We start from the raw sequence: 57,277 nt of genomic DNA, 5'->3' as shown, positions 1-57,277 counted from the left end.
CCGGGTTGCAAACTGCGCTTACCGGCAAGGCGAGTGTCGACGCGCTGAATAGTTTGAGCGGTACCGTGACCCAGCAGGGAGGGGCGATTACTGCCCAAGGCACAGCCATCACTGGGATCACGTCCAGACTCGGTACTGCGGAGACAGGAATCGCGGGGCAGGCACAGGCGCTTGGCACGCTGGACACCAAGGTCACGAACATTGACGGCAAGGTCAATGCTCAGGCAACCAAGCTGGATGGCGTCTTTGTGCAGGTGAACCCTACGCTTGCAGGAGATTCAGAGGGCTTTGCTGGCTCTGACCAAATTTACGTTGGCGTATGGTCAGAGCAGTCGGCACGAATCGAAGACGGCGTAGCTCTTGGTCAGCGAGTGGATGTCGTCAGTGCTTCCGTCGGTGCTAACGCCGCCGCCATTCAAACGGAGACGCTTGCCCGGTCATCTGCGGACAGCGCACTGGCGAGCCAAATCATAACAGTGCAGGCCGTGGCCAACGGTGCATCGGCGGCTGTTCAAACGGTGTCCCAGGCTCAGGCTTCCACTGATGGAAAGCTCACGACCATGTGGTCTGTGAAAATGCAGCTGAACGCGCAGGGCCAATACATTGCTGCCGGAATTGGGCTTGGCATTGAAAACACTGGCGCCGGGCTTCAAAGCCAATTCTTGGTGAGTGCTGATCGTTTCGCCATCGTAAACGGCATCAACGGTGCTTTATCGGTCCCGTTTGCAGTGCAAAACGGCCAAGTGTTCATGAACTCTGCGTTCATCCGTCAAGCAGATATTTTGAATCTGATCATCACCGGAGTGCTGCAGTCCGGAGACTACATTGCCGGTCAGCGTGGGATTCGAATCGATTTTGTCAGCGGGGTGTTTGAGCTCAACAGTTCATTCGGAGGCGCTGCTCGCCAAAGCATAAATAACAATGGCGGCAAAGTGTTCGATGAGAATGGCGTTAAACGTTATCAATGGGGGAATCTCGCCGCATGAGCTATGGAGCGAGGATATGGGGAGCGGATGGAGTGCTGCAGGTTGACGAGAACTCATTCACGATGCGAATCGTTCTTTCAACACTTGTCACTTTCCCAAACAAAACGAAAAGCAATCTGGATTTTTCCGTTCCGGGTAGCGATGCATCAAACTCTGTTGCAATTGTAATTCCCATCGGACCATACAGCGAAACATCATCTTTTCAGTTTGAAACTGAAATGCTGTCGGGAGTTGCGCGTGTGTACAATCACACGCGCACTTTTGCAGCTAGCCTTTCCACTAGTGGGACCATGCGCTTGATGGTCATAAGGTTTGCCTAATGAGTTATGGTCTTTCATTCACCAACAACAACAATCAGGTTGTCATAGATTCAGAATTTGCTCGACTTAACGTAATCTGTAACGGCCGTTACGCGCCTACACAAGAAAGCGGTCTGGGATCGACGACTAGTTTCCCGCGAGTGATTACTAGTCAGGAGCCACCGCTGGTATTTTGTCGTCCAGACACTGGTGGAATTGCTGGTCTCACGGCGATGCAAGTTCTTGGCTCTGCGGGCAATTGGACTGGCTTCTATGTTCGTGCTTACGACGTAAATACAAATCAGCCAAACGGTCGCTATTTTGCGGCAACATTCGGAGCCCAGCCGGTTGCGGCGTACGGCATGCGTTTGTGGGACGGCGCATCAAAGCTCCTTTTTGATTCTGGGACACCGACTGCTCTGTTTACGAGATCTTTTCAGAACTGGACGTTCGTAAGATCGGAGACTTCGAGCACCGGAAGCTCGAGATGCTTTTACACTGTTCCGTTCAACTTTCCTGAGAATGAATATCTACTAATCAACACGTTTGGCATGAGTATGTTGACAGGCTCTCAAGCTGGGCGACTTGTTAAAACGCTATGGAGCTTCAGCACCGGAACACTTTATGCGGTTACAGATGGATTCACTAATCCAATTGCCTTCTTCATGCCGGCAGTATTCGCAAAAATGAGTGTGTAAGTCTGAACCAAGATATCCAATCAAGTTTGGATAATTTATTTCTTATTTATGGTGGACCAATGTCTAAGCAAACGATCAATCTCGGCACCGCTCCCACAGGGGTAGGCGGCGACACCCCGAGAAGTGCGTTTACTAAAGCGCAAAGCAACATCGACGAACTGTATGCATTTTTGGCCGCCACCGGCTCACCCGCAACTTTGCCGGCAGTATTGACCGCTTCTAGGCTCGCGGTGCAAGCGATGCTGGGGACGGTCTCCCAATCTGGTGGAGTTCCAACGGGGGCTTTGTTTGAGTCCGGATCAAATGCAAGTGGCACTTACATCAGGTTCGCAGACGGGACGCAAATCTGCTTTAAGCATGTTGCTATTGGCGGCGTGGCCATGGGTAGCCCGGCGGGCGCTGTCTTTTACAGTAGCGGCCTCACTGTCGGCGGATACGCAGCAACATTCGTTGGAATACCAACAACAGAAATCACCATTCAAACTTCTACGGCTCTCTGCTGGAACACCAGCTCACCCGATTCAACAAATCTGCAGTTCGGTACGATTTATGTCATTTCGCCGATCAGCACCTCAGCGACAGTCACCCTGAACTGCATCGCAATCGGAAGGTGGTTTTGATGAAAATTAAATTAAGCTCAATCAGAAGTGATGAAACGCTGAGCGTTACTGTTGAAGGGGATACGCTCGTTGTAAATGGACAGGCGTTTGACTTTTCTCCAGTGGGCGACGGCGACACTCTGCCGCGTGGCGCGATCAAGTCGGATTGGTTCGACGGCGACGTAGAAAGGATCGACGGCCAACTCATCGTCACGCTCCTGCTGCCCATCCCATCGAACTACAGCCCGGAACAAGCGTTCCCCGCTGACTTGATCAATGTTCCCAACGGCCCGGTAACCTTCCCGGCTCCGCTGCCGGACGCACCCACCACCTTGTCTTCCGAGGAGCAGGCATGAATATCGACTGGTCCCAACTCATCACCAAAGCCATGAAGGTTGCCGCCTTGCAAGCCTCTCAACTGGCTGAGGCGAAGTCTGCCCTCGCGGCCAAAAACCTGAAGGCGGTTTCCCAGATCGCGCGCATTCAAGACCGCGTCGACACGCTCGGCTACGGCATTGATGCTGGCGAGGCGAGCGCTGACGACGAAGCCGAGCAAGCGGCGCTTCTCACCAGCCTGAAAGCCTGGAAGACCTACAAGTTTTCCTTGGGCAAGGTCACCGCGCAGTCGACGTGGTACGCCGCGCCGGTCTGGCCAGTCGAGCCGGTTGTTCCTGAGATCGTCGCCGCTCCCGAGTCGCGCGCCGCTGAATCCATGTAAAGCCCGCCACCACCCAAATCACCCGCCATCGAGCGGGATTTTTTTGTCTGGAGAAAACCGATGGCTGTTACCGAAAAAGACCGAGACATCCTTGCCCGTACCTTGTGGGGTGCCTTGTGAGGACTCTGCCAGTGCCCGCTGGCGTGAACCTCGATGCGCTGCAGTGGCGCAGATGCCATGCCTCCGATGATTACGATGTAAGCGAGTTCGGGCACGTTCGACGACGCACGCCTGGTCGCAGAACGTACCCAGGCAAGATTCTTTCCTTCTGCTGGCACAAGGCTGGATACCCGCGCTACAAGCTCACCATAAATAACGAACACCAGAATTTCGAAGCCCATCGGCTCGTTGCGATTGCATTTCTCGGGGCTCCGGTCGGCAGTCGCACGGAAGTCGCTCATGGTGATGGTAAGCCAACTAATAACCACTACAGCAACCTCTCGTGGAAAACTCGTCTCGAGAACGAGGACGACAAACTTGCTCACGGCACTCGGACAGTCGGGTCACGTAACGGTGCTGCAAAGCTGGATGACGCGACAGTTATAAGCATCAGAGCCAGGCGCGCAGCTGGTGCAACCCTTTCTCAAATTGGCGATGAGTTCTGCATCGCCTTTCAAACTGTTTCAAAAATCGTTAATCGAAAATCCTGGAGCCATATCTGATGAACGTGACTGAGAGAGATCGCGATATCTTGGCGCGCACGATTTACGGCGAGGCGCGCGGAGAAAGCCTGGCCGGCCAGATCGCCGTCGCCTGGACAATCCGCAACCGGGTAAACGATGGCAAGACCAAATCGTGGTGGGGGGAGGGTTACGCCGGCGTGTGCCAGGCGCCTTACCAGTTCAGCTGCTGGAACAAGAACGACCCGAACTTCGCCTACCTGTCAGGCGCGAAGACGATCCCGTTCCGCGAGTTGGCCCAAGCGCGCATCGCCGCTGACCAGGTGATCGATGGAAAAGTGCCAGACCCAACCGGCGGTGCCACGCACTATTACGCGATCGCCATGAAGAAGGCGCCGGGCTGGTCGGCAAAGGCCACGCAGACATTGAAGCTTGGCGGTCACGTCTTCTTCAAGGATGTGCCGTGACAGCCTTCCGCAGACTGTCGCGCACGCTGGCAAAGACCGAGGAGGGCAGTCTCTGGTTCGAGTGCCCTGGCTGCGAGATGGTGCACCGGATCATGCACGGCCCCGGCGCCGGTCTGCACAGACTCGACCATTCTCCGCGCCAAGATCAGCGAGCAGACGCCCACGATCAGCGCGAACGTCCCAAATCCTTTCGTTGGATCCTCCGTTAATTTAGCGCGCGCTTTACCATTCGTGGCGTAAGGCAACTGTTTCGTAAGGCACGGGTTAAAAATGAGTGGAACGCTGGGAAAGGAGCTTGCTCCAATGAAAAAATGCTACCCAGTGAACGGTTATGAGCCACGATAGAAAAAAAGAACTACTTGCAATCTGGCACCGAATGCTCGGAGAGCCAGATCTCTACATAGACCCAGAGGAGCTCTACGACATACTCATCGAAATGGCTAATTCATTGGAGCGTGATGGTGTCATTAATGCAGCGGAGTGGCTTCAGCTCGTGAGGGAGGCATCTGCAATCCTGGCTTAATCGTAGCGGGCGGAAAAAGGGAGGTGGAGCACGATGGAAGCCCGCTCATTGAGGGGGACGGGACAGATTGGGGAGGGCAGAAACAGTAACGGGCCGGGCTGCATCTCACTTTCCTCGTGCTGTCCCATCAGCTGTTTCACGCAGCCCATGAAAAGCAGTAGCGACTTGGATACGAGAAGTCTCGATGGGTGGGCTTAATGCGTGTGGCGAGTCTCACAACACGCGTCGGCTTTGAAGACGGCTTGACGATAGACTGGGAGTTGTATCGCCGTGACCAAGCGTAACGAATAGGAGTGTTCTATTCTTGCAGGCTGCAATCATTCAACTGCCGGAGCGAGCTAATGTCGATCATGGAACGTTCATTTCCGATTCATGACCTCATCATTGCGCTTCTGCGAGACCAAAACATTCATACCGGATGGTGGGGGTTGAACATGCATTTCAATGCGAACGGTGCCAGTGTCCTGGAAATCGGGAAGACAGGCACAAGGCTTCCAGGTTTGGCAATCGCCGTCTCAGGGGTGACGCTGGTTCCAACGAAAGACGGGGAGGCGGGCAGTGTCGATGCTTCCTTGGTCAATCCTGCGAGGACTGATCGAGCTACGAAGACTGCTCCCTCGAAAGGGTTGCATTAAAATCGACGCTGCTGCATCAATAGCTTGACTGAAAAGGTCGGTCATACGCGGCTTCAGATGATTGTCTTCGGTCGAGCCGTGAGGCCTTCCAATATCCCGCGCCATCCGCGAATTAGTCTCGCCGTCCCAAGATGCGCGGAGGAGCTTCTGCGGAAGTTAACAAGCGTAGCAGGGAGTCCAGATACAAGAAGCCCGGCACGAGGCCGGGCTGTAACACACTTTCACGTCGCTGTTCCCTCAGCTCAGCTCAGTTCAGCGTAGACCACAGAGAGCGAGGTCGCTCGCCAGATACAAGAAACCCGACGCTGGGGCGGGCTTACGGGGCTCGGTCAATCTCTTTATGGGTGCCAATCCTACGTAGCTCTGCCACCGTACCAACAAGCTCGAAACTAAGCTTATGACTGTGGTTTGGCGTTATATGGATCGTATAGATTCCAGGTCGCTTGCAGCCCGACAGCTTTTCAAGCCTCAATTTCTTGGGCTGAGGGTCTGTCATCAGGAGTCTGTAAGCGTCCTTGAACGCGGACTTTATTTCATCCGATAAGGCGCTGTAGGAATTCTGGAAAGATTTTCGGCCTAAATCAATGGCCGTAATTTTTAGCCTCACAGGCTCTCGAGAAAGGAGTCTATGTCCTTGCTATCACTCAAAACTTTAGAGGTGTGATGAGTTTCGGCATCGGCGTTACTTTCAAGAATGCTCCAGCGAAGCCCCTCGGTCGTGCTGTTCAGCGCAGCGAGAGAGTCAAGTAACGCCACGTAGGCATCAACCACGCCATCGTCGTCGGTAAGGCGGGGATCGGCTTTGGCACATTCCATTTTCTGCTTGGATTCAGAATATGACCTTACAAGCTTTTCCTGAAGGGCCTCCAAGACAGGGATCAAATCATCCTCTGGTATGGCTTTTGATGCATCACCGGCAGCGATAGACGCTTGTATCGTGGCAAACGCTCGCTGAGCTGTATAAAAAAGCTTGGTGTGATGAGACACAGCGTCGATGGTGCCGTCAATGTCTCTCAGCAGGTCCAATGAACGCACTGCACCAGCGCCCATGAGCTCAGCAGCAGAGAGAGCGTCAGCGAGAAGGTGGTGGTTTGCGGAGTTCATCTTCGGGCTCCAAGCATAAATAACGGTGGTTTCGGCTCGCGATTATCGAGACATACAGAAGTAAGTCAACATAAATACACGACACGAAATACGAATTCACAAAACGTGTCGCGTACCCACGACTATAGCTCAGACGTTCGCCACATCAGGCCGTTCCATCATTGTTTCGGCTGATGTTGCTGATACTGAATAGCTATAGCGAATGGTTTACGAGGTATATGGCGAATGTCCTACAGTGAAGACTACCCGACACCGCCGCCGCCCTTATGACGCGCTTACTCGACCTTTTTCCGCACAGTCCTTCCCGCCTTCACCTCATCAGCGTAATCCAACAGCCTAGCCGACTTTCTGATAGGGCCGCGCGACATGAGAGCTGTCATTAAGCTGGCATAACCGAGCCAGAACCACCCATTCAGGCACAAAAAAGGCACTTGCGGTAAACGCTAAGTGCCTGATTTGTATAGCTTATTTGGTGGAGCCGGGGGGATTTGAACCCCCGTCCGCCAGTACTCCGCTGTCGGTACTACATGCGTAGCCGTTTCTATTAAGTTAACCCTCAGCGACCCGAAGGGCAGGGTGCTTTGGGCGAGTTGTGTAAGTTTTAGCCGCTTCGTCCACAACGTACTGCACGGCGATTCTGTTCTATATGACAATCACTTTGGGTTTACAGACATCCCCTGGTGATTGCTGGACCCGAAGGTACCAGGAGGGAAGGGCTAAGGCTGCTTACGCAGCGAGAGCGTATTCCCCGTAGGTTTCGTCATTGGCAACTATAGAAAGTTGCAACAGTGGATTTACGAGTTCTGTTACCAACTCGGCATGCACCTAAAGTTTCGCGACCGGCGTCGAATCCTAAACGGCCCCGTGCCTGTTGCTCGGTGAATCATATGAGCGACAGGCGTGCGCAGTGTACGCCAACACAGCTCAGAAGGCCAACCCGAAGGTTGGCCTCAACTGATTATGGGTTGGGTTCGTTGGACAATTTGTCTGCACGCGACAGTGCTTGGGTTGCTTCGGTGATGCATTTCTTCTCGTCACCGGCGGCTTGCGAGGCTTGTGCGCTGGCGAGCAGTCGATTGAGCTCCATCCGAGTGTTTTCGGAGGTCGCCGGGATCGAGGTCACTTTGTCCTTGAGCTCTTGCACTTTGACGGTACACAGGTTGTTGTCCGCAGCGAATACGGGGGAGGCCAACATTGCAGCGGAAATGAACAGACCAGCGAGTGCGGTACGTTTCATGGGTATCTCCTGAACGTTTGGTCTCGGTGCTGGGCGTTCAATGGCCGGCACGTCGAGTCAGTATTAAGCCAAGTTCTACAAGGCTTATACAAATGACTCCAAACGAGTAAAGGAATTCGCTTTTTAGGAATAAAGTTATGAAGAAAGCGTTTTTAACTCATAAACGCACTAAAAAGGGGCGGATTCGCCCCTTTTTGCTAGTGGAAATTGATCAGACTGAACGAGCGTGCGTCACCCGGTCCACCAGATAGACCAACCCGTGGTAGTCAATCCCGCCATGTTGCGTAAGACCAATCTCACACGTGCGGCTGGTCGACAATCCCTCGCTGCAATGCTGCACCGCATCCTTGAGCGAGCGCAGCGAATGCGCGTTCAATTCCGGCGTGGTGAAACCCTTGTCGCCGGCAAATCCGCAGCAATGAATGCCTTCCGGAATCACCACGTTGTTGCTGCATTTACGCGCCAGATCGATCAACGCCTGGCTCTCGCCAAGGTGCTGGGTGCTGCACGTGACGTGCACCGCGATCGGCGCTTCCTGCGGGGTGAAATCCAGTCGATCCATCAAGTGCGTACGGATGAAACGGACGGGATCGTACAGATCGAGACGCACATCACCCAAATCCTCAACCAGCCTTAACGTACAAGGACTGGTGTCGCAGTAGATCGGATCGAGCCCGCCGCGACTGGCATGCAGCAACGCGCCGATCAGCTCCTGACGCTTGTGTTCGGCCTGCTCGGCGTAGCCCTTGGAGGCGAACGGCTGACCGCAGCAGAGGCTGTCGAGGTTGTCCGGGAAGATCACTTGGTAACCGGCCTTTTCCAGCAGACCACGGGTTTTGTCGTACAACGACATCTGCTCTTTATCCCCTGCCGCCGGGCCCATTGCCCGCGAGGCACAAGCCGCCAGGTACACCACGCGAGGGCGTTGGTCCGACACGGTCGGGCTGAAGCGAATGGCTTTTTCCGGCTGCGGCATGGCGCTGGTCCATTGTGGGACCTGACCTTTGGACAGCCGCGTCAACGTAGCCGAGAGCTTGGCCAAACGCGGCGCCCCGAGCATCATTCGCGCACCGTTGGCGACGTGCAGGGTCAAGCGCGCACCTTGCAGCGCCTTGGCGAAATTCTCTTCAATCCAGTTGGCGGTTTTCGTGTGCGTTGCCTTACGACTGCGGAGCTTTTTCACCAGGTCGCCGGTATTGATTCCTACAGGGCAGCGCTGTGCGCAAAGACCCGTCGCGGCGCAGGTTTCGATGCCTTGATAGTCGTAGGCGGCTTCGAGTTCGGTGGTATCGACGCCGGCGCGTTGTTTCGCCTGAATGTCGCGCCAGATCACAATGCGCTGGCGCGGGCTCAGGGTCAGGCCTTTCGACGGGCACACCGGCTCGCAAAAACCGCACTCGATGCATTTGTCGACGATCTCGTCGGCGGCGGGCAACGGCTTCAAATGTTTGAGGTGAATCTGCGGATCGTCGCTGAGTACCACGTCCGGATTAAGAATGCCGTTCGGGTCGAGCAGGCGTTTGAGTTGCCACATCAACTGATAGGCATCGCTGCCCCATTCCAGTTCGACGAAGGGCGCCATGTTGCGACCGGTGCCGTGTTCCGCCTTCAGCGAGCCGCCGAATTCCACGGCAACCAACTGCGCCACGTCGTCCATGAACGCCTGGTAGCGTGCGATTTCTTCCGGGTTGTTGAAGCCTTGGGTGAAGACAAAGTGCAGATTGCCTTCCAGCGCGTGTCCGAAAAGGATCGCTTCGTCGTAGGAATGTTTGTCGAACAACGCGATCAGCCGATTGACGCCGATCGCCAGTTGCTCGACCGGAAACGTCACGTCTTCGATGATCACCGTGGTGCCGGTTTTACGCACGGCGCCGACAGCGGGGAAGGTGTCTTTGCGGATCGCCCAGAGGCGGGCGTTTTCCAGCGGATCTTCGGTGAAGTCGACTTGTTTCTCGACCGGGAATGAAGTCAGCGACGCCATGATCTGCGCCAGTTGTTCGTGGAGCAAAGTGGACGATGCGGCGCGGGATTCGATCAGCAACGCGCAGGCATTATTCGACAGTTGTTGTACGAAAGAAGGCATGCCGGGTTTGTCTTGCACCGAGCGCAAGCTGCGGCGGTCGAGTAATTCGACAGCCGCGACCGGTTGGCTTTTCAGTACGGTCACCGCGTTGCAGCAGGTTTCCACGTCGGGAAACACGATCAGCGCCGAGGCTTTGTGCGGGTGGTCGATCACCGTGTCGTAGGTCACCGCGCTGATGAAGCCCAGCGTACCTTCCGAGCCCACCAGCAAGTGGCTCAAGATATCCACAGGTTCGTCGAAGTCCACCAAGGCATTCAGCGACAACCCGGTGGTATTTTTCAGACGGTATTTGTGGCGAATTCTCGCGGCCAGTTCGGCATTGGCGCGGGTCTCGCGGCTCAACGTCGCCAAGCGTTCCAGCAACGGCGCATGACTCTCGCGAAACGCCGCGACACTGGCCGGGTCTTCGGTATCGAGGCGGCTGCCATCGGCCAATACCAGTCGGATTCCGGCCAGTGTGTGATAGGTGTTTTGCGCCGTGCCGCAGCACATGCCGCTGGCGTTATTGGCGACGATGCCGCCGATTTTGCAGGCGTTGATCGACGCTGGGTCCGGGCCGATCTTGCGCCCGTACGGCGCCAGCCACGCGTTGGCCTGGGCGCCAATCACCCCCGGTTGCAGGCGAATTTGCGTGCCTTGGCCGCGAATCTCGCGCGCGTTCCAGTTATCCCCCAGCACAATCAGCACCGAGTCGCTGATTGCCTGCCCGGAAAGGCTGGTGCCGGCCGCGCGAAAGGTCACCGGCACCTGATCGCGTTGCGCCAGTTTAAGCAGGGCGACCACTTCGTCCTCAGATTCGACGCGGATCACCAACTGCGGAATCAGCCGATAAAAACTCGCGTCAGTGCCGAACGCCAACGTCGATAACGGATCATCGAAACGTCGGTCTTGTGGAATCAGTTGCTGCGCGTCACGCAGAAAAGCGGCCGGTAACGTCATTGGTCCTCCAGGATCAACACCACCAAATCTTTCGGACCGTGGGCGCCGTAGGCCAGCACTTGCTCGATGTCGGCGGTTTTTGACGGGCCGGACACCAGCAAGGCATTGGTCGGCATGCCTTGAGCCCACTCGAATTCCTCTTGCACCTGATAAAAGTTGTCGCGGATTTCACTGGCCTTGAGCAAGGCGAAATGCACCGGCGGCACCAGACTCATCAAGCGCGGTTCTTCGCGCGTTGGCCAGAGAATCAGACTACCTGTCGCGGCGATTGCTCCGAGTGTCGTGGTAAGGCTGGCCGGGGTGTCGTTAAACAGTTCGGCTTTCCACGCTTCTACCGGGCGGTCGTACGATTTGAGTGTCGGCAGGTGCGGATTGTTCGACCAGTGTTGTGTGACGCGCTGCCCATGCGCTGTAGTCGGTGCGATCAACAGGCTCGGCAACTGCCGGTCGTGCAGCAATTGTGCGAGTAACTCGGGCCAGTCTTCGCCCGTGGTCAGATGGATTTCGGTATGCACCGCTTCCATCAGTTTGCGCAGTTGCGGGATGCGTTGTTCCGGGGTGTAGGTGTAGGGCGCGGTCACCAGTTCGACGTCGAACTCGTCAGGCACTGGTGTCGTGCCTGTCAGACTATTGCGCAATTTGCCGAGGATATTTTGCCTGGCGCTCATCAACGATCTCCCTGTTTGGCCAAGTGCTCGCGGGCCATGTCGTGCAGCGAGCGGGCAGCGGGTTTTGGCGCGCTGTGGTTTTGCGTCCATGGCCCGACGTTGGCTGGCGCGAGTGCACGCAGGCGCGTGGCGAAGAAGCCGAACCAGCGATAAAGCGTCGGTGAACTGTTGAGTCTGGCCCAGGCGTTCCAGATAAAGCGCTCCTTGCGCGAATACTTGCTGCCCTGGCCACGCATGACTTGGTGCGGTGAGTCCGGGGCTTTGACGTTCTCTTCACGCAGGCGACGCAGCAATGCCGGGATAGGAATTTTTACCGGGCAGACTTCACCGCAGGCGCCGCACAGCGACGATGCACTTGGATGGTCCGGGACTTTCGCCAGGCCGACCATGTGCGGCGTGATGATTTTTCCGATCGGCCCAGGGTAAACCTCGCCATAAGCGTGGCCGCCGATTCGGGTGTAGACCGGGCAATGATTCATGCACGCGCCGCAGCGAATGCAGTTCAGGGTCTGGCGCAATTCGCTGTCGGCGAAGGCCTGGCTGCGACCGTTGTCGAGCAACACCAGATGCACTTCTTGCGGACCGTCGAGTTCATGCTCCTTGCGCGGGCCGGAGATCATGTTGACGTAGGTGGTGATGGGTTGGCCAAGGGCCGAGCGGGTCAGCAGCGACAACAACGGCACCACGTCGCGCAGGTTTTCAACGACTTTTTCGATGCCGGTCACGGCGATGTGTACCGGCGGCACGGTGGTGGTCATGCGACCATTGCCTTCGTTTTCGACCAGCAGCAAGGTGCCGGTTTCGGCCACGGCGAAGTTGACGCCGGAGACGCCGATGTCCGCTTCGAAGAATTTCTGTCGCAAGACTTTGCGACCGATCTGAATGAGTTGGTCAACGTCCTTGGTGTATTCCACGCCAAGTTTGTCGTGGAACAAGGACGCGACCTGACCGGCGTTCTTGTGGATCGCCGGCATAATTATGTGTGAAGGTTTCTCGTGGTCGAGCTGGACGATGTACTCGCCCATGTCCGATTCCAGGCATTCAATGCCTTGATCATCGAGGAAATGATTCATCTCCATTTCTTCACTGACCATCGATTTACCCTTGATCACTTGCCGCGCCTCGTGAGCGCGGATGATCGACAAGACGATGCCATTGGCTTCGTCCACCGTTTCCGCCCAGTGCACTGTCACACCGTTGCGGGTCAGGTTCTGTTCAAGCTGCTCGAGCAAATCGGGCAACTTGGATAACGCACGGGCCCGAACAGCATTGCCCAGCGCTCGCAGATGTTCTCTTTCATGGGCATCGCTGAAGGACGCTGCCCGTTTGGTCATCAGTGAATCCATCGCCGTGCGAAAGTTATTTCGCAATTGCGTGTCAGCCAAAGCCTCGTGAGCCCTGGTTCTGAAATCTTCTTCTACGGCAACCGTAGGAATAATCACCGAGGCGTTCATCGGACACCGCCGGTACGTTGCCAAAGGAAACTGGCCAGATGTTGGCCGCGCAACGCTTCCTTCTGTTTCTCCAGCGAGCCGTTGATGTTCATCAAACAGCCGCAATCGGCACTCAGCACTTGATGCGCGCCGGATTCCTTCAGCGATCGGGTCTTGTCGGCCACCATCGCTCCGGAAATGTCTGGCATACGGACGCTGAAAGTCCCACCAAAGCCACAGCATTCACTTTCGTGGCTGTGCTCGACCCGTTCGACGTTGCCCAACTGCGCCAATAATTCGCGGCCATGCAGGTGCGTGTTCATCTCGCGGCGTGCCGAGCACGAGGTGTGCAGCGCGACTTTCACCGGTTGGCCGCTGTCCTTGAGTTGCACCTTGCAGACAAACAGCAGGAATTCGGCCAGTTCATACGTCCGGGCGGCGAGCGCCTGAACCTGTTTCAACGTCTGCGGCTCATCCTTGAACAAGTCGGCGTAGTGCTCGCGCAACATGCCCGCGCAAGAACCCGACGGCACCACCACCGGAAAATCCCCGGCAAACAGCGCCAGTTGCGAGCGCGCCACGGTCCGGGCTTGCTCGGTGTAACCGGAGGTGTACGCCGGTTGCCCGCAGCAGCTTTGCCCTTGCGGGTATTCGACGCGAATGCCTTCGCGTTCCAGCAGGTGAATCGCGTCCATCCCGGCTTCGGGGTAGAACAGATCCACCACGCACGTCCCGAACAGGTAGACCCGCGACGGTTTTTCGCTGGGGTATTGCCGAGGCTCGGGCAATGGCGGGGCGACGCGGGTCGCGTTCGGCACGGCGTTGTAAAAAAGCTCGCTCATCAGGCGTCTCCGGGTGGTCCCGGTTATCCGTCCGTTGAGGCTGCTGAATATAAAGCGGCAAGCTTTCAGCAGCCTTACAGACCGGGTGGTGAATAGCTGACGCCGGAATCGTGGTCCGGCGTCGGTTTTTTCGTTGTTGGTTGTAGTCCTTAGTGCACCAGCATGCCGGTTAGCCAGTAGGCCTGGACGTAGGTGATCAGGCCGACGATGGTTGCGAAAAACAGGCTGTGCTTGAGGGTGAAACGGAACAGGTCCGACTCCTTGCCGACCAGCCCGGTCGCGGCGCACGCCACGGCGATCGATTGCGGCGAGATCATCTTGCCGGTGACGCCGCCGCTGGTGTTTGCCGCAACCAGCAACACATCACTGACGCCGATCTGGTGCGCGGTGGTCGCTTGCAACGAACTGAACAGCGCGTTCGACGAGGTATCGGAACCGGTCAGGAACACGCCGAGCCAGCCGAGGAATGGCGAGAAGAACGGGAAAGCTGCGCCGGTGCCGGCCAATACCAGCGCCATGGTCGAGGACATGCCCGAATAGTTGGTGACGAAGGCAAACGCCAGCACCATGCCGATCGACAGAATTGGCCAGCGCAGTTCGTAGAAGGTTTCTTTCAAAGTGGTAAGACCAGTTCTGAAATTGATCTTCAGCACCAGCATCGAGATCAGCGCCGAGAAGAAAATCGCTGTGCCGGTCGCCGAAATCGGATCAAGTTTGAACACCGCCGGCAAGGCGGTTGGCGCGGTGACGATTGGCGCGACTTTGATCACCAGTTGGTCGAGGTGCGGGATGGCAAAGTTGAATACCCAGCTGTACATCGAACCGCCGGCGGCGAACATTGCTTTGAACGGTTTCAACGTCCAGATGGTGACCAGCACGGTGAGAATCAGGAATGGCGACCAGGCTTTGAGGATTTCCATAAAGCTGTAAGGCGACGCCACGGTCGAACGTGGCTGGCCGAAACCACCGGCGCTGGCAGTCACCACCGAAGCGGACACGGCACCGGCGATGTGCTGGCCGGCGGCGCGTTTTGGCTGCCAGACTTTCAGGAACAGCGTCAGCGAGATCAGGCTGGCCAGGGCCGAGGTGATGTCCGGCAGTTCCGGGCCGATGAAATTCGAGGTGAAGTATTGGGTGATCGCAAAACTCAAACCGGCGACCAGCGCGGCCGGCCAGGTTTCGCGAACGCCGCGCAGGCCATCCATCATGAACACCAGCCAGAACGGCACGAACAGCGACAGCAACGGTAGTTGGCGACCGGTCATGGCGCCGATTTTGAATGCGTCGATGCCGGTGACTTGCCCGGCAACGATGATCGGAATGCCCAGCGCGCCGAACGCGACGGGCGCGGTGTTGGCGATCAGGCACAGGCCGGCGGCGTACAACGGATTGAAGCCAAGTCCCACCAGCAGGGCGGCAGTAATCGCTACTGGCGCGCCGAAACCGGCGGCACCTTCAAGGAACGCGCCGAAGCAGAAACCGATCAGCAACACCTGCAAACGCTGGTCATCGGTGATCGACAGCACTGAGCTGCGGATCACTTCGAACTGGCCGCTCTTGACCGTCAGTTTGTACAGGAACACTGCGGCGACGATGATCCAGGCGATCGGCCACAAGCCATACGCGAAGCCATAACCGGCGGCGGCGAACGCCATGTCGACCGGCATCTGAAACGCGAAGATCGCCACGGCGATCGACAGCGCCAGCGTGATGCTGCCTGCGACGTGGCCCTTGAGGCGGAACACGGCCAGGGCCAGAAAGAAAAACACGATGGGAATAACGGCCGCGAGCGCGGACACGCCGAGACTGCCGAGCGGGCTGTAGAGCTGTTGCCAGGTTTGCATATGGGGTGGCCCCTAATTGTTGTTGGTCAGGCACTGTCAGCGTTCTTGGTTAATTGGTAATACCAATTTACAATCGCTGTGGGCTAGGTTAAAAGCCTTGTGGGCGGTGTGTCAATTTGTCGCCCTAAAACTTTTGTCGAATAAGCGGTGCAGAACGCATCTGATCCGTTTTGTCGGATGCCGTCTGGTAGGTGCCGTCATCGCGCCGATAGGCCAGAATAGAGAGCCCGGCGAGCTGCCGGGATCGTGGAGAATTGAGTTATGGGGTTTGATCAAATTCGTCAGCGCCGTTTGTCTGACGATATTGTCGAGCGGCTTGAGGGGATGATTCTCGAGGGCACGCTGAAGTCCGGCGAGCGCTTGCCGGCCGAGCGCGCACTGGCCGAGCAGTTCGGCGTGTCACGCCCGTCGTTGCGCGAAGCGATCCAGAAACTGGCGGCCAAGGGTTTGCTGGTGAGTCGCCAGGGCGGCGGCAATTATGTGGTGGATTCGCTCGGCTCGACCTTCAGCGATCCGCTGCTGCATTTGCTGGAAAGCAACCCCGAAGCGCAGCGCGACCTGTTGGAATTTCGCCATACGCTGGAAGCGTCCTGCGCTTATTACGCGGCGATGCGCGCCACTGATGTTGATCGCGAACGGCTGACCGCTTCATTCAACGAATTGCAAGACTGCTACACGCGTCACGATGAAGTGAGCCGGGTGGAAGAGGGCGCGGCGGACGCGAAATTTCATTTGGCGATCGCTGAGGCGAGCCACAACGCCGTGCTGCTGCATACCATTCGCGGGTTGTTCGATCTGTTGAAGCGCAACGTCGTGACCAACATTGGCGGCATGTACAAGCAGCGCACGGAAACTCGCGACATGCTGATCAGTCAGCACCGGGAGTTGTATCTGGCAATTATCGAGGGGCGGGCGGAGCAGGCGCGAGAAGTGTCCAGCCGCCATATCCTGTATGTGCAGGAAGTGCTGGAAGAAGTGCGTCAGGAAGTACAGCGCGTGGCTCGGGCGGAGCGGCGCAAGGGGATTTAGTCATGATCGCTCCCACGCTCTGCGTGGGAACGACCAGGCAGGGAGATTACTCTTCCTTGCCCTTGTTGCGCACTGCGCGCTGCAGTTCGCGACCGGCATCGCGTTCGCGTTCGGTATCGCGCTTGTCGTATTCCTTCTTGCCCTTGCCCAAAGCAATTTCGCACTTGACCATGTGCTTGCTCCAGTACCAGGACAGGCATACGCAGGCGTAACCCTTTTGCTGCACGGCAGTGGCCAGCTTTTCCAGCTCACGCCGGTTGAGCAGCAGTTTGCGGGTGCGGGTCGGATCAGCGATGACGTGCGTACTCGCGGTCATCAGCGGCGTGATGTGACTGCCAAGCAGCCAGGCTTCGCCATCCTTGAGCAGCACATAACTGTCAACCAGTTGCAGCTTGCTTGCCCGCAGACTTTTTACTTCCCAGCCGGCCAGGACCAGACCAGCCTCGAACTTGTGTTCGATGAAGTAATCGTGTCGCGCCTTTTTATTCTGCGCGATGGTCCCTGTTGGGTGTTTCTTCGTTTTAGCCATAGGGGCGGCATTATAGGGAGTTGCACGCGAGTCGGCTACGGTATCGCTACGTGCTTGAGCAGGTTGATTGAATCCCGGACAATGCGGCCTCTTTTTTGAACGCTTGGGCGTGATAACGATGTCGACAGACAAGGTTTCTGTCCACGGCAGTTGGGCTAGCCGCTGGGTCTTCATACTCGCCGCGACCGGTTCGGCCGTGGGCCTGGGTAGCATCTGGAAATTCCCGTACATGGTAGGCGTCTATGGCGGCGGCGCTTTTGTGCTGATGTTTCTGGCGTGCATTGCGCTGATCGGGGTGCCGGTCATGCTGGCCGAAACCCTGATTGGCCGCCGCGCGCGGCAAAGTCCGGCGAATGCTTTGAAAGTGTTGGCGCAAGAGGCCGGGCACTCGGGCAAGTGGTCGTGGGGCGCATTTGCCGGGATGATCACGGCGTTGCTGATCCTGTCTTTCTATAGTGTGGTCGGCGGCTGGTCGCTGGATTACATCATCGACATGGGCCGTGGCGACTTTCAGGGCGTTACGGCGGATCAGGTCGGCGCGTATTTCGGCAATGTGATCGCCGATCCGTGGCGCCTGACACTTTGGCACACGATTTTTATGCTGCTGTCTGCCATCGTCATCGCCAAAGGCGTGGTGGCCGGGCTTGAGCGCAGCCTGCGGATCATGATGCCGCTGCTGTTCGTGATGGTCATTGTGCTGTTGGGTTACAGCATGACCACCGGGCATTTCATGGAAGGCGTGCATTTCATGTTCGACTTCCACCCGGAAAAAGTCCTCGACGGCTTGCTGCCGGCGATGGGCCACGCGTTTTTCTCGCTCAGCGTCGGTGTCGGCTCGATCATGATCTACGGCGCCTATATGCCGAAGAACTCGTCGATCTCAGGCACCGTGGTCGGCGTGGCGATCCTCGATACCTTCGTGTCGCTGGTTGCCGGCCTGGCATTGTTTCCAATTGTGTTCGCCGCCGGTTTGAACCCGAGCGAAGGCCCTGGGCTGATGTTCGTCAGCCTGCCATTTGCCTTCGGGAATGTGGCGTTCGGTCAGGTGATGGGCGTAGTGTTCTTCGTGCTGGTAGCGATTGCAGCGTGGAGTTCGGCGATTTCCCTGCTCGAACCCATGGTCGCGTATCTGGTTGAACGGACCAAAGTCAGCCGCGCCTGGGTGACTTTCTGGCTGGCGTTCACCTGCTGGTTCGTCGGGCTGGGCACGGTGTTTTCCTTCAATATCTGGAAGGAAGCGAAATTTTTCGTGAACGAAGGCGGGATGTTCCATCTCTACCAATGGGGCGCGACCGGCGGCCTGGATTTCTTTGGAGTGATCGATTTCTTCACCTCGCGGATCATGTTGCCACTCGGTGGTTTGTGTTTCGTAGTGTTTGCAGGCTGGGTGATGGGACGTGAAGCGGTACGCGACGAATTGTCGATCCGCAGCCCGATCCTGTTTGCCCTGTCCCTGTTTTTGATGCGCTATGTGGCGCCCATCGGCATTCTCGTAGTGTTTGCCGCCCAGCTGTGGAAGTGACGCTGACATGACGACACATATTCAACGCTCGGCCCTGCTGCCGTATCCGGCGCAAGCCTTGTATGACCTGGTCAACGACGTTGCACGTTACCCGGAATTTCTGCCGTGGTGCTCGGCGGCCGAAGTCCTCGAAAGCTCCCCTGAGCACATGCGCGCCAGTGTGGGCGTGGCCAAGGGTGGCTTGAGTCAGCATTTCGTCACGCGTAATACGTTGGTGCCCGGGCACTCGATCGAGATGAATCTCGAGGAAGGCCCGTTCAATCAGTTGCATGGCGTTTGGGTGTTCAAGCCATTGGGCGAGAAGGCCTGCAAAATCAGCCTCGACCTGTCGTTCGATTACGCCGGGCCGATCGTCCGTGCGACGTTGGGGCCGTTGTTCAATCAGGCTGCCAACACGCTGGTCGACGCCTTTTGTCAGCGTGCCAAGCAAATGCATGGTTGAGTCGGTGATCGAGATTGAGGTGGTGTATGCCGCCGTGGATCGTCAGGCATTGCTCAGTGCTTTCGTGCCTGACGGCTCGACAGTCCGCGCGGCTTTGCTGGCGTCCGGCATCGGTGCCGAGTTTGCCGAGCTGGACCTGGCGACTTGTCCGGTAGGAATTTTCGGCAAGGTGATCGCCGATGCTGATACGCGAGTGGTTCAGGCCGGTGATCGCATCGAGATTTATCGCCCTTTGCTTGCCGATCCGAAAGAAGTTCGGCGCTTGCGTGCGGCCAAGGCTGCCGAGGCCAAAGCGCGAAATCAGTGAATCGCTGATCGCCAGACAATAAAAAACCCGGACATGCCGGGTTTTTTATTGCGTCGCAAATTATTGCGGCGTGGTGTCCAGCGGTTCTGGAGTCGGGACTGGAACGGTTTCTACGCCGTCGACGTCCTTCTGAATCTGATCCAGCAACGAACCTGGTTTCACCGGTTTTTCCGGTTCTGGCTTCTCGGTGTTTTCTGCAGGAGCGGTCACGTTAGTGGCGGGTTCCTTGCCGAGAATGGCTTCGTCGCGGCTCACGCCAGGCATGAAATCGCCCGACAGGCTGACGAGTTGGTCGTTAGGGTTAAAGATAACGCTTACGCGTTCCTGTTGGCGTTCTCCACCACCCGGTTGCAGGCTATACAGGTAATCCCAGCGATCGGCATGGAACGTGTCGGTCAGCAGAGGGTTGCCCATGATAAACCGTACTTGCCGACGGGTCATTCCCGGGCGTAACTGGTCTATCATGTCCTGCGTGACGACATTGCCCTGCTGGATGTCGATTTTGTAAACCCCGGGGAATGAACAACCGGCGAGTGCGAGCAGTCCCACGAAGGTGAAACTGGTTAGCAAGAGCTTGGTGTTTTGCATCGGTGGGCGACTTCCACTATCTTGGCTGGGACAACGTAAACGCCGATCATACCCGCATTAAGAGAAGCTGCGAAGCAGCATCGCGAGAAAGCTGACCATGGTTGAAAATAGCGAACTACGCAAAGCCGGCCTCAAAGTGACCCTGCCACGGGTCAAAATTCTGCAAATGCTCGATTCCGCCGAGCAGCGCCACATGAGTGCCGAGGATGTCTACAAGGCTCTGATGGAGGCTGGTGAGGACGTCGGTCTGGCCACGGTTTACCGTGTACTGACTCAGTTCGAGGCAGCTGGGCTTGTGGTGCGACACAACTTCGACGGCGGTCACGCAGTCTTCGAACTGGACGACGGCAAGCATCACGACCATATGGTCAACGTCGAAACCAGTGAAGTGATCGAATTCTTCGACGAAGAAATCGAGCGTCTTCAGAAGGCGATCGTCGATAAGTACGGTTTCGAGATGGTGGATCACAATCTCGTGCTGTACGTACGCAAGAAAAAGTAAGCATGTCGCGCGAACATGATGTTCGCGAAACGAGCGAAGGCGACCCCAGGGTCGCCTTCGTGCTTTCTACCGTTCTTATATTTCTACCGTTCTTAGATTCCTGCAGCGCTTAGATTTTTGCGGTGATGACCATTTTCTTCGCGTGAGCCAGGGATTCTTTGGTGAGATCGATCCCGCCGAGCATCCGCGCGACTTCTTCGACGCGATCATTCTTGCTCAGCTTCGACACCGCCGTGTGTGTCGCATCGGCACCGCGCACTTTATGTACAAACAGATGCTGGTGACCCTGCGCTGCCACTTGAGGCAAGTGCGTGACGGTCAGCACCTGGCCGCGCTCGCCGAGCCGGCGTAGCAACTGGCCGACAATCTCGGCGGTCGGGCCACCGATGCCCACGTCCACTTCGTCGAACACCAGCGTCGGCACGCGCGATGTCTGCGCGGTGATGACCTGGATCGCCAGGCTGATCCGCGATAGCTCACCGCCCGACGCCACTTTCGCCAGCGCTTTCATCGGCTGCCCAGGGTTGGCGCTGACCAGCAGTTCGACTTGCTCAAGCCCGTTAGGCAGCAATTCGTCACTACTATTAGGGCGCAGTTCGATAGTGAAGCGCCCGCCGGGCATGCCCAGACGCTGGATTTCCTGTTCAACGGCGCTGGCCAGAGTGCCCGAGGCCTGATGGCGCAAGTCGCTGAGGTCGCGTGCCTTCTCTTGATAATGGCGGGCGAAAGACGCCAGCTCTTCGCCCAGCCGTTCGATGGATTCGTCGTTGGCATTCAGCGTTTCAATTTCATCCAGCAGCTTTTGCTGCATCTCCGCGACTTCGGTCGGCTGGATCCGGTGTTTGCGCGCCAAGGTGTAGATCGCATCGAGGCGTTCTTCCAGATATTGCAGACGCGCCGGGTCGGCGTCGAAGTTATCAAGGAAGCGGTTCAGTTCGCCGACGGCTTCCTCGACCTGAATCTGCGCACTGGTCAGCAAACTGCTGGCTTCGCCCAAGGCGCCAACCGAATTGTTGACGCTCGACAAGCGATTGAGGCTGGCGGTCAGTGCATTCAAGACATTGCCGGAATCACTCTCGCTGCATTGCTCGACCACTTGTCGGCAGATGCCCAGCAGGGTTTCGGCGTTGGTCAGGTTTTTGTGTTCCTGCTCCAATTGCTCCAGCTCGTTTTCGCCGAGGCCGAGGTTTTCCAGCTCTTCGAGTTGATAGCTGAGCAATTGATGGCGAGCGCGCTGCTCGTCGCCGGAGTTGGACAGGCGATCCAGCTCCTGGCGGGTCTGGCGCCAGCGCTGCGCGGCCAATTGCACCTGGCGGGCAAGGTCGGTGGCACCGGCATATTCGTCGAGCAAGCGGCGGTGGGTATCGGTTTTGAGCAGGGATTGGTGTTCGTGCTGGCTGTGGATGTCGATTACCAGCTCACCCAAAGCCTTGAGATCGCCGAGCGGGCAGGGCGTGCCGTTGATGTAGCCGCGCGAACGCCCTTCGGCGGTAATCACCCGGCGCAGAATGCACGGGCCGTCGCTTTCGAGATCGCGTTCGGCCAGCCAGGCGCTGGCTTCGGGAATGTCGATCAGGTCGAAGGTCGCGAGAATATCGGCCTTGTCGGCGCCGGGGCGGACCACGCCGCTGTCGGCGCGATCGCCGAGGGTCAGGCCCAGCGCGTCGAGCATGATCGACTTGCCGGCGCCGGTTTCCCCTGTGATCACGCTCATCCCGCGATCGAGTTCGAGATCGAGATGTTCGACGATGGCGTAGTTGTGTACAGACAGGTGAACCAGCATAAAGGCCGCTCCCAGGCTTTAGGTCTGGTTATTTATACAGTGTTTTATTCGGGGCTGACAATGGCCTCGCTTAGCTCGATTTGCTTGATCCGACGAAATCGTTAGCACGCTTGGGAATGACAATGCTGTGCTTTTTTGTAGGGTTAAACCTTGCGCGCCCCTTGAAGCACGATTTTGCGGCCCCATATAGCTGGACAGAAGCGCGAGTTGAGCTCGCGGACGATATTGAAAGGAGAAATTCTATGGCTGACGAACAGACAGTGGATCCGCAAAATCTCGACGCCGATCAGGCTGCCCAAGGTTCGGGCGATGAGCTGGCGACCCGTGTACAAGTGCTCGAGGAGCAATTGGCTGGCGCTCAGGATCAGGCTTTGCGTGTAGCAGCTGATCTGCAGAACGTCCGCCGTCGCGCCGAGCAGGATGTCGAAAAGGCGCACAAATTCGCGCTGGAAAAATTTGCCGGCGACTTGCTGCCGATCATCGACAGCCTGGAGCGTGGTCTGGAGTTGTCCAACCCGGACGATGAAAGCATCCGCCCGATGCGCGAAGGCATTGAGCTGACCCTGAAAATGTTCCAGGACACCCTGAAGCGTTATCAGTTGGAAGCGATCGATCCGCATGGCGAACCGTTCAACGCCGTTCATCATCAGGCGATGGCCATGCAGGAAAGCGCCGATGTCGAGCCGAACAGCGTGCTCAAGGTGTTCCAGAAGGGCTACCAACTGAACGGTCGCTTGCTGCGCCCGGCGATGGTTGTGGTCAGCAAGGCGCCTGCGCCAGTTTCGCCTTCTATTGATGAGCAGGCTTGAAATTAGCCGCAAGGCCCCCATTTAGAAGTCAAGCGTTTAAGTGCTACCGCAGTCAGCCACCACTGCTGCGGCAACCAAATCCAAAAGTTTCGGGAGAGTTAACATGGGCAAAATTATCGGTATCGACCTGGGGACTACCAACTCCTGCGTCTCCGTGCTGGAAAACGGCGTAGCCAAAGTAATCGAAAACGCTGAAGGCGCGCGTACTACGCCGTCGATCATCGCTTATGCCAACGATGGCGAAATCCTCGTTGGCCAGTCGGCCAAGCGTCAGGCTGTGACCAATCCGCATAACACCCTGTACGCGGTGAAGCGTCTGATCGGTCGTAAGTTCGACGAAGAAGTCGTGCAGAAAGACATCAAGATGGTCCCGTACAAAATCGCCAAGGCTGACAACGGCGACGCATGGGTTGAAGTGAACGGCCAGAAAATGTCGCCGCCACAGATCTCGGCTGAAATTCTGAAGAAAATGAAGAAGACCGCCGAAGACTACCTCGGCGAGCCAGTGACCGAAGCGGTGATCACCGTTCCGGCTTACTTCAACGACAGCCAGCGTCAGGCGACCAAAGACGCCGGCCGTATCGCGGGCCTGGACGTTAAACGCATCATCAACGAACCAACCGCAGCTGCTCTGGCTTACGGTATGGACAAGGCGAAGGGCGATCACACCGTGATCGTTTACGACTTGGGCGGCGGTACTTTCGACGTTTCCGTGATCGAAATCGCTGAAGTCGATGGCGAGCACCAGTTCGAAGTATTGGCCACCAACGGTGACACGTTCCTGGGCGGTGAAGACTTCGACATTCGTCTGATCGACTACCTCGTTGACGAATTCAAGAAAGAAAGCGGCATGAACCTTAAAGGTGACCCGCTGGCGATGCAGCGCCTGAAAGAAGCCGCTGAAAAAGCCAAGATCGAACTGTCTTCGAGCAATTCGACCGACGTTAACCTGCCGTACATCACTGCAGACGCGACCGGTCCTAAGCACTTGAACGTGAAAATCTCCCGCGCCAAGCTCGAAGCGCTGGTAGAAGACCTGGTTCAACGCACTATCGAACCTTGCCGCATCGCTCTGAAAGACTCCGGTATCGACGTTGGCGCCATCAACGACGTGATCCTGGTTGGCGGTCAGACCCGTATGCCACTGGTTCAGAAGCTGGTTACCGAGTTCTTCGGTAAAGAAGCGCGTAAAGACGTGAACCCGGACGAAGCCGTTGCCATGGGTGCTGCTATCCAGGGCGCAGTATTGGCCGGCGACGTTAAAGACGTCCTGCTGCTGGACGTCAGCCCGCTGACCCTGGGTATCGAAACCATGGGCGGCGTGATGACCGCGCTGATCGAGAAAAACACCACGATTCCTACCAAGAAATCGCAAGTGTTCTCGACTGCCGACGACAACCAGGGCGCTGTGACCATTCACGTGCTGCAAGGTGAGCGTAAGCAAGCGGCTCAGAACAAGTCTTTGGGCAAGTTCGACCTGGCCGAGATTCCACCAGCACCACGTGGCGTGCCACAAATTGAAGTGACCTTCGACATCGACGCCAACGGCATTCTGCACGTAGGCGCCAAAGACAAGGCCACCGGCAAGACTCAGTCGATCGTGATCAAGGCCAACTCCGGTCTGTCCGAGGAAGAGATTCAGCAGATGATTCGCGATGCTGAAACCAACGCCGACGAAGACCGCAAGTTCGAAGAACTGGCCGCTGCCCGTAACCAGGGTGATGCACTGGTTCACTCGACGCGCAAAATGGTCTCGGACGCTGGTGACAAGGTCAGCGCTGAAGAGAAGACTGCAATCGAAGCTGCTGTTGTTGCTCTGGAAGCCGCCGTCAAAGGTGACGACAAAGCTGCAATCGACGCCAAGGTTGAAGAGCTGTCGAAAGTCTCCGCGCCAGTCGCTCAGAAAATGTACGCCGAGCAGGCTCAGCCAGCTGAAGGCGCTGCACCGCAGGGCGAATCGGCTGAGAAGGCTGACGACGTTGTCGACGCCGAGTTCGAAGAAGTAAAAGACCAGAAGTAAGTTGTTGGTCGCCCGGTTGACTGCCTTCTGGCGGTGACTGGTAGGATGTCGCCGCGCGGGAGCTTGCTCCCGCGTTGGCGTGTCTGGAGTTAGCGAATTTTTACAGCATGCGACAGCGCTCGCGTGTTGGCGGTATGGCCGAAGATGCTCCTGCTTTTCGCGCCGCAAGTACCGCATCGAATCAAAGACCAGGATCGTTGAATTGACGTGAGTTGGGTCCGGGCCTGTATTGGGGCTCAACGAGTTTGGCAGAGCTCAGGAGGGGTTTGCCGAACGTCCTTAAGAGTGCAAAGACTTATGGCAAAGCGTGACTATTACGAAGTATTGGGTGTTGAGCGTGGCTCAAGCGAAGCAGACCTGAAGAAGGCCTACCGCCGCCTGGCGATGAAGCATCACCCGGACCGTAATCCCGATGACAAAGCGTCGGAAGAGATGTTCAAGGAGGCCAACGAGGCCTACGAAGTGCTGTCCGATTCCAGCAAGCGCGCGGCATACGACCAGTACGGTCATGCCGGTGTCGACCCGAGCATGGGCGGCGGCGGTGCCGGTTTTGGCGGTCAGAACTTCTCCGACATCTTCGGTGATGTCTTCAGTGATTTCTTCGGTGGTGGTCGCGGCGGTTCCCGTGGCGGTGCCCAGCGCGGCAGCGACTTGCGCTACACCCTGGAGCTGAATCTGGAAGAAGCGGTGCGCGGCACGTCGGTGAATATCCGTGTTCCGACGCTGGTCAACTGCAAGCCGTGCGACGGTTCGGGCGCCAAGAAAGGCTCCGCGCCGATCACCTGCCCGACCTGCGGCGGTATCGGCCAGGTCCGCATGCAGCAAGGTTTCTTCTCGGTGCAGCAGACCTGCCCGCGCTGCCATGGCCAAGGCAAGATCATTTCCGACCCGTGCGATTCCTGCCACGGCGAAGGTCGTGTCGAAGAGTACAAAACCCTTTCCGTGAAAGTCCCGGCCGGTGTTGATACCGGTGACCGCATTCGTCTGTCCGGCGAAGGCGAGGCGGGCGCTCAGGGTGGGCCGACTGGCGACCTGTACGTGGTGATCAATGTGCGCGAGCACGCGATCTTCCAGCGCGACGGCAAGCATTTGTTCTGTGAAGTGCCGATCAGCTTCGTCGATGCGGCGTTGGGCGGCGAGCTGGAGATTCCGACCCTTGATGGTCGAGTTAAACTGAAAATCCCGGAAGGGACGCAGACCGGCAAGCAGTTCCGTGTTCGCGGCAAAGGCGTTGCGCCGGTGCGTGGCGGCGGTGCTGGCGACTTGATGTGTCGTGTGGCGGTGGAAACTCCAGTGAACCTGGGTCGTCGTCAGCGCGAATTGCTCGAGGAGTTCCGCAGTTCGCTGGCGGACGACAACAGCCATTCGCCGAAAACCACCGGTTGGTTCGAAGGCGTGAAGCGCTTCTTCGGCGACTTGTAAGGAGTGAGCATGCGACGTATTGCGGTGATGGGCGCTGCCGGGCGCATGGGCAAGATCCTCGTTGAAGCGGTGCAGCAACGCGCGCCGCTGACCGGTCTGACGGCGGCCATCGTGCGTCCCGGCAGCACGCTGATTGGCGTCGATGCCGGTGAGCTGGCTTCGTTGGGCCGGATTGGCGTGCCGCTGTGCGGGCATGTCGAAGCCGTGGCTGAAGAGTTCGATGTGTTGATCGACTTCACGCTGCCGGAAGTGATGCTGAAAAACCTGGCGTTCTGTCGTAAGGCGGGCAAAGCCATGGTCATCGGCACCACCGGGCTGGACGCTGCGCAGAAGCAAGTGCTGGCCGAGGCGGGCAAGGACATTCCGATCGTGTTCGCGGCTAACTTCAGTGTTGGGGTCAACCTCTCGCTGAAGCTGCTCGACATGGCGGCCCGGGTCTTGGGTGATGAGGCGGATATCGAAATCATCGAGGCGCATCATCGGCACAAGATCGATGCGCCATCCGGCACGGCGCTGCGCATGGGAGAGGTGATCGCCAGTGCGCTGGATCGTGATCTGCAGAAGGTTGCGGTTTACGGGCGCGAAGGTCATACCGGCGCTCGCGAGCGTGAAACCATCGGCTTCGCAACCGTTCGCGGTGGTGATGTGGTGGGTGATCACACCGTGCTGTTTGCCTGCGAAGGCGAGCGACTTGAGATCACGCATAAGGCGTCCAGCCGCATGACATTCGCCAAGGGTGCTGTCCGTGCAGCGCTGTGGCTGGATGGCCGTGCGCCAGGCCTTTATGACATGCAAGACGTGCTCGACCTGCGTTAAGATGCGCCCGAAATCGGGTTCAAACCCAGCGTTTGAGCCCGGTTTTACCCCGCCACGCGACGCCCTGTCGCATTCTCCGGCCTTTAAGGCTCATTGGCGGTAGACCAAAAAAGCCTTTTTCTGTAAGCTACAGCTTTAGTGTGTCCACTAAAAGCGCGCAGAATTATTCGGTGAAGAAGCGGGGTGACGTGTCCATACGTCACTCCGCTTTTTTACAACCTGCGATCGCCCTTTCAGGCTTTATTTACGGGAGGTCTTCTTGACTAAGCCAGCCATACTCGCCCTTGCTGATGGCAGCATTTTTCGCGGCGAAGCCATTGGAGCCGACGGTCAGACCGTTGGAGAGGTGGTGTTCAACACCGCCATGACCGGCTATCAGGAAATCCTTACCGATCCTTCCTACGCCCAACAGATCGTTACCCTGACTTATCCGCACATCGGCAACACCGGCACCACGCCGGAAGATGCCGAGTCCGACCGCGTCTGGTCCGCTGGCCTGGTCATTCGTGACCTGCCGCTGGTTGCGAGTAACTGGCGTAACACGATGTCCCTGTCCGATTACCTGAAAGCCAACAACGTCGTGGCAATCGCCGGTATCGACACCCGTCGCCTGACACGCATCCTGCGTGAGAAAGGCGCGCAGAACGGCTGCATCATGGCCGGCGACAACATCTCCGAAGAAGCCGCGATCGCCGCAGCCCAAGGCTTCCCTGGCCTGAAAGGCATGGACCTGGCGAAAGTCGTCAGCACCAAAGAAAAGTACGAATGGCGCTCGACTGTCTGGGACCTGAAAACCGATAGCCACGCGACCATCGACGCCTCCGAGCTGCCGTACCACGTGGTTGCCTACGATTACGGCGTCAAGCTGAACATCCTGCGCATGCTGGTCGAACGCGGTTGCCGCGTGACCGTGGTGCCGGCGCAGACGCCAGCCGCTGATGTGCTGGCGATGCAACCGGACGGCGTGTTCCTGTCCAACGGTCCGGGTGACCCGGAGCCTTGCGACTACGCGATCCAGGCGATCAAGGACGTGCTGGAAACCGAAATTCCGGTGTTCGGCATCTGCCTCGGTCACCAACTGCTGGCCCTCGCTGCCGGCGCCAAGACCCTGAAAATGGGCCACGGCCACCACGGCGCGAACCACCCGGTCCAGGATCTGGACAGCGGTGTGGTGATGATCACCAGCCAGAACCACGGTTTTGCGGTAGACGAAACGTCTCTGCCGGGCAACGTCCGCGCGATCCACAAATCGCTGTTCGACGGCACCCTGCAAGGCATCGAACTGACCGACAAGAGCGCCTTCAGCTTCCAGGGTCACCCTGAAGCCAGCCCTGGCCCGAACGACGTAGCGCCTCTGTTCGATCGCTTCATCAATGAAATGGCCAAGCGACGTTAATCGCCAGCACTGATGCAGCACAGCTTGAGGGTGGTCCCGACATCGGCGGCCCCCTCAAGGCTTCACAGATTGAACAAGACGGCTTGCCGACTGACCTGCGGATTTGAGTGACAAACCCATGCCAAAACGTACAGACATAAAAAGCATTTTGATTCTCGGCGCTGGCCCGATCGTGATCGGCCAGGCCTGCGAATTCGACTACTCCGGCGCCCAGGCCTGCAAAGCCCTGCGCGAGGAGGGTTACCGCGTCATCCTGGTGAACTCCAACCCAGCGACCATCATGACCGACCCGGACATGGCCGACGCGACCTACATCGAGCCGATCAAATGGCAGACCGTTGCCAAGATCATCGAGAAAGAGCGTCCGGACGCGCTGCTGCCGACCATGGGTGGCCAGACCGCGCTGAACTGCGCACTGGATCTGGAGCGCGAAGGCGTTCTGGAGAAGTTCGGCGTAGAGATGATCGGCGCCAATGCCGACACCATCGACAAGGCTGAAGACCGTTCGCGCTTCGACAAGGCAATGAAGTCGATCGGCCTCGATTGCCCGCGTTCCGGCATCGCCCACACCATGGAAGAGGCCAACGCGGTGCTCGAGAAGCTGGGCTTCCCGTGCATCATCCGTCCGTCCTTCACCATGGGCGGCACCGGCGGCGGTATCGCTTACAACCGCGAAGAGTTCGAAGAAATCTGCGCCCGTGGTCTCGACCTGTCGCCGACCAAAGAGCTGCTGATCGACGAATCGCTGATCGGCTGGAAAGAATACGAGATGGAGGTTGTCCGCGATAAGAAGGACAACTGCATCATCGTCTGCTCCATCGAAAACTTTGACCCGATGGGCGTGCACACCGGTGACTCGATCACTGTGGCGCCAGCGCAGACCCTGACGGACAAGGAATACCAGATCATGCGTAACGCCTCGTTGGCGGTATTGCGTGAAATCGGCGTGGAAACCGGCGGCTCCAACGTCCAGTTCGGCATCTGCCCGGACACTGGTCGCATGGTCGTCATCGAGATGAACCCACGTGTTTCCCGCTCTTCGGCGCTGGCCTCGAAAGCCACTGGTTTCCCGATTGCGCGTATCGCTGCCAAATTGGCGATCGGCTACACGCTGGACGAATTGCAGAACGAAATCACCGGCGGCGCTATGCCGGCGTCTTTCGAGCCGTCGATCGACTACGTCGTCACCAAGCTGCCACGCTTCGCCTTCGAGAAATTCCCGAAAGCCGATGCGCGCCTGACCACGCAGATGAAGTCGGTCGGTGAAGTCATGGCCATCGGCCGGACTTTCCAGGAATCCCTGCAGAAAGCCCTGCGCGGCCTGGAAGTGGGCGTTTGCGGTCTGGACGAGAAGCTCGACTTGAGCAACCCGGAAAGCATGAGCGTGCTCAAGCGCGAACTCACTGTGCCGGGCGCCGAGCGTATCTGGTACGTGGCTGACGCCTTCCGCGCCGGCCTGTCGGTCGAAGACATCTTTGGCATGAACATGATCGATCCGTGGTTCCTGGTGCAGATCGAAGATCTGATCAAGGAAGAAGAGAAGGTCAAGACCCTCGGTCTGGCCAGCATCGACCGCGACATGATGTTCAAGCTCAAGCGCAAAGGCTTCTCCGACATGCGTCTGGCCAAGCTGCTGGGTGTGACCGAGAAAAACCTGCGTCGCCACCGTCACAAGCTGGAAATCTTCCCGGTCTACAAGCGCGTTGACACCTGCGCGGCCGAGTTCGCCACCGACACCGCCTACATGTACTCGACTTACGAGGAAGAGTGCGAAGCTGCGCCGTCGGGCCGCGACAAGATCATCATCCTCGGCGGCGGTCCAAACCGTATCGGCCAAGGCATCGAGTTCGACTACTGCTGCGTTCACGCGGCACTGGCGCTGCGCGAAGACGGGTACGAGACCATCATGGTCAACTGCAACCCGGAAACCGTTTCGACCGATTACGACACCTCCGATCGCCTGTACTTCGAACCAGTGACCCTGGAAGACGTGTTGGAAATCTGCCGCGTCGAGAAGCCAAAAGGCGTGATCGTCCAGTACGGCGGCCAGACTCCGCTGAAACTGGCTCGCGCTCTGGAAGAGGCTGGCGTGCCAATCATCGGCACCAGCCCTGATGCGATCGACCGTGCCGAAGACCGCGAGCGCTTCCAGCAAATGGTTGAGCGCCTGAACCTGCGTCAGCCGCCAAACGCCACCGTGCGCAGCGAAGACGAAGCGATTCGTGCCGCAAGCAAGATCGGTTACCCGCTGGTGGTTCGTCCGTCCTATGTATTGGGCGGCCGCGCGATGGAAATCGTTTACGAAGAAGAAGAGCTGAAGCGCTACCTGCGTGACGCGGTGAAAGTGTCCAACGACAGCCCGGTGCTGCTCGACCACTTCCTCAACTGCGCCATCGAAATGGACGTGGATGCGGTTTGCGACGGCACTGATGTGGTGATCGGCGCAATCATGCAGCACATCGAGCAGGCCGGCGTTCACTCCGGTGACTCCGCGTGCTCCCTGCCGCCGTACTCGCTGCCTGGGCATATCCAGGACGAGATGCGCGAGCAGGTGAAGAAAATGGCTCTGGAACTGGGCGTTGTCGGCCTGATGAACGTTCAGTTGGCGCTGCAGGGCGAAGACATCTACGTCATCGAAGTCAACCCGCGCGCTTCCCGGACCGTACCGTTCGTGTCCAAGTGCATCGGGGTTTCCCTGGCAATGATCGCGGCACGCGTGATGGCCGGTAAGACGCTGAAAGAAATCGGCTTCACCAAGGAAATCATCCCGAACTTCTACAGCGTGAAAGAGGCGGTGTTCCCGTTCGCCAAATTCCCTGGCGTGGACCCGATCCTCGGCCCAGAAATGAAGTCCACCGGTGAAGTGATGGGCGTCGGCGACACCTTCGGCGAAGCGTTCGCCAAGGCGCAAATGGGCGCCAGCGAAGTGTTGCCGACCGGCGGCACCGCGTTCATCAGCGTACGCGACGACGACAAGCCACTGGTTGCAGGTGTGGCGCGTGATCTGATCAACTTGGGCTTCGAAGTGGTCGCGACTGCCGGCACTGCCAAGCTGATCGAAGCCGCAGGCCTGAAAGTGCGCCGCGTGAACAAGGTGACCGAGGGGCGTCCGCACGTGGTCGACATGATCAAGAATGACGAAGTCACGCTGATCATCAACACCACCGAAGGTCGTCAGTCGATCGCTGATTCCTACTCCATTCGTCGTAACGCCTTGCAGCACAAGATTTACTGCACCACTACCATTGCTGCTGGCGAAGCCATCTGCGAAGCGTTGAAGTTCGGTCCCGAGAAGACTGTGCGCCGCTTGCAGGACCTACACGCAGGATTGAAGGCATGATCAAGTACCCAATGACTGTCCAGGGCGCGAAAGCCCTGGAAGAAGAACACACACACCTGACCAAGGTTGTCCGTCCCAAGCTCAGCCAGGACATCGGCACGGCTCGCGAGTTGGGCGACTTGAAGGAAAACGCCGAATACCACGCTGCCCGCGAGCAGCAGGGTATGGTCGAGGCGCGGATTCGTGACATCGAAGGCCGGATTCAGAATCAGGTCATCATTGATGTCACGACCATTCCTCATACCGGCAAAGTGATTTTCGGCACCACCGTTGAAATCGCCAACGTCGAGACAGACGAGCGCGTGACTTACCACATCGTCGGTGAAGACGAGGCTGACTTCAAAAAGGGCAAGATTTCGGTGGGTTCGCCACTGGCTCGCGCTCTGATCGCCAAGGAAGAAGGTGATGTGGTCGCGGTGAAAACGCCGGGTGGCGTTATCGAGTATGAGATTGTCGAAGTCCGCCACATCTGAAAACAGGCGCCCGCTCCGTGCGGGCGCCATGCTTTGGCAACTGGCCCAGATGTTGTGGGTTGGCGGCCTGTGGCTGCTGTACCTCGGTCTGCTGCCGGTGCTGGGCAAAATTGGCCTGGCACCGCTGCTGATCGATGAAATTCGAGGCGCGCTGGATGCGCTGATGGTGGGTTTCGCCACAGCGTGTGTGATATTTCAGGCTTTGGTGCTGATTCAGGCCGAGGGCCTTGTCAGTCTATGGCGGGATATTCGCGGGCAACTGCTGCTGATGGCGCTTTATGCGTGTGCGATGTTTTGTGTCGTACGCCTGAACTGGCCGGATGCGGTGCGCTGGGAGGCGTTCAGTTTTCTGGTGCTGGGGTTTTCCGGGCTGGTGCTGGTGTTGCAACCAGTGCCTGGATGGAGCGGCAGGGTGCGCGAAGCACACCCTTGACCCTTGCCATCACTTGAAGCGATGGACGTTCGACAGCTGCTTGTTGACGCTGAAGTTCTTGCGGTAAATCAGTGCCATCTTGCCGATGACCTGAACCAGGTCCGCTTTGCCGACCTTGCACAGTTCTGCAATGTTCGCCAGGCGCGACTCGCGATCGAGGATGTTGAGCTTGATTTTAATCAGCTCGTGATCCGCCAATGCGCGTTCAAGTTCGGCTAACACACCTTCAGTCAAACCGTTGTCGGCCACAGTCAAAACTGGTTTCAGATGGTGGCCAATGGATTTGTACTGTTTCTTCTGCTCTTGAGTGAGCGGCATAATCTGACCCCTGCGTCTGATCTTGTAAAAAGCGGCGGCCAGTTTACCCGAGCGAGTCCGGGACCGCCCAGTTAATCACGACCCGTTTTATTTTCGAGGTGGCCCGTGGCCCGTTCCAAGACAAGCCTTAAATGGCTGCAAAGACATGTCAATGATCCCTATGTGAAGCAGGCGCAGAAGGATGGTTACCGCTCGCGTGCGAGTTACAAGCTTCTGGAGGTCCAGGAGAAGTACAAACTGATCCGTCCGGGCATGAGCGTTGTCGATCTGGGAGCGGCGCCCGGCGGCTGGTCGCAGGTCACAAGTCGACTGATCGGTGGTCAGGGGCGTCTGATCGCCTCGGACATCCTCGAGATGGACAGCATTCCGGACGTGACTTTCATCCAGGGTGATTTCACCCAGGACGAAGTGCTCGCGCAGATCCTGGAAGCCGTGGGTAATTCGCAGGTGGACCTTGTGATTTCCGATATGGCCCCCAATATGAGTGGTACGCCTGAAGTAGATATGCCAAAAGCCATGTTTCTATGTGAACTGGCGCTTGATCTGGCGACTCGGATACTCAAGACGGGTGGTAATTTCGTGATCAAGGTGTTTCAGGGCGAAGGGTTTGATGCTTACGTGAAGGACGCTCGTCGGAAATTCGACAAGGTCCAGATGATCAAGCCGGACTCTTCCCGTGGCAGTTCCCGCGAGCAATACATGCTGGCTTGGGGCTACCGCGGCAGCAGTGAGTAAGTCGAGGTTTATGAGCAGGTCGATAGGTTTTTCATATTTCGTCCTGCGGGCAATAGCGAATATTGTGTAGAAAGTGTTTCACAAAGGGTTACAGACGGCGCCTGCCAGAGCCGTTCGTAATGTAGTAAGTTAGGCCGGTGAATATCATGCGAAGCGCGCGCCAGTAGCGGAGCTTGCTTCAGAGGGTAGTTAATTGAACGATATGGCAAAGAATCTGATCCTGTGGTTGATCATCGCGGCAGTCCTCGTGACTGTGATGAACAACTTCTCCAGCCCTAACGAGCCGCAGACCCTCAACTATTCCGACTTCATCCAGCAGGTCAAGGATGGCAAGGTCGAGCGCGTAGCGGTTGATGGCTATGTGATTACCGGCAAGCGCAATGATGGCGACAGCTTCAAGACCATTCGTCCGGCAATCCAGGACAATGGCCTGATCGGCGACCTCGTGGACAACCACGTTGTAGTCGAAGGCAAGCAGCCAGAACAGCAAAGCATCTGGACTCAACTCCTGGTCGCAAGCTTCCCGATCCTGGTGATCATCGCCGTCTTCATGTTCTTCATGCGGCAGATGCAGGGCGGTGCCGGTGGCAAGGGCGGGCCGATGAGCTTCGGCAAGAGCAAGGCGCGCCTGCTCTCCGAAGATCAGGTAAAAACTACTTTGGGTGACGTCGCCGGTTGCGACGAAGCCAAAGAAGAAGTTGGCGAACTGGTCGAGTTCCTGCGCGATCCGGGCAAGTTCCAGCGTCTGGGTGGCCGCATTCCTCGCGGTGTGCTGATGGTTGGTCCTCCGGGTACCGGTAAAACCTTGCTCGCCAAGGCAATTGCCGGCGAAGCGAAAGTGCCGTTCTTCACCATCTCCGGTTCTGATTTCGTTGAAATGTTCGTCGGCGTCGGTGCGAGCCGTGTCCGCGACATGTTCGAGCAAGCCAAGAAGCACGCACCTTGCATCATCTTCATCGATGAAATCGACGCCGTCGGCCGCCATCGTGGCGCTGGCATGGGTGGCGGTCACGATGAGCGTGAACAGACTCTCAACCAGTTGCTGGTAGAGATGGACGGCTTCGAAATGAATGACGGCATCATCGTCATCGCTGCAACCAACCGTCCGGACGTACTCGACCCAGCCTTGCTGCGTCCAGGCCGTTTCGACCGTCAGGTCGTCGTGGGGCTGCCGGACATTCGTGGTCGCGAGCAGATCCTCAAGGTTCACATGCGTAAAGTGCCAATGGGTGACGACGTTGCTCCGGCAGTGATCGCTCGTGGTACTCCGGGCTTCTCCGGTGCTGACTTGGCCAACCTGGTCAACGAAGCGTCGTTGTTTGCTGCCCGTACCGGCAAGCGCATCGTTGAAATGAAAGAGTTCGAACTGGCCAAAGACAAGATCATGATGGGCGCCGAGCGCAAATCGATGGTCATGTCCGAGAAAGAAAAGCAGAACACTGCTTACCACGAGGCTGGCCACGCCATTGTTGGTCGCGTCGTGCCTGAGCATGATCCGGTCTACAAGGTGTCGATCATCCCGCGCGGTCGTGCGCTGGGTGTGACCATGTTCCTCCCGGAAGAAGATCGCTACAGCCTGTCCAAGCGCGCACTGATCAGCCAGATCTGCTCGTTGTACGGCGGCCGTATCGCTGAAGAAATGACCTTGGGCTTCGACGGTGTCACCACGGGTGCATCGAACGACATCATGCGTGCCAGCCAGATTGCACGGAACATGGTGACCAAGTGGGGCCTGTCGGAAAAACTCGGTCCGTTGATGTATGCCGAAGAAGAGGGTGAAGTATTCCTCGGTCGCGGCGGCGGTGGTCAGAGTGCAAGCTTCTCCGGTGAGACAGCCAAGCTGATCGACTCCGAAGTGCGCAGCATCATTGACCAGTGCTACGGCACGGCCAAACAGATCCTTACGGACAACCGCGACAAGCTCGACGCCATGGCCGACGCGCTGATGAAGTACGAGACGATCGATGCTGATCAGATCGACGACATCATGGCCGGTCGCACGCCGCGCGAGCCGCGTGATTGGTCGGGTGGCGGTGCTGGTCCTACCGGAACGACTCCGGTCGCGCCGGAACCACGTCCGGAAACACCTATCGGCGGCCCAGCTGCTGACGTTTAAGGTTTGAAATGACTTCTGTTCAGTCCCTGACCCGGTTGCCTTGCGGCAACCGGGTTCTTGATTTGGCCCATACGCATGTCATGGGCATTCTCAACGTCACCCCTGATTCCTTTTCCGATGGCGGTCGCTACAGCCAGCTCGATGCTGCGATGCGGCACGCCGAGGCCATGGTGCTGGCCGGTGCGACGCTGATTGATGTCGGTGGCGAATCGACCCGGCCGGGCGCCCGAGCGGTTTCCCCGCTCGAGGAGCTTGAGCGCGTAGCGCCGATCGTCGAACGGATCAATCGTGAGCTGGACGTGATCATCTCGGTTGATACTTCCACGCCGGCAGTCATGCGCGAAACCGCACGACTGGGGGCAGGCTTGATCAATGATGTGCGCTCGTTGCGGCGCGACGGTGCACTGGATGCAGCGGCGGCCACTGGGCTGCCGGTGTGTCTGATGCATATGCTCGGCGAGCCGGGCGACATGCAGGATAATCCTCATTATCACGACGTGACCAAAGAGGTCGGCGACTTCCTTTCCGAGCGCATGGCGCAGTGCGCTTCGGTGGGAATTCCTGCTGAGCGGATCATCCTCGATCCGGGATTTGGCTTCGCAAAAACCCTGCAACACAATCTAAGCTTGTTCAAACATATGGAAGCCCTGCATGCCTTGGGGCGGCCCCTGTTGGTCGGGGTTTCGCGAAAAAGCATGATAGGTCTGGCGTTGAATCGCCCGGTTGGGGAGCGCCTTTTTGGCGGTTTGGCACTCGCCGCGCTGGCTTCGGCCAAGGGTGCGCGTATATTGCGCGTCCATGATGTCGCCGAAACCGTCGATGTAGTGCGGATGATCGCCGCAGTGGAATCAGCCGAATAAGAATGATGGAGCACTTATGACTAAGAAATATTTTGGTACCGACGGCATTCGTGGTCGGGTCGGCGAGTATCCGATCACCCCGGACTTCATGCTCAAGCTTGGCTGGGCCGCCGGTATGGCGTTCCGCAAGATGGGGGCGTGCAAAGTTCTGGTAGGCAAGGACACGCGCATCTCCGGGTACATGTTTGAATCGGCGCTGGAGGCCGGGCTGACGTCGGCCGGTGCCGATGTGATGCTGCTGGGCCCGATGCCGACCCCGGCGATCGCTTACCTGACCCGGACTTTCCATGCCGAAGCCGGCATCGTGATCAGTGCTTCGCACAATCCGCACGATGACAACGGCATCAAGTTTTTCTCCGGGAAGGGCACCAAGCTTCCTGATGAAGTCGAGCTGATGATCGAAGAGCTGCTCGACACCCCGATGACCGTGGTCGAGTCGAGCAAGATCGGCAAGGTATCGCGGATCAACGACGCGTCGGGTCGTTACATTGAATTCTGCAAAAGCAGCGTACCGACCGGCACCAATTTCGCCGGTCTGAAAATCGTCATCGACTGCGCCCACGGTGCCACCTACAAAGTGGCCCCTAGCGTGTTCCGTGAGTTGGGCGCCGAAGTGGTTGTGCTCTCGGCTCAGCCGAATGGCCTGAACATCAACGACAACTGCGGCTCGACCCACATGGGTCAACTGCAAGCGGCGGTTTTGGCCGAGCACGCTGACCTGGGTATTGCCTTCGACGGTGATGGCGATCGGGTGCTGATGGTTGATCACACTGGCGCTATCGTCGATGGTGACGAGCTGCTGTTTATCATTGCTCGCGATCTGCATGAGCGTGAAAAACTGCAGGGCGGCGTTGTCGGCACCCTGATGAGCAACCTCGGGCTTGAGCTTGCCCTGGCGGATCTGGCGATTCCTTTCGTGCGCGCCAATGTCGGTGACCGTTACGTGATCGCTGATCTGCTGGAGCGCAATTGGCTGGTCGGTGGCGAGAACTCCGGGCATATCGTTTGCTTCAATCACACGACTACCGGTGACGCGATTATCGCGGCGCTGCAGGTGTTGATGGCGCTCAAGCGTCGTAGCGAAGGACTGGCCCAGGCACGTCAAGCGCTGCGCAAGTGCCCGCAAGTGCTGATCAACGTGCGTTTCGGTGGCGGTGCGAGCCCTCTGGATCACCCGGCGGTCAAGGAAGCCAGCGAGCGCGTTACCCAGGCGATGGCGGGGCGCGGACGCGTGTTGTTGCGCAAGTCCGGGACCGAGCCATTGGTGCGCGTCATGGTCGAAGGCGAGGACGAAACACAGGTTCGTGGTTACGCCGAAGAGCTGGCAAAACTGGTAAGTGAAGTTTCTGCCTGAATTCGGCTTGCCAGCCTTCATTGTGTTGGGTAACATCTGCGCCCACTTTGACCGACGAGGTACAGCATGCGTCGCCCTATGGTAGCTGGTAACTGGAAGATGCACGGTACCCGCGCCAGCGTCGCTGAGCTGATCAACGGGCTGGGTAACCTGGCCTTGCCGAGCGGTGTTGAAGTAGCGGTATTCCCGTCTTTTCTGCATATCAATCAAGTGATTGATGGTTTGGAAGGCAAGTCGATCAAGGTCGGCGCGCAGAACGCTGCGGTGGAATCCAAACAAGGTGCGTTGACCGGTGAAGTTGCACCGAGTCAGCTGGCTGAAGAGGGTTGCTCACTGGTACTTGTGGGCCACTCCGAACGTCGCCAGATCATCGGCGAGAATGATGAAACACTCATTCGCAAGTTCGCAGCAGCACAGGCATGTGGCTTGATTCCGGTGTTGTGCATAGGGGAAACCCTTGAGCAGCGCGAAGCTGGAAAAACTCTTGAGGTTGTCGGGCGTCAGCTGGGCAGCATCATCGAGGAGCTGGGTGTCGGTGTATTTGCAAACGCAGTAATTGCTTACGAGCCGGTCTGGGCCATTGGCACCGGGCTGACTGCTTCGCCGCAACAGGCGCAGGATGTGCACGCAGCCATTCGCGCTCAGTTGGCGGCAGAGAATTCTGAGGTCGCGCAAGGTGTGCGGCTTCTATACGGCGGCAGCGTGAAGGCGGCCAATGCGGTCGAACTGTTCGGCATGCCGGATATCGATGGGGGGCTCATTGGTGGAGCTTCCCTGAATGCAGATGAGTTCGGTGCGATTTGTCGCGCCGCGGGAAACTGAAAAAATGCTGGAAACAGTCGTAGTCGTTTTTCATCTGCTGGGTGCATTGGGCGTAGTTGCTCTGGTATTGCTGCAGCAGGGTAAGGGTGCGGACGCTGGCGCGTCTTTCGGAGCAGGTGCTTCAAATACTGTGTTCGGAAGCCAAGGTTCCTCTACCTTTCTTAGTAAGTTTACTGCTATACTTGCCGCCGGTTTCTTCATAACCAGCTTAGGGTTAGGTTACTTTGCTAAAGAGAAAGCTCAAGAGCTGACTCAAGTAGGTTTGCCAAACCCGGCAGTGTTGGAAGTTCCAAAGCAACAACCGGCTTCTGATGATGTCCCGGTGCTTCAAGAGCAAAAGTCGGCTACTCCAGCGACTGACGTACCTCCAGCTCAAGAGCAGAAGTAAGAAGTAGGGTTTCAAACGTAGTATTGCCGAGGTGGTGGAATTGGTAGACACGCAACCTTGAGGTGGTTGTGCCCATAGGGTGTAGGGGTTCGAGTCCCCTTCTCGGTACCAATTATCAGGAGAGCCCGCTGTTGCGGGCTTTCTTGTAGGTGGAAGGTTACATTGACCCTGTCAGGGATCGGTCGTATACTTCCGCCCCAGCTTTGTCGCGGGGTGGAGCAGTCTGGTAGCTCGTCGGGCTCATAACCCGAAGGTCGTCGGTTCAAATCCGGCCCCCGCAACCAGTTTCAGGAGCCCCTTTTAAGGGGCTTTTTGTTAGCTGGACACTTTCAACGCCGCTGTTCGACGGCGTTTCAAGGATGGGCGTTTCGCCCATTTTTTTATTTTGCATAGCATGCACATACATGCACGAGGGGGTTCAGGTGTCGAGCAAGCTAGAAGAGTTGCAGGCCTTGCTGGCCCCGGTGGTCGTGGCCCTAGGCTATGAATGCTGGGGTATTGAGTTTTCGGCTCAAGGTCGCCACTCAATGTTGCGCGTTTATATCGATAAAGAAGGCGGCGTGCTGGTGGACGATTGTGCCATCGTCAGCCGCCAGATCAGCGGTGTCCTGGATGTTGAAGATCCGATCACCGTTGAGTACACCCTTGAAGTTTCCTCGCCTGGCATGGAACGCCCACTGTTCACTATTGAGCAGTTTGCAAAATTTGCCGGTGAACAAGTGAAGATCAAGCTGCGCTCGCCTTTCGAAGGCCGACGCAACTTTCAGGGCCTTCTGCGCGGTGTAGAAGAGCAGGACGTCGTGGTGCAGGTTGAAGACCACGAGTTTCTGTTGCCGATCGATATGATCGACAAGGCCAACATTATTCCCAGTTTTGACTGAGACGCGGATCCCGCGGATCCAATGGCTTGCGAAAGGCGAGGCGTACGATGAGCAAAGAAGTACTGCTGGTTGTTGAGTCGGTATCCAATGAAAAGGGCGTACCGGCAAACGTAATTTTTGAAGCGCTGGAGCTGGCTCTGGCCACTGCTACCAAAAAACGTTTCGAGGACGAAGTCGATCTGCGTGTGGAAATCAATCGCCACACCGGTGCTTACGAGACATTCCGTCGCTGGACGGTCGTCGAAGAAGCAGATCTTGACGATCCGGCCATCGAAACCTGGCCGAGCAAGGTTGCAGAAACGCATCCTGGTGCTCAGGTTGGTGAGGTAGTCGAAGAAAAAATCGAATCCATCGAGTTCGGCCGTATTGCTGCACAGACTGCCAAGCAAGTCATTGTGCAAAAAGTACGCGAAGCCGAGCGCGCACAAGTTGTCGACGCTTACCGCGAACGCCTGGGTGAAATCATCTCCGGCACCGTGAAGAAAGTGACTCGCGACAACGTGATCGTCGATCTGGGCAACAACGCTGAAGCGTTGCTGGCTCGTGAAGACATCATTTCGCGCGAAACCTTCCGTGTCGGCGTGCGTTTGCGCGCGCTGCTCAAGGAAATCCGCACCGAGAACCGCGGCCCGCAGCTGATCCTGTCGCGTACCGCGCCGGAAATGCTGATCGAGTTGTTCCGCATCGAAGTGCCGGAAATCGCTGAAGGCCTGATCGAAGTAATGGCTGCCTCCCGTGACCCGGGTTCGCGTGCCAAGATCGCTGTCCGTTCCAAGGACAAACGCATCGATCCGCAAGGCGCTTGCATTGGTATGCGCGGTTCGCGCGTCCAGGCAGTGTCGGGCGAGTTGGGCGGTGAACGTGTCGACATCGTCCTGTGGGACGATAACCCGGCGCAGTTCGTGATCAATGCAATGTCGCCGGCTGAAGTGGCGGCAATTATCGTTGACGAAGATGCCCATGCAATGGACATCGCCGTTGGCGCAGACAATCTGGCTCAGGCCATCGGTCGCGGTGGTCAGAACGTGCGTCTGGCTAGCCAGTTGACTGGCTGGACCCTGAACGTGATGACCGAATCGGACATCCAGGCTAAGCAGCAAGCAGAAACCGGCGACATCCTGCGCAACTTCATCGACGAGCTGGAAGTCGACGAAGATCTGGCACAGGTGCTGGTAGATGAAGGCTTCACCAGCCTGGAAGAGATTGCCTACGTACCGTTGGAAGAAATGCTCAACATCGACGGCTTTGACGAAGAAACCGTCAACGAGCTTCGCGCTCGCGCCAAGGATCGTTTGTTGACCAAAGCCATCGCTACTGAGGAAAAGCTGGCAGACGCCCATCCGGCCGAAGACCTGCTCTCGCTTGAGGGTATGGACAAGGATTTGGCGATGGAACTGGCGGTGCGCGGCGTAATTACCCGCGAAGACCTGGCCGAGCAGTCTATTGACGACCTGCTCGACATCGACGGCATTGACGATGATCGTGCCGGCAAGTTGATCATGGCCGCCCGAGCCCACTGGTTCGAGTAATTAGGCGCGGCCTGAGGAGAGAAGTGCATGACGCAAGTCACGGTGAAACAACTGGCCGATGAGGTCAAAACACCGGTAGAGCGCCTGTTGCAGCAGATGCGTGAGGCAGGTCTGCCGCACACCGCCGCCGAAGAACATGTGACTGACAGTGAGAAGCAATCTTTGCTGACTCACTTGAAAAGCAGTCACAAGGCGAAAGTGGAAGAACCACGCAAGATTACACTGCAGCGTAAAACCACCAGCACCCTGCGTGTTGCTGGTAGTAAAAGCATCAGCGTTGAAGTCCGTAAGAAGAAAGTTTTCGTACAACGCAGCCCGGAAGAAATCGAAGCCGAGCGCAAACGTGAACTGGATGAACGTCGCGCAGTAGACAATGCTGCTCGTCAGAAGGCTGAAGAAGAAGCCAAGCGTCGCGCCGAAGAAGAAGCACGTCGCCAGCCTGCAACTGCGCAAAACGCTAATAACGATGCTGTCGCAGCGCCTGCTGCGGCCGCCGAACCTGTTCGCGAAAGCGCTCCGGTTCCGGCTGCTGCACCGGCTCCTTCTGCCGACCGTAAGCCGATCGATCAGCGTCGTCCGGACAAACCACGCGCTGACGATAACAATCGTCGTAGCGGCGGTGGCGATGGCGAGCGCAAAAACGCTCCGCATCGTGCTTCGGTCAAAGAAAAAGCGCCTGCTCCACGTGTTGCGCCACGCACTACCGACGAAGAAAGCGATGGCTTCCGTCGTGGTGGTCGCGGCAAGGCCAAGCTGAAGAAGCGCAACGCTCACGGTTTCCAGAGCCCAACCGGCCCTGTCGTGCGTGATGTGCAGATCGGCGAGACCATCACTGTTGGCGATCTCGCCCAGCAGATGTCGGTCAAGGCTGCTGAAATCATCAAGTTCATGTTCAAACTGGGTACTCCAGCGACCATCAACCAGGTGCTTGATCAGGAAACTGCTCAACTGGTAGCCGAAGAACTGGGCCACAAAGTGACCCTGGTCAGCGACACCGCCCTGGAAGATTCCCTGGCCGAGTCCCTGAAGTTTGAAGGCGAGACGTTCTCCCGCGCGCCAGTTGTGACCGTAATGGGCCACGTTGACCACGGTAAAACCTCGCTGCTCGACTATATCCGTCGTGCCAAGGTAGCTGCAGGCGAAGCCGGCGGTATCACCCAGCACATCGGTGCGTACCACGTTGAAACCGAACGCGGCATGGTCACCTTCCTCGACACCCCGGGTCACGCCGCGTTTACCGCAATGCGTGCCCGTGGTGCCAAGGCGACCGACATCGTGATCCTGGTAGTTGCAGCGGACGACGGCGTAATGCCGCAGACCATTGAAGCTGTCCAGCACGCCAAGGCTGCCGGTGTTCCTCTGGTAGTAGCCGTGAACAAAATCGACAAGCCGGGCGCCGATCTCGATCGCATCCGTAGCGAACTGTCGGTTCACGGTGTGACCTCGGAAGAGTGGGGCGGCGACACCCCGTTCGTATCGGTTTCGGCGAAAGTCGGTACTGGCGTGGACGAGTTGCTCGAAGCTGTTCTGCTGCAAGCCGAAGTTCTGGAATTGAAGGCGACGCCTTCCGCTCCTGGCCGTGGTGTTGTAGTTGAATCGCGTCTCGACAAGGGCCGTGGCCCGGTAGCTACCGTTCTGGTTCAAGATGGTACCCTGCGCCAAGGCGACATGGTTCTGGTCGGTTCGAACTACGGCCGTGTACGTGCCATGCTCGACGAGAACGGCAAGCCAATCAAAGAAGCCGGTCCTTCCATCCCTGTCGAGATCCTCGGCCTGGACGGTACTCCGGACGCTGGCGACGAGATGAGCGTGCTGTCGGACGAGAAGAAAGCCCGTGAAGTGGCTCTGTTCCGTCAAGGCAAGTTCCGCGAAGTCAAACTGGCCCGTGCTCACGCCGGCAAGCTTGAAAACATCTTCGAGAACATGGGCCAGGCAGAGAAGAAGACGCTTAACATCGTCCTCAAATCTGACGTCCGTGGTTCGCTGGAAGCGTTGAACGGCGCCTTGAATGGCCTGGGTAACGACGAAGTGCAAGTGCGTGTTGTCGGTGGCGGTGTCGGTGGTATCACCGAATCCGACGCCAACCTGGCACTGGCTTCCAACGCTGTACTGTTCGGCTTCAACGTGCGTGCCGATGCTGGCGCTCGCAAGATCGTCGAGCAGGAAGGCCTGGATATGCGTTACTACAACGTGATCTACGACATCATCGAAGACGTCAAGAAAGCCCTCACCGGTATGTTGGGCAGCGATGTTCGCGAGAACATCCTGGGTATCGCTGAAGTGCGTGACGTGTTCCGCTCGCCGAAGTTTGGCGCGATCGCCGGTTGCATGGTTATCGAAGGTGTTGTTCACCGTAACCGTCCAATCCGTGTACTGCGTGAAGACATCGTTATCTTCGAAGGCGAGCTGGAATCCCTGCGCCGCTTCAAGGATGACGCTTCCGAAGTACGTGCCGGCATGGAATGCGGTATTGGCGTCAAGAGCTACAACGACGTCAAGCCTGGCGACAAGATCGAAGTTTACGAGAAGGTTCAGGTTGCTCGCAGCCTCTAACTCGCGCACTTCAAGGGCCACGATGAGCCGCTGCATGCAAATGCGCGGCACAGCGTCAGGACTCTAAACGCAACGCCCGGTCTGGCTTTTGTCAGGCCGGGCGTTTGCCGCTTTCAGACCCCACGGGTTTCACCGTGAGGCAGTAACAGGTAACAAGACATGGCAAAAGAATACAGCCGTACCCAACGTATCGGCGATCAGATGCAGCGTGAGCTGGCACAGCTGATCCGTCGTGAAGTCAAAGACCCGCGCGTCGGCCTGGTCACCATTACCGCTGTTGAAGTCAGTCGTGACGTCGGTCACGCCAAGATTTTCATCACCGTGATGGGGCAGGACAGCGCCGAAGATATCGCGCAAAGCATCAAAGTGCTCAACTCCGCCGCCGGTTTCCTGCGTATGCAGTTGGCTCGCGAAATGAAGTTGCGCAGCGTTCCGCAGTTGCACTTCCACTACGACGAAAGCGTCGTGCGTGGCGCGCACCTGTCGGCCCTGATCGAGCGTGCGGTGGCTGAAGACAATCAGCACCCGGTAGCGGCTGAACCCGAAGACGCCAAGGAGTAATCGGTGGCTCAGGTCAAACGTATCCGTCGTAACGTCAGCGGCATCATCCTGCTCGACAAACCGTTGGGGTTCACCTCCAACGCGGCGTTGCAGAAGGTTCGCTGGTTGCTGAACGCCGAGAAGGCCGGGCACACCGGCAGTCTCGATCCGCTGGCCACCGGCGTGCTGCCGTTGTGCTTCGGCGAGGCCACCAAGTTTTCGCAGTACCTGCTCGATTCTGATAAGGCCTATGAAACCTTGGCGCAACTGGGCAAGACCACCACCACGGCGGATGCCGAAGGTGAGGTTTTGCAGGAGCGCCCGGTGACCGTTGGTCGCGCCGATGTCGAAGCTGCCTTGCCCGGTTTTCGTGGGCAAATCAGTCAGATACCGCCGATGTACTCGGCGCTCAAGCGTGATGGCCAGCCGCTGTACAAGCTGGCGCGTGCAGGCGAAGTAGTGGAGCGTGAACCGCGTTCTGTTACTATTGCGCGCTTGGAATTGCTGGCCTTTGAGGGTGATACTGCGCGGCTTGCGGTGGATTGCAGCAAAGGCACCTATATCCGCACCCTGGTGGAGGATATTGGTGAGCAACTCGGTTGTGGCGCTTACGTTGCAGAATTGCGACGTACCCAGGCCGGGCCTTTCACGCTGGCGCAGACGGTCACGCTTGAAGAGTTGGAAGCGGTACATGCCGAAGGCGGCAACGAAGCGGTCGACCGTTTCCTGATGCCATCGGACAGCGGCCTGCTGGATTGGCCGTTGTTGCAGTTCTCGGAGCACAGCTCGTTCTACTGGCTTAACGGCCAGCCGGTACGCGCCCCGGATGCACCGAAGTTCGGCATGGTACGGGTACAGGATCACAACGGTCGTTTCATCGGTATCGGTGAAGTGAGCGAAGACGGGCGCATAGCGCCGCGTCGACTGATTCGGTCGGAATGACCGAAACCAGCCTGTGTAACAGCAGGTTGGCGAGGGTGGCTGTTAACAGGCATGGTCACTACTCATTTATAGATACAGGGATTTGTCCCTGGCCTGTTGAAGCTGTTTCTCTGAAACAGTTTCCTGATAAAAGGATTGCCTCATGGCTCTCGACGTTCAAGAAAAAGCTCAAATCGTTGCTGACTACCAGCAAGCTGTTGGTGACACTGGTTCGCCAGAAGTGCAAGTTGCACTGCTGACCCACAACATCAACAAGCTGCAAGGTCACTTCAAGGCCAACGGTAAAGATCACCACTCCCGTCGTGGTCTGATCCGCATGGTAAACCAGCGTCGCAAGCTGCTGGATTACCTGAAAGGCAAGGATCTGGGTCGTTATCAGGCTCTGATCGGTCGCCTGGGTCTGCGTCGCTAATAAGCGATTGCGCTAGAGGTTGGTTGTTTGCTGTGTGTCAGCGGGTTTCCCGCAGGCACATGGCAGGCTCCCAGCCTCAAGTTTTATCTGGATACACGTTTTACCCTGGACAGGCGTTGGGCCGATTCCCGACATTGCCCAAGAATTTCGCAAGAAGACAAGTTCCCCAAGAGCCACAAAGAAGGTAGGACACCGTGAACCCGGTAATCAAAAAATTCCAGTTCGGTCAGTCGACCGTTACCCTCGAGACTGGCCGTATCGCCCGTCAGGCCTCCGGCGCAGTATTGGTCACCGTTGACGACGACGTCAGCGTGTTGGTGACTGTCGTTGGTGCCAAGCAAGCCGATCCAGGCAAAGGCTTTTTCCCTCTTTCCGTTCACTACCAGGAAAAGACTTACGCTGCCGGTAAGATCCCTGGCGGTTTCTTCAAGCGTGAAGGCCGTCCTTCCGAGAAAGAAACCCTGACTTCCCGACTGATCGACCGTCCGATCCGTCCGCTGTTCCCAGAAGGCTTCATGAACGAAGTGCAGGTTGTCTGCACCGTCGTTTCCACCAGCAAAAAGACCGATCCGGACATCGCTGCGATGATCGGTACCTCGGCTGCCCTGGCAATCTCCGGTATTCCTTTCGATGGCCCGATCGGCGCTGCCCGCGTTGCGTTCCACGAAAGCACCGGCTACCTGCTGAACCCGACTTACGAACAGCAGAAAGCTTCGAGCCTGGACATGGTCGTTGCCGGTACGTCGGAAGCCGTGTTGATGGTTGAATCGGAAGCCAAAGAGCTGACCGAAGACCAGATGCTGGGCGCGGTACTGTTTGCTCACGACGAGTTCCAGGTAGTGATCAACGCCGTCAAGGAACTGGCCGCTGAAGCTGCCAAGCCAACCTGGACCTGGGCTCCACAGCCAGAAGCTACCGCTCTGCTGGGTGCTATCCGCGCCGAGTTCGGCGACGCAATCTCCCAGGCTTACACCATCACCATCAAGGCCGACCGTTACGCTCGCCTGGGTGAGTTGAAGGATCAGGTCGTCGCCAAGCTGTCCGGTGAAGAAGGCCAACCGACTTCCGCTGAAGTCAAAGCGGCGTTCGGCGAAATCGAATACCGCACCGTTCGCGAGAACATCGTTAACGGCAAGCCACGTATCGACGGTCGCGACACCAAAACTGTCCGTCCTTTGAACATCGAAGTCGGTGTTCTGCCAAAGACCCACGGTTCGGCGCTGTTCACCCGTGGCGAAACTCAGGCTCTGGTCGTTGCAACACTGGGCACCGCCCGTGACGCACAACTGCTGGACACCCTGGAAGGCGAGAAAAAAGACCCGTTCATGCTGCACTACAACTTCCCGCCGTTCTCGGTAGGTGAATGTGGTCGCATGGGTGGCGCTGGTCGTCGCGAAATCGGTCACGGCCGTCTGGCCCGTCGTTCGATTGCTGCCATGCTGCCTGCTGCCGACGTGTTCCCGTACACCATCCGTGTTGTATCGGAAATCACCGAATCCAACGGTTCGAGCTCGATGGCTTCGGTCTGCGGCGCTTCCCTGGCCCTGATGGATGCCGGCGTTCCGATGAAGGCACCGGTTGCCGGTATCGCCATGGGTCTGGTTAAAGAAGGCGAGAAGTTCGCCATCCTGACCGACATCCTCGGCGACGAAGATCACCTCGGCGACATGGACTTCAAAGTAGCCGGTACCGCCAAAGGTGTTACCGCGCTGCAGATGGACATCAAGATCAAAGGCATCACCGAAGAAATCATGGAAATCGCTCTGGGCCAAGCCCTGGACGCGCGCCTGAACATCCTCGGTCAGATGAACCAGATCATTGGTCAGTCCCGTACCGAACTGTCGGAAAATGCTCCGACCATGATCGCGATGAAAATCGACACCGACAAAATCCGTGATGTTATCGGTAAAGGTGGCGCAACCATTCGTGCGATCTGCGAAGAAACCAAAGCTTCGATCGACATCGAAGACGACGGTTCGATCAAGATCTTCGGCGAAACCAAGGAAGCGGCTGAAGCAGCACGTCAACGCGTTCTGGGCATCACCGCAGAAGCTGAAATCGGCAAGATCTACGTCGGCAAGGTTGAGCGCATCGTCGACTTCGGCGCATTCGTCAACATCCTGCCTGGCAAGGACGGTCTGGTTCACATCTCGATGTTGAGCGATGCTCGCGTTGAGAAAGTGACCGACATCCTGAAAGAAGGCCAGGAAGTAGAAGTACTGGTACTGGACGTGGACAACCGCGGCCGTATCAAGCTGTCGATCAAAGACGTAGCAGCAGCCAAGGCATCGGGCGTTTAATCACCCCCGCGCTTGACCGCTGAATAACAAAACGCCCCGACTGGTTCGGGGCGTTTTGCTGTGTGCGCGAAAGTGCCCTGGATATTTGCCGGCCTGCAATCGCGATGCTAGGTTTAGCTCACCGCCCGTGTAGCTCAGCCGGTAGAGCAGCGCACTCGTAACGCGAAGGTCGCAGGTTCGATTCCTGTCTCGGGCACCACTCCTGTTGTTACTTCACCTTGCTTCGCACTTCCTCGATGGAGCGCTTCAGTTGGTCCATCTGACTGTTCTGATCACTCATTTCCCGCTTCAGACTCGACATATCACTGGAACTTGAGCTGGAGCTCGACCCGGCGCTGCGCTTGAGGTCTTCAACCTGGCTGGCAAGTTTTTTCAGCTCGTTATCCTGTTCGCTGGTTTTGCGCTTGAGGTCACTGACTTCGCTGGAGCTTGAGCTGGAACTCGAACCGTTGGCTTTCTTCATGTCTTCCAGTTGGCTGTTGAGTTTCTTCAGCTCTTTGTCCTGCTCCTCGACGGTGCGCTTGAGCTTGGTGATTTCATCACTGCTCGGACCGTTGCTTGTCCCGGTAGCGCGCCGCAGGTCTTCGATGAGGGTGGTTTGTTCACTGACGGTCTTCTTCAGCTTGTCGATTTGGTCAGTGTTGGATTTTACGGTGTCGCGCATCTCGGAGAGCGTGTCGGCGTTGAAGCGCGTATCGACCAGTACTTTCTTGCCGTTCTTCTCGTGCAGCGCCACGACCGTGTCGGTGTAAGACTTGCTGTCGGAGCTCAGCTCGATCGCCTGCGCCGTATTCGGCAGCGCGACGTTACCGAGGAAAAGGGCAGCCATGCCAGTTGCAAACAGGGTGGACGAAAGCTTGGGGAAATTGCGCATCACCTGAGTTCCTTATGGAGTGCCTGATATGGCACATCGCTATGACTCGGCTTTTTGAAACTTGTTCCTGAGCCCCGCACAAAATAGCTGTCGCCGGGGGAGGCGGACTTTTTTTGTGAATTTGATGTAAAGATGCATATAAATCGTCCGCCAAAGGTCCTATATTCGGAACTCGCACGAGCGACACAAAGCTGTTTTCAGATGATCCCGAATGGTTCTGAAGGCCAGACAAACCGGGCTTTACGCGGTTATTTGCGTCAGAGAGATCCTTGATGATCCAGATCCATCTTCCATTCCCCAGATCAGCGAGAACGACATGACTGTTAAAGAATTGACCCAGGAAGCCAGGCACGAAGAAGCCCTGAAGAAGTACGTGCTGGAGTGTCCGCAGCTAGCTGAAGAGATCAAGGACCTGCCCGCCGACGATCAGAAAGACCAGATCCAGTGGGCGTTCGAGGATGAAGCGGAATCCCAGGGCTTGCAGCCGTGGGAACTGACGCTCAAGTACACCTCGACTCCTGAAGAGTTTGAGGAGGCACGGCTGGTCCTGCACAAAGAGGCGGCCGAAGTGCTGGGCGTCGAGTGGGAAGAATACTGCGAGATGAATAATCTGGTGGTCTGACACATTCTTGCGCCGATCACCTTGTAGGAGCATGGCTTGCCCGCGATAGCGATTGCGAAATCGCCATCGCGGGCAAGCCATGCTCCTACAGGTTTACAAACTCAAGCGCATCGACAGGTCCACAGCCTTCACATCCTTGGTCATCGCACCAATCGAAATGTAATCCACACCTGTTTCGGCGATCGGCAGCAGTGTGCTTTCGTTGATCCCGCCGCTGGCTTCCAGTTTTGCCTTGCCGGCGTTCAGGCGCACAGCTTCGCGCATGTCATCCAGGCTCAATTCGTCGAGCATGATGATGTCGGCGCCGGCAGCCAGTGCCTCTTTCAATTCCGTAAGACTTTCCACTTCGATTTCCACCGGTTTACCCGGCGCAATCTTGTGCGCGGCGTTGATCGCTTGCTCAATGCCGCCGCACGCGGCGATGTGGTTTTCCTTGATCAGGAACGCATCGTACAAGCCGATCCGGTGGTTGTGGCAGCCGCCGCAGGTTACCGCGTATTTCTGCGCCAGCCGCAGGCCGGGCAGGGTTTTGCGCGTGTCGAGCAGCTTCACCTGAGTCTGCGCGACGAAATCCGCCAGAAACTGTGCGCGAGTCGCCACGCCGGAAAGCAGTTGCAGGAAATTCAGCGCGCAGCGTTCACCAGTCAGCAGCGAACGCGCCGGGCCTTCCAGGTGAAACAGCGCCTGATTGGCTTTCACCCGTTCGCCGTCGCGCACCTGCCAGTGCACCGCAACGCGGGGGTCCAGTTGCCGAAAAACCGCATCGACCCACGCCGTGCCGCTGAGCACGGCCTCGTCGCGGGTGATGATGGTGGCTTTGGCCAGACGTTCGGCCGGGATCAGTTGCGCGGTGATGTCGCCGCTGCCGATGTCTTCGAGCAACGCACGGCGCACGTTGGCTTCGATTTCGGCGGTCAAATCGGCGAGGCGTAGATTCGGCATAACGGGCTCCACAAACAAAGTGGCTCGATTATAGGGGCATGACGCGAAGCAACCCAAGGCGTCCACGGCACGTACTTGGTTTTGAAACCTGCATTTGGTCGAATCGCGTGAGCATAAAACCTTAAGTGACGGTCTGTTAGGTACGTCTATTTAAACGTGAGCCAGAGAGTCCGCTGGCACAAGCTTCGCGATTTGCCGATAATCCGACTTGTATTTGACGTCATGCCTTTGACGTCGCTCTGGATTTCCCAATTCATACAGGGCAACGGGTGGCACTGATCCCCGTTGAGCGTCGGCTGTGAGGCTTGCGCGGACGAACTTTTTCACCGAACCGAAGAATCACCGTTTCAGGAGGCTTGGATGCACAACGACGGGAATGTAGTGCCTTTGCACAAGGCCGCTACCGAGGCGAATCATTCGCCGCTCGCCCGCCTGCCTGTGATTCTGCTTCAGGTTCGCGACAAGGCTGCGCAGCAGTTGCGCCATGGTTTGCAGGAACTGTTCGATAACGCCGACGACACCCTGTTTGAAATGGCCGACCGCGCCCGCAACGACGTCGAGCAGAACATCTTTTTCGAAGCTATGCGCGATTTGCGCCTCAAGCGTAAAAGCATTGAGCGCGGCTTTCTCGAGCTATTCTTCGAGGCCTTTGTCAGCCTCACTCAATACGACGTCAGCCGCTCAGTCCTGCCGCTGACGCACACGTTGACGTTTGATCCCGACGCGCCGCTGCCCAACGACGACCTTGAGCGCAGCGTCGCCGTGGAGGCGATGGTCAGCAAAGTGATGAATCGCGACGGTTTTGCCCTCGATCAACTGACCACGCGGCTGAGCGTGTTGTTGGGCAAAGAGCTGCTCGAACAGCACAATCCGTTGGGCCCGGCGATGCTCTGCGAATACTTTCTGCAGGCCGGGCGCAATCTGGGCGTGGAGATCAAGGTCAAGTTGATCATCCTCAAACTGTTCGAGCGCTACGTGCTCAGCAGCGCCGATCAGCTCTACGCCGAAGCCAATCAACTGTTGATCGCCACGGGCGTGTTGCCCGAACTCAAACCGGCGCCGGCGCGGCGCGCTACTGATCGCGCGATCGCCAGTGCCCAGGCTGAACCGGCCGACGCCAGTGCCAGGCCTGGCCACACGCACATCGACGAAAGCGTGCAAGAAGTGTTCGCCGCGTTGCAGGAATTACTCTTTCACGTGCGCGGCACCGTGGCGCCGACCCTCGAAGCCAGCGTGCCGCCGCAACCGATTTCCACCCGCGACCTGATGCGCCTGCTCTCGCACTTGCAGCAATACGTGCCCGACCCGGCGGCGCAGGACGACTTCGATCTGCGCAATCAGCTCGAACAATTGCTCACCCGAGTCAGCGTCAAAAGTGGCAAGTCGCGGGTGGTTGGGGTTGCCGATGAAGACGTGATCAACCTCATCGCGATGCTGTTTGAATGCATTCTCGATGACCGCAACCTGCCGGATTCGCTCAAAGCGCTGATCGGCCGTTTGCAGATTCCGATGCTCAAGGTTGCGGTCGTCGACAAAAGCTTTTTCAGCCGCAGCAGCCACCCGGCGCGGCGCCTGCTCAATGAAATCGCCGCCGCAGCCATGGGCTGGGGCGAGTGTGATGACCATGAGCGCGACACTCTTTACCTGCGCATCGAGCAAGTGGTGCAGCGGCTGTTGAACGACTTTGTCGATGACCCGGCGATTTTCTCCGAGTTGCTCGCGGACTTCCTCGCGTTCACCAGCGATGAGCGTCGGCGCAGCGAGCTGCTGGAGCAACGCACCCGCGACGCCGAAGAGGGCCGGGCGAAAACCGAACTGGCGCGCCAGCGTGTCGAGCAAGCATTGAACGAAGCGCTGCTGGGCAAGTTGTTGCCGCAAGCAGTGGTGGCGTTTGTCCAGAATGCCTGGAGCAAAGTGCTGATGCTGACGTGCCTCAAGCATGGCGACCAGTCCGTCGAATGGCAGGCCGATGTGCAAACCATGGCGCAACTGATCTGGAGCGTGCAGCGCCACGACGAGGCCGACGCCAACCTGCGGCTGTTGTCGCTGGTCCCGGGTTTGCTTAAAGCGCTGCGCGATGGCCTCAGCAGTTCGGCGTTCGATCCGTTTGCCACCAGCGAATTCTTCGCCGAACTGGAAACCTTGCACGTGCAATTGTTCGAGCGCCCGGCGCAACCGTCGGCGCCTGCGAATGAAACGCCGGTGATGGTCGAAGTGGTTGAAGAAATCGTCCTGCGCACCGCTGATGAAGGTCCGGTTGACCCGACTTCGCTGCGCTTGCCGGCTAACGATGCCGGTCTGCTCGAAGTCGAGCGATTGCGGGTCGGCAGTTGGGTGGAGTTTCAGGAAGACGAGGACAACACCCTGCGCTGCAAATTGGCGGCGATCATCGATGCCACCGGTAAGTACATTTTCGTCAATCGCACCGGCATGAAAGTGCTGGAGCGCAGTCGTAACGGGCTGGCGCTGGAGTTTCGTCGCGGCGCGGTGCGCACGCTGGACGATACGCTGCTGTTTGATCGGGCGCTGGAATCGGTGATCGGCAACTTGCGCCGTCTCAATCACGCCAAGTGATCGCGCGCGGAGGGTCTATCGCGGCATACTGGGCGCCAACACGATTGTCGTTGAAGGAACCTGTATGCAGTTGGACCCCGCGAGCGGTTGGTGCCAGGGCGTTGATATCTGCCCGTCACCCAACTTCAATGCGCGCCCCTCGGAAGAAATCTCCCTGCTGGTGATCCACAACATCAGCCTGCCGCCCGCCCAATTCGCCACCGGCAAGGTCCAGGAGTTTTTCCAGAATCGTCTGGATGTCACCGAGCATCCCTACTTTGAAGGGATTGCCGAGCTGCGCGTTTCTGCGCATTTTCTGATCGAACGTGACGGCACCGTCACTCAGTTTGTCTCCTGTCTTGAGCGCGCCTGGCATGCCGGCGTCTCGAACTTCGAGGGGCGGGAATTCTGTAATGATTTTTCCGTGGGTATAGAGCTGGAGGGCACCGATGATCTGCCGTTCACCGATGCGCAATATTTGGCGCTGACGACCCTGACTCGACAGCTGCAAAGCGCTTTCAGCGGGATTACCGCGCAGCGCATTTGCGGGCATAGCGACATCGCTCCGGGGCGCAAGACTGACCCGGGACCTGCGTTCGACTGGGCACGCTACCGCGCCGCCCTGGCAAAAGAGGAACAACAATGAGTTTTCTGGTGTTGCTGTTGGCGGTCTGGATCGAGAAATTCTCGGCCCTGCGCCATCGTCTCCAACATGATGGCGGCTGGTTGCGCGAACTGCACAAACTAGAAGCCAGCCCTCGCCTCAAGGACCATCCGTGGCTGGTGTTGATCATTCTGGTACTGCTGCCGGTGGCGCTGCTCGGTTTGCTGTTGATCGTGCTGCAACCGGTGGCTTACGGTTTGCTCGCGCTGCCGGTGCATCTGCTGGTGGTGATTTACAGTTTGGGTCGCGGCGATCTGCTCGGCCAGCTCGGGCCATTTCGCGATGCCTGGCGTCGCGAAGACCTGCAAGCCGCGACGCACGTGGCCAAACGCGACCTCGACATTTGCGCCGAGGATGGCGAGCAATTGCTGGAGCGGGTGCAGGCGCACCTGTTGTGGCAGGCCTATCAAAGCTTCTTTGCGGTGATTTTCTGGTACTTCCTGTTGGGCCCGGTCGCCGCGCTGAGTTATCGCTTGCTCGCCCTCGCCGAGGAGCACGGGCAGAACCCGGCAGTGGTCGAGCGCGCCGCGCAATTGCGGCATGCCTTTGATTGGGTGCCGGTGCGCTTGCTGGCGGCGAGTTTTGCGCTGGTCGGCAACTTTGTCGCGGTCGGACGGGTGATGCTGCACGAACTGCTGAACTGGAACATCAGCGCCGCGCAGTTGATCGAAAAAGTCGGCCTGGTCGCCGGTGAAATCCCGGCACCGGTGGTCGGACCGGATGGCATCAACAGCCTCGATCGGCTGTGGGAATTGCTGCTGCGCGCGGCAGTGCTCTGGTATGCCGGGTTTGCGCTCTGGACGGTGTTGCCCTGAGTCAGCGATATTTTCGGCAGGGAGATCGTGTGGCGAGGGGGTTTACCCCCGTTGGGTGGCGCAGCCGCCCCAGTCATCAACGATTAGACTGCGGGCAAAGGATTTGCGACTGCTGCGCAGCCGAACGGGGGTAAACCCCCTCGCCACAAGAAATCCGGTTGAGACGTGAGGACCCGCCATCCTGCCGTTAACCTTAAGTTACAAAAACTCCCGCCGATTTAAGCTATACAGACATGGCGCCCAATAGTGGCTATCTGCTGTGTCTGTGCGCCTGCCAATAAAAATAAGAAATCCAAGGGAGACTTCACAGTGAAGAGCTTGCTCTATCCTGCTGTCGCGCTGATGAACCGCTTGAGCTTCGGCATGAAGTTCAGCCTGATCAGCGTGCTGTTCCTGGTGCCGATGCTGGTGACCAACTTCTACCTGGTGCGCGATTCCTATCGTGAATTCCAGGGCACCCAAATCGAATTGCAAAGCCTCGACCTGCTGGGCAGCAGCCTGACCCTGCGCCGCGACCTGGAAACCCTGAACAATCTGGTGCAGATCGACGTCACCCTCGGCCAATCCGGCAAGGCCGGTGATGTCGAGAGCAAGATCAGCGCGCTGGAGCAGAGCGTCCTCGCGCGCTTGCAAGGGTTGGCGGCGATGAGCACCGACCCCGAGCAGATCAGCGCGTTTGACGCCAAACGCGAGGAAATGATCGCTGCGTTCAAGGCCCAGCAAGCGGAAAACTCCCTGCAAAGCAAAAGTGCGCTGATCGGCAAACTGCTCGGCAGCGCGCAGATTTTCAGTCAGATCATCACCAGTCAGGCCGGCCTCAGTCGCGACACGCAAAGCGACATGCGCCAGCTCAGTGAGCTGATCACCAACGTCACCCCGCCGGTCACGCAGATTCTCGGCGAGGGCCGGGCCATGGGTTCGTTGTCGCTGGGGCAGGGCTTTCTCAATTCGGCATCGAGCACGCGTTTTGATGAATTGCTCGCGCAAATCGAAAAGCTCCAGGCTGAGTACGGGCTGAAACTGCAAGACGCGCTGGGCTCCAGTAAAGCCGCGAATCAAACCCTCGCCGCCCAGGCTGAAACCAGCAAGGCCTCGCTGAAAAAGGCCAGCGAACTGTTCGAAGAACAAGTGGTGATGGCCGACACGCTCGATGCGCCGTGGCCGGCGTTTTACGATCAGGTCAGCGGCCTGATGGAGCAGACCTACCAGCTCAACGAAGCGACCCTGAAATTCCTCGGCACCCAGTTGCAGCAACGGCTGGAGCAAAACCGCACGCACATGGTGTTGCAGGCCGTGGCGTTGTCGGTGGTGTTTGTGCTGATCTTTTACCTCTACGGCGGCTTCTACGCGTCGACCCGCACCACCCTGAAAAACCTCGGGGCGATGATGGACAACGTCGCGGCTGGCGACATGACCGTGACGTTCCACGCCAACAGCCGCGATGAGCTGGGCGAGTTGGGCGAAGTGTTCAACGGCACGGTGAAGAAGATCCATGACTTGATCGAGCGCGTCGGCCGCACCGTCGGCGAAGTCGAACGTCAGGCCGGGCAAGTGCAGGACGTTTCTGCGCAGAGCAACCAGGCCGTCGCCGGGCAACGCAGCCAGATCGAGCAGGTCGCCACGGCGATGAACCAGATGTCTGCGACTTCACTGGAAGTAGCGCGCAGCGCGGCAGCCGCGGTCAGTAGCGCGCACAGCGTCAATGACGAAACGCTCAGCGGTCGCGGTTTGGTCGAATCGCAGCAGGGCAGCATTGCCGCGCTGGCGACTGAGATTGATCAGTCGGTGCTGGTGATCAATCAATTGGCCAGCGACAGCCAGTCGATCAGCCGGGTGCTCGAGGTGATCAAAAGCATCGCCGAACAAACCAACCTGCTGGCGCTCAACGCGGCCATCGAAGCGGCGCGGGCGGGCGAGCAGGGCCGGGGCTTTGCGGTGGTGGCGGATGAAG

General features: G+C 57.8%; 54 protein-coding genes, 3 tRNA genes and 1 other RNA gene (1 of these 58 cut by a window edge). 44 read left to right on the top strand and 14 right to left on the bottom strand.

Annotated features, from left to right (window positions below):
• The 10 genes from BI292_RS27485 to BI292_RS27435 all read left to right on the top strand — a co-directional run.
• Positions 1-986 carry the 3' end of a phage tail protein gene (locus BI292_RS27485; protein WP_101209854.1) on the top strand. It extends 2,920 nt beyond the left edge of the window, so the window shows 986 of its 3,906 coding nt (coding positions 2,921-3,906); its start codon lies beyond the left edge, outside the window; it ends in the stop codon at positions 984-986.
• On the top strand, positions 983-1,306 hold the full coding sequence (locus BI292_RS29310; protein ID WP_101209853.1) for a hypothetical protein: 324 nt from the start codon (positions 983-985) through the stop codon (positions 1,304-1,306). The genes BI292_RS27485 and BI292_RS29310 overlap by 4 nt, the downstream gene beginning before the upstream one ends.
• Positions 1,306-1,983 carry a hypothetical protein gene (locus BI292_RS27475; protein ID WP_101209852.1) on the top strand — a complete coding sequence of 226 codons (678 nt, stop codon included), beginning with the start codon at positions 1,306-1,308 and terminating at the stop codon, positions 1,981-1,983. The genes BI292_RS29310 and BI292_RS27475 overlap by 1 nt, the downstream gene beginning before the upstream one ends.
• A 59-nt stretch (positions 1,984-2,042) precedes the next feature.
• Positions 2,043-2,603, top strand: a complete 561-nt coding sequence (locus BI292_RS28985; protein WP_178076637.1) for a hypothetical protein — start codon at positions 2,043-2,045, stop codon at positions 2,601-2,603.
• Positions 2,603-2,938, top strand: coding sequence for a hypothetical protein (locus tag BI292_RS27465; protein WP_101209851.1), 336 nt, complete (start codon positions 2,603-2,605; stop codon positions 2,936-2,938). Before BI292_RS28985 ends, BI292_RS27465 begins: the two co-directional genes overlap by 1 nt.
• Positions 2,935-3,300, top strand: coding sequence for a phage tail protein (locus BI292_RS27460; protein ID WP_101209850.1), 366 nt, complete (start codon positions 2,935-2,937; stop codon positions 3,298-3,300). Before BI292_RS27465 ends, BI292_RS27460 begins: the two co-directional genes overlap by 4 nt.
• A gap of 131 nt (positions 3,301-3,431) precedes the next feature.
• Positions 3,432-3,962: an HNH endonuclease gene (locus tag BI292_RS27455; protein WP_157831312.1), complete on the top strand. Its 531-nt coding sequence runs from the start codon at positions 3,432-3,434 to the stop codon at positions 3,960-3,962.
• Positions 3,962-4,387, top strand: a complete 426-nt coding sequence (locus BI292_RS27450; protein ID WP_101209848.1) for a cell wall hydrolase — start codon at positions 3,962-3,964, stop codon at positions 4,385-4,387. The genes BI292_RS27455 and BI292_RS27450 overlap by 1 nt, the downstream gene beginning before the upstream one ends.
• A gap of 331 nt (positions 4,388-4,718) precedes the next feature.
• On the top strand, positions 4,719-4,910 hold the full coding sequence (locus tag BI292_RS27440) for a hypothetical protein (RefSeq protein WP_101209847.1): 192 nt from the start codon (positions 4,719-4,721) through the stop codon (positions 4,908-4,910).
• Between the two features lie 341 nt (positions 4,911-5,251).
• On the top strand, positions 5,252-5,545 hold the full coding sequence (locus tag BI292_RS27435; RefSeq protein WP_101209846.1) for a hypothetical protein: 294 nt from the start codon (positions 5,252-5,254) through the stop codon (positions 5,543-5,545).
• A 603-nt stretch (positions 5,546-6,148) separates the two neighbouring features.
• Here BI292_RS27435 and BI292_RS27425 read toward each other — a convergent pair.
• The 8 genes from BI292_RS27425 to BI292_RS27390 form a co-directional block, all read right to left on the bottom strand.
• Positions 6,149-6,649, bottom strand: coding sequence for a hypothetical protein (locus tag BI292_RS27425; RefSeq protein WP_101209844.1), 501 nt, complete (start codon positions 6,647-6,649; stop codon positions 6,149-6,151).
• A gap of 470 nt (positions 6,650-7,119) precedes the next feature.
• Positions 7,120-7,513, bottom strand: a transfer-messenger RNA (tmRNA) gene (gene ssrA / locus BI292_RS27420).
• A gap of 94 nt (positions 7,514-7,607) precedes the next feature.
• Positions 7,608-7,886: a hypothetical protein gene (locus tag BI292_RS27415; RefSeq protein WP_101209843.1), complete on the bottom strand. Its 279-nt coding sequence runs from the start codon at positions 7,884-7,886 to the stop codon at positions 7,608-7,610.
• 211 nt (positions 7,887-8,097) lie between these two features.
• Positions 8,098-10,908, bottom strand: a complete 2,811-nt coding sequence (locus BI292_RS27410; RefSeq protein WP_101209842.1) for an FAD-binding and (Fe-S)-binding domain-containing protein — start codon at positions 10,906-10,908, stop codon at positions 8,098-8,100.
• Positions 10,905-11,576: a lactate utilization protein gene (locus BI292_RS27405; RefSeq protein WP_101209841.1), complete on the bottom strand. Its 672-nt coding sequence runs from the start codon at positions 11,574-11,576 to the stop codon at positions 10,905-10,907. The genes BI292_RS27410 and BI292_RS27405 overlap by 4 nt, the downstream gene beginning before the upstream one ends.
• Positions 11,576-13,030, bottom strand: coding sequence for a LutB/LldF family L-lactate oxidation iron-sulfur protein (locus BI292_RS27400; protein ID WP_101209840.1), 1,455 nt, complete (start codon positions 13,028-13,030; stop codon positions 11,576-11,578). The genes BI292_RS27405 and BI292_RS27400 overlap by 1 nt, the downstream gene beginning before the upstream one ends.
• Positions 13,027-13,851 carry a (Fe-S)-binding protein gene (locus BI292_RS27395; RefSeq protein ID WP_092273541.1) on the bottom strand — a complete coding sequence of 275 codons (825 nt, stop codon included), beginning with the start codon at positions 13,849-13,851 and terminating at the stop codon, positions 13,027-13,029. Before BI292_RS27395 ends, BI292_RS27400 begins: the two co-directional genes overlap by 4 nt.
• 149 nt (positions 13,852-14,000) lie before the next feature.
• Positions 14,001-15,695, bottom strand: coding sequence for a lactate permease LctP family transporter (locus BI292_RS27390; RefSeq protein WP_101209839.1), 1,695 nt, complete (start codon positions 15,693-15,695; stop codon positions 14,001-14,003).
• A 261-nt stretch (positions 15,696-15,956) separates the two neighbouring features.
• Here BI292_RS27390 and BI292_RS27385 point away from each other — a divergent pair, with 261 nt between their 5' ends.
• Positions 15,957-16,724, top strand: a complete 768-nt coding sequence (locus BI292_RS27385; RefSeq protein ID WP_092273535.1) for a GntR family transcriptional regulator — start codon at positions 15,957-15,959, stop codon at positions 16,722-16,724.
• A gap of 46 nt (positions 16,725-16,770) precedes the next feature.
• Here BI292_RS27385 and smpB read toward each other — a convergent pair whose 3' ends face one another.
• A complete protein-coding gene (gene smpB / locus BI292_RS27380; RefSeq protein ID WP_092273532.1) occupies positions 16,771-17,253 on the bottom strand; it encodes an SsrA-binding protein SmpB in 483 nt (160 codons plus the stop codon).
• A 118-nt stretch (positions 17,254-17,371) separates the two neighbouring features.
• Between smpB and BI292_RS27375 the strand changes: the two genes are divergently transcribed.
• The 3 genes from BI292_RS27375 to BI292_RS27365 are packed head-to-tail and all read left to right on the top strand — an operon-like array spanning position 17,372 to position 19,524.
• Positions 17,372-18,775 (top strand): sodium-dependent transporter, encoded by a 1,404-nt coding sequence (locus BI292_RS27375; protein ID WP_101209838.1) that lies wholly within the window; start codon positions 17,372-17,374, stop codon positions 18,773-18,775.
• Between the two features lie 7 nt (positions 18,776-18,782).
• A complete protein-coding gene (locus BI292_RS27370) occupies positions 18,783-19,217 on the top strand; it encodes a type II toxin-antitoxin system RatA family toxin (RefSeq protein ID WP_054050071.1) in 435 nt (144 codons plus the stop codon).
• Positions 19,210-19,524 (top strand): RnfH family protein, encoded by a 315-nt coding sequence (locus BI292_RS27365; protein ID WP_101209837.1) that lies wholly within the window; start codon positions 19,210-19,212, stop codon positions 19,522-19,524. The genes BI292_RS27370 and BI292_RS27365 overlap by 8 nt, the downstream gene beginning before the upstream one ends.
• A 60-nt stretch (positions 19,525-19,584) precedes the next feature.
• On the opposite strand, the gene BI292_RS27360 is transcribed toward BI292_RS27365, so the two are convergent.
• Positions 19,585-20,112: an outer membrane protein assembly factor BamE gene (locus BI292_RS27360; RefSeq protein ID WP_101209836.1), complete on the bottom strand. Its 528-nt coding sequence runs from the start codon at positions 20,110-20,112 to the stop codon at positions 19,585-19,587.
• 97 nt (positions 20,113-20,209) lie between these two features.
• Here BI292_RS27360 and fur point away from each other — a divergent pair, with 97 nt between their 5' ends.
• Positions 20,210-20,614, top strand: coding sequence for a ferric iron uptake transcriptional regulator (fur, locus tag BI292_RS27355; RefSeq protein ID WP_003197684.1), 405 nt, complete (start codon positions 20,210-20,212; stop codon positions 20,612-20,614).
• A gap of 109 nt (positions 20,615-20,723) precedes the next feature.
• Here fur and recN read toward each other — a convergent pair whose 3' ends face one another.
• Entirely contained in the window at positions 20,724-22,397 is a 1,674-nt protein-coding gene (recN, locus tag BI292_RS27350) for a DNA repair protein RecN (protein WP_092273521.1), read from the bottom strand.
• Positions 22,398-22,639: 242 nt separating this feature from the next.
• Between recN and grpE the strand changes: the two genes are divergently transcribed.
• The 8 genes from grpE to BI292_RS27310 all read left to right on the top strand — a co-directional run bounded on the left by grpE (position 22,640) and on the right by BI292_RS27310 (position 33,106).
• Positions 22,640-23,206: a nucleotide exchange factor GrpE gene (gene grpE, locus BI292_RS27345; protein ID WP_092273518.1), complete on the top strand. Its 567-nt coding sequence runs from the start codon at positions 22,640-22,642 to the stop codon at positions 23,204-23,206.
• 103 nt (positions 23,207-23,309) lie between these two features.
• Positions 23,310-25,226: a molecular chaperone DnaK gene (gene dnaK / locus BI292_RS27340; protein ID WP_092273515.1), complete on the top strand. Its 1,917-nt coding sequence runs from the start codon at positions 23,310-23,312 to the stop codon at positions 25,224-25,226.
• Between the two features lie 297 nt (positions 25,227-25,523).
• Positions 25,524-26,648, top strand: a complete 1,125-nt coding sequence (dnaJ, locus tag BI292_RS27335) for a molecular chaperone DnaJ (protein WP_101209835.1) — start codon at positions 25,524-25,526, stop codon at positions 26,646-26,648.
• A gap of 9 nt (positions 26,649-26,657) precedes the next feature.
• Positions 26,658-27,464 (top strand): 4-hydroxy-tetrahydrodipicolinate reductase, encoded by an 807-nt coding sequence (gene dapB / locus BI292_RS27330; protein ID WP_092273509.1) that lies wholly within the window; start codon positions 26,658-26,660, stop codon positions 27,462-27,464.
• A 259-nt stretch (positions 27,465-27,723) separates the two neighbouring features.
• Positions 27,724-28,860, top strand: coding sequence for a glutamine-hydrolyzing carbamoyl-phosphate synthase small subunit (gene carA, locus BI292_RS27325; RefSeq protein ID WP_101209834.1), 1,137 nt, complete (start codon positions 27,724-27,726; stop codon positions 28,858-28,860).
• 118 nt (positions 28,861-28,978) lie between these two features.
• The gene (gene carB, locus BI292_RS27320) at positions 28,979-32,200 is read left to right on the top strand and encodes a carbamoyl-phosphate synthase large subunit (protein ID WP_101209833.1); all 3,222 of its coding nucleotides are present in this window, start codon (positions 28,979-28,981) and stop codon (positions 32,198-32,200) included.
• Positions 32,197-32,673 carry a transcription elongation factor GreA gene (greA, locus tag BI292_RS27315; protein ID WP_101209832.1) on the top strand — a complete coding sequence of 159 codons (477 nt, stop codon included), beginning with the start codon at positions 32,197-32,199 and terminating at the stop codon, positions 32,671-32,673. The genes carB and greA overlap by 4 nt, the downstream gene beginning before the upstream one ends.
• 28 nt (positions 32,674-32,701) lie before the next feature.
• Positions 32,702-33,106 (top strand): MFS transporter, encoded by a 405-nt coding sequence (locus BI292_RS27310; protein WP_101209831.1) that lies wholly within the window; start codon positions 32,702-32,704, stop codon positions 33,104-33,106.
• 9 nt (positions 33,107-33,115) lie between these two features.
• Here BI292_RS27310 and BI292_RS27305 read toward each other — a convergent pair whose 3' ends face one another.
• Positions 33,116-33,424 (bottom strand): YhbY family RNA-binding protein, encoded by a 309-nt coding sequence (locus BI292_RS27305; RefSeq protein WP_008005472.1) that lies wholly within the window; start codon positions 33,422-33,424, stop codon positions 33,116-33,118.
• A gap of 105 nt (positions 33,425-33,529) precedes the next feature.
• On the opposite strand from BI292_RS27305, the gene rlmE reads away from it, so the two are divergent.
• From rlmE to BI292_RS27225, 16 genes are all read left to right on the top strand, one after another.
• Entirely contained in the window at positions 33,530-34,159 is a 630-nt protein-coding gene (gene rlmE / locus BI292_RS27300) for a 23S rRNA (uridine(2552)-2'-O)-methyltransferase RlmE (protein ID WP_092273493.1), read from the top strand.
• A gap of 202 nt (positions 34,160-34,361) precedes the next feature.
• The gene (gene ftsH / locus BI292_RS27295; protein WP_092273490.1) at positions 34,362-36,275 is read left to right on the top strand and encodes an ATP-dependent zinc metalloprotease FtsH; all 1,914 of its coding nucleotides are present in this window, start codon (positions 34,362-34,364) and stop codon (positions 36,273-36,275) included.
• Between the two features lie 8 nt (positions 36,276-36,283).
• Positions 36,284-37,135 (top strand): dihydropteroate synthase, encoded by an 852-nt coding sequence (folP, locus tag BI292_RS27290; RefSeq protein ID WP_101209830.1) that lies wholly within the window; start codon positions 36,284-36,286, stop codon positions 37,133-37,135.
• A gap of 16 nt (positions 37,136-37,151) precedes the next feature.
• Positions 37,152-38,489: a phosphoglucosamine mutase gene (gene glmM / locus BI292_RS27285; RefSeq protein ID WP_092273484.1), complete on the top strand. Its 1,338-nt coding sequence runs from the start codon at positions 37,152-37,154 to the stop codon at positions 38,487-38,489.
• 66 nt (positions 38,490-38,555) lie between these two features.
• Positions 38,556-39,311, top strand: coding sequence for a triose-phosphate isomerase (gene tpiA, locus BI292_RS27280; RefSeq protein ID WP_101209829.1), 756 nt, complete (start codon positions 38,556-38,558; stop codon positions 39,309-39,311).
• Between the two features lie 4 nt (positions 39,312-39,315).
• A complete protein-coding gene (secG, locus tag BI292_RS27275; protein ID WP_060541200.1) occupies positions 39,316-39,699 on the top strand; it encodes a preprotein translocase subunit SecG in 384 nt (127 codons plus the stop codon).
• A 25-nt stretch (positions 39,700-39,724) separates the two neighbouring features.
• Positions 39,725-39,810 (top strand) — tRNA-Leu (locus BI292_RS27270).
• 96 nt (positions 39,811-39,906) lie between these two features.
• Positions 39,907-39,983, top strand: a tRNA-Met gene (locus BI292_RS27265).
• A 138-nt stretch (positions 39,984-40,121) separates the two neighbouring features.
• Complete coding sequence (rimP, locus tag BI292_RS27260) at positions 40,122-40,580, top strand: ribosome maturation factor RimP (RefSeq protein WP_149088505.1); 459 nt, start codon at positions 40,122-40,124, stop codon at positions 40,578-40,580.
• Between the two features lie 47 nt (positions 40,581-40,627).
• The gene (nusA, locus tag BI292_RS27255) at positions 40,628-42,109 is read left to right on the top strand and encodes a transcription termination factor NusA (RefSeq protein WP_092273475.1); all 1,482 of its coding nucleotides are present in this window, start codon (positions 40,628-40,630) and stop codon (positions 42,107-42,109) included.
• A 27-nt stretch (positions 42,110-42,136) separates the two neighbouring features.
• Positions 42,137-44,662: a translation initiation factor IF-2 gene (gene infB / locus BI292_RS27250; RefSeq protein ID WP_101209828.1), complete on the top strand. Its 2,526-nt coding sequence runs from the start codon at positions 42,137-42,139 to the stop codon at positions 44,660-44,662.
• A 159-nt stretch (positions 44,663-44,821) separates the two neighbouring features.
• Positions 44,822-45,223 carry a 30S ribosome-binding factor RbfA gene (gene rbfA, locus BI292_RS27245; RefSeq protein ID WP_030128077.1) on the top strand — a complete coding sequence of 134 codons (402 nt, stop codon included), beginning with the start codon at positions 44,822-44,824 and terminating at the stop codon, positions 45,221-45,223.
• Between the two features lie 3 nt (positions 45,224-45,226).
• Positions 45,227-46,144 (top strand): tRNA pseudouridine(55) synthase TruB, encoded by a 918-nt coding sequence (gene truB, locus BI292_RS27240; protein WP_054616162.1) that lies wholly within the window; start codon positions 45,227-45,229, stop codon positions 46,142-46,144.
• Positions 46,145-46,286: 142 nt separating this feature from the next.
• Positions 46,287-46,556, top strand: a complete 270-nt coding sequence (gene rpsO / locus BI292_RS27235) for a 30S ribosomal protein S15 (protein ID WP_003176135.1) — start codon at positions 46,287-46,289, stop codon at positions 46,554-46,556.
• Positions 46,557-46,750: 194 nt separating this feature from the next.
• A complete protein-coding gene (gene pnp, locus BI292_RS27230; protein ID WP_092273469.1) occupies positions 46,751-48,856 on the top strand; it encodes a polyribonucleotide nucleotidyltransferase in 2,106 nt (701 codons plus the stop codon).
• Between the two features lie 123 nt (positions 48,857-48,979).
• Positions 48,980-49,055 (top strand) — tRNA-Thr (locus BI292_RS27225).
• Between the two features lie 9 nt (positions 49,056-49,064).
• Here the strand turns inward: BI292_RS27225 and BI292_RS27220 are convergent.
• Positions 49,065-49,730, bottom strand: a complete 666-nt coding sequence (locus BI292_RS27220; protein WP_101209827.1) for a hypothetical protein — start codon at positions 49,728-49,730, stop codon at positions 49,065-49,067.
• Positions 49,731-50,046: 316 nt separating this feature from the next.
• Here BI292_RS27220 and BI292_RS27215 point away from each other — a divergent pair, with 316 nt between their 5' ends.
• Entirely contained in the window at positions 50,047-50,352 is a 306-nt protein-coding gene (locus BI292_RS27215) for a DUF6388 family protein (RefSeq protein WP_101209913.1), read from the top strand.
• Between the two features lie 93 nt (positions 50,353-50,445).
• Here the strand turns inward: BI292_RS27215 and nadC are convergent, their stop codons facing one another.
• Positions 50,446-51,294 carry a carboxylating nicotinate-nucleotide diphosphorylase gene (gene nadC, locus BI292_RS27210; protein WP_101209826.1) on the bottom strand — a complete coding sequence of 283 codons (849 nt, stop codon included), beginning with the start codon at positions 51,292-51,294 and terminating at the stop codon, positions 50,446-50,448.
• Between the two features lie 360 nt (positions 51,295-51,654).
• Here nadC and BI292_RS27205 point away from each other — a divergent pair, with 360 nt between their 5' ends.
• The 4 genes from BI292_RS27205 to BI292_RS27190 form a co-directional block, all read left to right on the top strand.
• Positions 51,655-53,868 carry a DUF1631 domain-containing protein gene (locus BI292_RS27205; protein ID WP_101209825.1) on the top strand — a complete coding sequence of 738 codons (2,214 nt, stop codon included), beginning with the start codon at positions 51,655-51,657 and terminating at the stop codon, positions 53,866-53,868.
• 64 nt (positions 53,869-53,932) lie between these two features.
• The gene (ampD, locus tag BI292_RS27200) at positions 53,933-54,493 is read left to right on the top strand and encodes a 1,6-anhydro-N-acetylmuramyl-L-alanine amidase AmpD (protein WP_092273457.1); all 561 of its coding nucleotides are present in this window, start codon (positions 53,933-53,935) and stop codon (positions 54,491-54,493) included.
• Positions 54,490-55,326 carry a regulatory signaling modulator protein AmpE gene (ampE, locus tag BI292_RS27195; protein WP_101209824.1) on the top strand — a complete coding sequence of 279 codons (837 nt, stop codon included), beginning with the start codon at positions 54,490-54,492 and terminating at the stop codon, positions 55,324-55,326. The genes ampD and ampE overlap by 4 nt, the downstream gene beginning before the upstream one ends.
• A 309-nt stretch (positions 55,327-55,635) precedes the next feature.
• On the top strand, positions 55,636-57,277 hold a 1,642-nt coding region (locus BI292_RS27190; RefSeq protein WP_101209823.1), incomplete at its 3' end, for a methyl-accepting chemotaxis protein.

The sequence above is a fragment of the Pseudomonas sp. 43NM1 genome, assembly GCF_002836905.1.
Taxonomy (GTDB): domain Bacteria; phylum Pseudomonadota; class Gammaproteobacteria; order Pseudomonadales; family Pseudomonadaceae; genus Aquipseudomonas; species Aquipseudomonas prosekii.
The sequence above is the reverse complement of the archived record's forward strand: the minus strand, read 5'-3'. Positions and strand labels throughout refer to the sequence as shown.

Bases quoted from the DNA above. Each gene is read 5' to 3' on its own strand.
- dnaK (WP_092273515.1), top strand. From the start codon at position 23,310: ATGGGCAAAATTATCGGTATCGACCTGGGGACTACCAACTCCTGCGTC.
- ftsH (WP_092273490.1), top strand. From the start codon at position 34,362: ATGGCAAAGAATCTGATCCTGTGGTTGATCATCGCGGCAGTCCTCGTG.
- BI292_RS27450 (WP_101209848.1), top strand. From the start codon at position 3,962: ATGAACGTGACTGAGAGAGATCGCGATATCTTGGCGCGCACGATTTAC.
- BI292_RS27460 (WP_101209850.1), top strand. From the start codon at position 2,935: ATGAATATCGACTGGTCCCAACTCATCACCAAAGCCATGAAGGTTGCC.
- BI292_RS27220 (WP_101209827.1), bottom strand. From the start codon at position 49,730: ATGCGCAATTTCCCCAAGCTTTCGTCCACCCTGTTTGCAACTGGCATG.
- grpE (WP_092273518.1), top strand. From the start codon at position 22,640: ATGGCTGACGAACAGACAGTGGATCCGCAAAATCTCGACGCCGATCAG.
- dapB (WP_092273509.1), top strand. From the start codon at position 26,658: ATGCGACGTATTGCGGTGATGGGCGCTGCCGGGCGCATGGGCAAGATC.
- nadC (WP_101209826.1), bottom strand. From the start codon at position 51,294: ATGCCGAATCTACGCCTCGCCGATTTGACCGCCGAAATCGAAGCCAAC.
- smpB (WP_092273532.1), bottom strand. From the start codon at position 17,253: ATGGCTAAAACGAAGAAACACCCAACAGGGACCATCGCGCAGAATAAA.
- BI292_RS27370 (WP_054050071.1), top strand. From the start codon at position 18,783: ATGACGACACATATTCAACGCTCGGCCCTGCTGCCGTATCCGGCGCAA.
- BI292_RS27405 (WP_101209841.1), bottom strand. From the start codon at position 11,576: ATGAGCGCCAGGCAAAATATCCTCGGCAAATTGCGCAATAGTCTGACA.
- BI292_RS27465 (WP_101209851.1), top strand. From the start codon at position 2,603: ATGAAAATTAAATTAAGCTCAATCAGAAGTGATGAAACGCTGAGCGTT.
- BI292_RS28985 (WP_178076637.1), top strand. From the start codon at position 2,043: ATGTCTAAGCAAACGATCAATCTCGGCACCGCTCCCACAGGGGTAGGC.
- BI292_RS27390 (WP_101209839.1), bottom strand. From the start codon at position 15,695: ATGCAAACCTGGCAACAGCTCTACAGCCCGCTCGGCAGTCTCGGCGTG.
- BI292_RS27410 (WP_101209842.1), bottom strand. From the start codon at position 10,908: ATGACGTTACCGGCCGCTTTTCTGCGTGACGCGCAGCAACTGATTCCA.
- BI292_RS27215 (WP_101209913.1), top strand. From the start codon at position 50,047: ATGACTGTTAAAGAATTGACCCAGGAAGCCAGGCACGAAGAAGCCCTG.
- BI292_RS27440 (WP_101209847.1), top strand. From the start codon at position 4,719: ATGAGCCACGATAGAAAAAAAGAACTACTTGCAATCTGGCACCGAATG.
- BI292_RS27475 (WP_101209852.1), top strand. From the start codon at position 1,306: ATGAGTTATGGTCTTTCATTCACCAACAACAACAATCAGGTTGTCATA.
- BI292_RS27385 (WP_092273535.1), top strand. From the start codon at position 15,957: ATGGGGTTTGATCAAATTCGTCAGCGCCGTTTGTCTGACGATATTGTC.
- BI292_RS29310 (WP_101209853.1), top strand. From the start codon at position 983: ATGAGCTATGGAGCGAGGATATGGGGAGCGGATGGAGTGCTGCAGGTT.
- rpsO (WP_003176135.1), top strand. From the start codon at position 46,287: ATGGCTCTCGACGTTCAAGAAAAAGCTCAAATCGTTGCTGACTACCAG.
- BI292_RS27305 (WP_008005472.1), bottom strand. From the start codon at position 33,424: ATGCCGCTCACTCAAGAGCAGAAGAAACAGTACAAATCCATTGGCCAC.
- BI292_RS27375 (WP_101209838.1), top strand. From the start codon at position 17,372: ATGTCGACAGACAAGGTTTCTGTCCACGGCAGTTGGGCTAGCCGCTGG.
- ampE (WP_101209824.1), top strand. From the start codon at position 54,490: ATGAGTTTTCTGGTGTTGCTGTTGGCGGTCTGGATCGAGAAATTCTCG.
- glmM (WP_092273484.1), top strand. From the start codon at position 37,152: ATGACTAAGAAATATTTTGGTACCGACGGCATTCGTGGTCGGGTCGGC.
- BI292_RS27415 (WP_101209843.1), bottom strand. From the start codon at position 7,886: ATGAAACGTACCGCACTCGCTGGTCTGTTCATTTCCGCTGCAATGTTG.
- BI292_RS27395 (WP_092273541.1), bottom strand. From the start codon at position 13,851: ATGAGCGAGCTTTTTTACAACGCCGTGCCGAACGCGACCCGCGTCGCC.
- infB (WP_101209828.1), top strand. From the start codon at position 42,137: ATGACGCAAGTCACGGTGAAACAACTGGCCGATGAGGTCAAAACACCG.
- tpiA (WP_101209829.1), top strand. From the start codon at position 38,556: ATGCGTCGCCCTATGGTAGCTGGTAACTGGAAGATGCACGGTACCCGC.
- BI292_RS27435 (WP_101209846.1), top strand. From the start codon at position 5,252: ATGTCGATCATGGAACGTTCATTTCCGATTCATGACCTCATCATTGCG.
- carB (WP_101209833.1), top strand. From the start codon at position 28,979: ATGCCAAAACGTACAGACATAAAAAGCATTTTGATTCTCGGCGCTGGC.
- BI292_RS27400 (WP_101209840.1), bottom strand. From the start codon at position 13,030: ATGAACGCCTCGGTGATTATTCCTACGGTTGCCGTAGAAGAAGATTTC.
- dnaJ (WP_101209835.1), top strand. From the start codon at position 25,524: ATGGCAAAGCGTGACTATTACGAAGTATTGGGTGTTGAGCGTGGCTCA.
- rbfA (WP_030128077.1), top strand. From the start codon at position 44,822: ATGGCAAAAGAATACAGCCGTACCCAACGTATCGGCGATCAGATGCAG.
- BI292_RS27360 (WP_101209836.1), bottom strand. From the start codon at position 20,112: ATGCAAAACACCAAGCTCTTGCTAACCAGTTTCACCTTCGTGGGACTG.
- greA (WP_101209832.1), top strand. From the start codon at position 32,197: ATGATCAAGTACCCAATGACTGTCCAGGGCGCGAAAGCCCTGGAAGAA.
- recN (WP_092273521.1), bottom strand. From the start codon at position 22,397: ATGCTGGTTCACCTGTCTGTACACAACTACGCCATCGTCGAACATCTC.
- ampD (WP_092273457.1), top strand. From the start codon at position 53,933: ATGCAGTTGGACCCCGCGAGCGGTTGGTGCCAGGGCGTTGATATCTGC.
- BI292_RS27310 (WP_101209831.1), top strand. From the start codon at position 32,702: ATGCTTTGGCAACTGGCCCAGATGTTGTGGGTTGGCGGCCTGTGGCTG.
- BI292_RS27205 (WP_101209825.1), top strand. From the start codon at position 51,655: ATGCACAACGACGGGAATGTAGTGCCTTTGCACAAGGCCGCTACCGAG.
- fur (WP_003197684.1), top strand. From the start codon at position 20,210: ATGGTTGAAAATAGCGAACTACGCAAAGCCGGCCTCAAAGTGACCCTG.
- nusA (WP_092273475.1), top strand. From the start codon at position 40,628: ATGAGCAAAGAAGTACTGCTGGTTGTTGAGTCGGTATCCAATGAAAAG.
- secG (WP_060541200.1), top strand. From the start codon at position 39,316: ATGCTGGAAACAGTCGTAGTCGTTTTTCATCTGCTGGGTGCATTGGGC.
- BI292_RS27425 (WP_101209844.1), bottom strand. From the start codon at position 6,649: ATGAACTCCGCAAACCACCACCTTCTCGCTGACGCTCTCTCTGCTGCT.
- BI292_RS27365 (WP_101209837.1), top strand. From the start codon at position 19,210: ATGGTTGAGTCGGTGATCGAGATTGAGGTGGTGTATGCCGCCGTGGAT.
- folP (WP_101209830.1), top strand. From the start codon at position 36,284: ATGACTTCTGTTCAGTCCCTGACCCGGTTGCCTTGCGGCAACCGGGTT.